Origin of the sequence: Pseudoflavitalea sp. G-6-1-2 (assembly GCF_012927185.1) — a bacterium.
Lineage (GTDB): Bacteria > Bacteroidota > Bacteroidia > Chitinophagales > Chitinophagaceae > Pseudobacter.
Map to the genome: position 1 here is coordinate 115,343 of NZ_JABBGB010000001.1, position 57,671 is coordinate 173,013.

Below are 57,671 nucleotides of genomic sequence, written 5' to 3' on the forward strand. Positions count from 1 at the left end.
GCCAACCTCACCAAAAAGAATGTGGACCGCGGCAAATGGAGACTGCTCTCAGAAAAAGAAGTACGCCTCCTGAAATTCCTCAATGCTAGTTACACCAACAAAAACAAACCTGCGAAACGTGGCTAAGATCTCTCTGGACATCATCGAAGAAAACGATCATTTTGTCGCCGTCAACAAACCCGCCGGAATGCTCAGCATCCCCGACCGGGAAGGAAAGGATGTATCGCTCAAAACCATACTCCGCGAGAAATACGGAAACATCTTTGTTGTGCATCGCCTCGACCGCGATACCAGCGGCGTTATCATTTTCGCCAAAGACGAAGAAACGCACCAGTTTCTCTCCATTGCCTTTGAAGACAGAACTGTAGAGAAATTCTATCAGGGCATCGTTACCGGAACACTTCCTGCGGCAAAAGGCACCATCGATCAGCCGATCGCTGAGAACACCACCAAACGCGGAGAAATGCTCATCCACAAAAGAGGAAAGCAATCCGTTACCGATTATGAAGTAGAAGAAACCTTCGGTAAATTCTCATTGGTAAAATATCAGATCCATACTGGGCGTACGCACCAGATTCGTGTACACATGCAGTTTCTGGGCAATCCGCTCGCCTGCGATCCTATCTATGGAGATGGCAAACCTGTATTGATCTCCAGCCTCAAAAAAGATTACAAGCTGAGTAAGAATGAGCTGGATGAAAGACCGATCCTGAGCAGGGTTGCATTGCATGCTGCCGAGCTTCGGTTCACTTCTCCCAATGGAACAAAATATGTACTCAATGCGGAGATGCCCAAAGATATGCGGGCGTTGTTGCAGCAGTTGAGAAAGAATAAGAAGTAATAAAAAAGCTCTGAGTGATCAGAGCTTTTTTTATGCATATCAATTTCAAATCATTTCTCTGCCTTCTTGTACACCACGCCATCCTTCATCACAAAGCTTACTTTGCCCATCACTTTCGGGTCTTTTTCGGGATCTCCATCCACAGCAATGATATCAGCCAGCTTTCCTTTCTCGATGCTTCCCAACTGATCGTACACACCAATCAACTCAGCTGCACTCACTGTTGCGGACTGAATAGCTTTCAGCATCGGCATACCCGCCTCATTCATGTACACGAACTCCATGTAATTCTTTCCGTGTGCGTACACTCCTGCATCTGTTCCGAATGCGATCTTCACTCCTTCTTTGTATGCTTTGGCAAATGTGCCCTGAATTTTCGGTCCGATAGCCAGCGCCTTCGGCGTTACCAGATCAGGATAGTATCCAGGCTTCTTTGCAGAATCAGCTACTGATTTTCCGGCAATGATAGTTGGTACAAACCAGGTGCCGTGTTGTTTCATCAGACTGATCACTTCATCATCCATATAGGTTCCATGTTCGATGCTGTTTACACCCGCGCGCACTGCGCGTTTCATGGCTTCTGCTCCATGACAGTGTGCAGCTACCCTGAATCCGTAGTCTTTAGCTGTTTCAACGATGGCGGTGATCTCCGCTTCTGTGAACTGAGGATTCTCGCCGCTCTTGGCCACACTGAGTACGCCTCCTGATGCTGTTATCTTTATGAGATCAGAACCTTCTTTGTATCGCTGACGAACTGCCTGGCGGCATTCATCGGGGCCGTTGGCCACACCTGCTGCCGGACCGGGATCGCCCATCAGATCGCGGCGGTAACCGTTCGTTGGGTCTGCATGCCCACCAGTAGTGGCGATAGATTTACCTGCAGTGAAAACCCGTGGACCTACAATTATTTTTTTGTTGATCGCATTGCGCAATGCAATGTTCACACCACTTCCGCCGAGATCGCGCACACTGGTGAAACCCGCCATCAGTGTACGATTGGAGAATACTACTGATTGATACGCATAATCAGCAGGGTTCATGGTAAACGCTTCGAGGTAACGGTTGGGATTGGTTTCGCTTTCCATATGCACGTGACAATCGATCAGTCCGGGCATTACTGTAGTTTGTTTCAGATCGATTACTTTGTCTGTGTCGACAGCCTTGATATAACCCTTTTGTATATCCGAAATCTTATTTCCTTCAATGATGATGCTTTGTTCGGTGAGTACCGAACCATTCACCACATCGATCAGTTTTCCGCAATGCAATATGGTGCGCTGTGCAGCAACCATCACGGGTAGCGATACGAGTAACAGGGCGATTAGCTTTCTCATGTAACAGTAGTTTTGGTTCTTTAAGATACTACTTGCCCTTTAGATCTGCCAGCCATCCACATAAAAAATCCCCTGCCTTTCAGCAGGGGACAACTAAATATTAAACAGAATAAGAATGTCTTATTGTTGTTACAGGAAATACACCTTAGAGATTAGGCTGTGGTGTGAAACGCAGGTAAGGCTTCACAACATCCACTCCCTTAGGGAATTTCTTGATAGCATCTTCTGTAGAAACTGCCGGTACCACAATTACATTCTCGCCATGTTTCCAGTCGGCTGGAGTGGCTACACTGTAGTTTGCAGTCAGTTGCAGTGAATCAACCACGCGGAGTACTTCGTAGAAGTTTCTTCCGGTAGATGCAGGATAGGTGATCATCAGTTTCACTTTCTTATCCGGACCGATCACAAACAATGAACGCACAGTGAAAGTCTCTGACGCATTTGGGTGGATCATGTCGTACAAACCAGCCACCTGACGATCTTCATCTGCAATGATCGGGAAACCTACATTACAACCCTGTGTTTCGTTGATATCGTTGATCCAGCCATTGTGGTGCTCCAGAGAGTCTACACTAACAGCCAGTACTTTTACATTGCGCTTAGCAAACTCATCCTGCAGCAAAGCAGTCTTACCCAGCTCAGTGGTACACACGGGTGTGTAGTCAGCAGGGTGAGAAAAGAGAATACCCCAGCCATTGCCAAGGAACTCATAGAAATCGATCTCTCCGGCTGTAGTCTTCGCGCGGAAATTTGGAGCTATGTCTCCTAATCTTAAACTCATAATTCAAAACATTTAAAGTTATTAAAATGTGTTTGCAGCAGGATTACGAAGATACTGATATCCTACTAAACAGATGGACTAATTTGTTAATTTTGATCTTTCTCGTGTAACTGCTTTATTCAGAGCGCCCGGGGAGGTGCGGATCGGGGCGTTGGGGCTTGCTGCCATTGGTACCGGCCGCTTTGGAGATGGCATTCTTGCCAAAACGATTTTTCACATCGTCGATAGCCCGGTAAAGCTCGGTTTTTCTCTCCACATTGCTGAAAAGATTGGTCTGGATAGCGTCTCCTGTGAGCTCGCTGAGGCGAACGCCCAACAGACGCACGGGCGTGCCCTTTCTCCAGAGTTTGTGGAAGAGATCTTTGGCCTGCGGAATCAGCTCATCGTCGTAAAAACTGTAATCGATGCTGGTCTGACGGCTGGTGGTCTCGAAGTCGGGGTAACGGATCTTTACTGCAATGCATCCCGCCATCTTGTTATCCTGCCGAAGCTCATGCGCTACACGCTCCGTCATATGTACCAGCTCATTCAGCAGCCGTTCCGGATCGGAGATATTTTCCTCGAAGGTATTTTCAGTGGAGACAGATTTGGCTTCGTGATAGGGCGTTACTTCCCGCGTGTGGATTCCCTGACTTTTGTGCCAGAGATCGGAGCCGTACTTGCCCAGCTTTCTTTCCAGCAACTCGATACTTGTTTCACTGAGTTGTTTGATGGTGGTGATGCCCATGGCCTGCAAGGTTTGCCAGGTCTGGTTTCCAACTCCATGGATCTTGTTCACCGTCATGGGTGCGAGAAAATCTTTCTCTCTTCCGAAGGGGATGAAGAGATACCCGTTCGGCTTGGCCGCATCTGTAGCAATTTTGGCGATCATTTTGTTGGATGCCAGTCCGAATGAAATGGGCAGTCCGGTTTTATCGATGATCTCCTGCCGCAGGTCGATGGTCCACTGATAGGGTTGGAAGTATTTGTCCATGCCCGTCAAATCGAGATAGAACTCATCGATGCTGGCCTTCTCGAAGAGCGGCGCACGCTCCGCAATTATGCTGGTGACTATGCGGGAATATTTGCTGTACTCACCACGATGCCCTTTCACCACAGTCGCATGCGGACAAAGCCGCATGGCCTGCTTCATAGGCATGGCCGAATGGATGCCGAACTTCCTCGCCTCATAGGAGCAGGCAGCCACCACTCCCCGCTCTCGTCCGCCCACCAGAATGGGTTTTCCTTTGAGCGAAGGATCGAGCAGGCATTCCACGGAAACGAAGAATGCATCCAGATCGAAGTGCGCTATGATCCTTTGGTGAGTGTTAGCCATTTCAAATGCAAGTTACGCAATAGTGAAATGTTTATTTTTGTTGAAATTGGAAAACAGCACCGACATACTCAAACGGTTCGTATTTGCCCTGCAACCCCTGCCAGATGCAGTCTGGATGGACTTTTCGCAGATCTGGCAAAACGTGGAATACCGCCGGAAGACCGTTCTCACCGTAGCGGGCGAAACGGAACGATACCTCTATTTTGTTCTCGAAGGGGTACAGCGCGCTTTCCATGTAGACGACAACCATCCGGACGCTACCGTTATCTTCACCTATCCTCATTCATTTTCAGGAGTGGCAGATTCTTTTCTAACGCAGATGCCCAGTCGATTTTTCTTTGAAACGCTTACCTCAAGCAAACTGCTTCGCACCACACATCAGCAGGTGAATCAGTTGTGCCACAAACATCCCGAACTGCTGCAATGGATGATGAAGGCCACCGCTTTCGTAATGGCCGGCCTGCTCGAAAGGCAGGTAGAGCTGCTCAAATACAGCGCAGAAGAGAAGTTCAGGATATTGCTGAAACGCAGCCCGCACGTATTGCAGATGATCCCGCACAAATACCTCGCTTCTTACCTCGGCATCGATGCCAGCACATTCAGCAAACTTTTAAGCAGCGTGAGAATAGATTAATGGCAGTTCGGCCAAAATCTTGGTAAAATCCAAGATTTTACTCCTCCACCCCGGTTAGCTTTGCATTCAAATAGTACCTCTGATGAAAAAGTTCAACTCCAACGCACTGCTCGACCAGCTCGAAAACGATACCCGGCAGATCATTCTGGCCCTGCACCAAATAAAACAGCAGGACCCTGAGATCCTGCTGACAAATCCGGAATCCGGCAAATGGAGCATAGTTGAAGTAATTGAACACCTTAACATCTACGGCAGGTACTATCTCCCAAGGATCAGACGAATTACCCAAAACGCTTCATCAAAAGCGGAGGAGACATTCTCTGCCGGATGGCTGGGCAACTATTTCACCAACTCCATGTTACCGGATAAGAACGGAATGATCAAAAACAAAATGAGTTCGCCTAAAATGAGCAGGCCTCCTGCTGGTCTCGACAGCCATACCGTTATCAACGAATTTCTGCAACAGGAAGAAGAACTGCTCGATCTGCTGCAAATGGCCCGGAAGGTTTCGCTCAATAAAATCCGGGTTCCCATTTCAATCTCACCTATCATCAAACTCAAGCTGGGGGATATTTTCCGCTTCAACATTGCACACCACCAACGCCACTTTGTTCAGATCCAAAACACATTGGCTGCAGTGAAGAAGTTAAAAGCTGCATAACACTTATTCCCCCATTCTTCTCGATTCTGTTTCCACACCGTTTCTGCGGTTGGTATTCACTTTCACGTTATTGTTGCCGAACTTCCAGGTGAAGCTGAGTCGTACAAAACGGCTCTCTTCTTTGGTGCGGCTGTAAGAGTCGATACCCGATCCGTTCACATTATATCTCGAAACATAAGAGTTCAGGATATCCGCTACATAGAACGATACAGATCCTCTGTTGTCGAAAACAGATTTGCTCACACCTCCACTCATTGAGAAAACTGATCTCACCCTGATTACCCCTATGCGCATCGGGCTGCTGAATGATCCGGAGAGCTCTGCTTTGAAACCTTTGGGCAGCAATATGGTGTGCTGGCTGGTAGCCATAGCTGTAAGCATACCCTGATTCTGTGCTTTATCGGGCGTGTGCTGCTTTGCATAAAAACCGTTAACGGTATTGGTCATATTCCATTTGTTGCGGAGTATCGATGCAGTATGCATGATGGTTAAGCTAACGAGGTCGCCGGTGCCGAGGTTCTCGGAGCTGTTGATCACAGATCCGGGGATCTTTCCTTCTTTGAATGTTGAGCCAAGAATATCGTTGTAATGAATGTATCCAGCTGAAGTGATCAGTTTATTGCGGAAGCTGTGCGTGATCTCGAAGCTATTGGAAGTGCTGGGTCTGATATCGGGATTGCCCTGATAGTAAGAATACTGGCTGCGGAACACGATGAACGGATTCACTACATCGAACTTGAAACGTGTGATGCTTCTGCGATAGTTGAAGCTGAAAGTATTTTTATCATTGGCAGTATAGTCGATATTCAGAGATGGAAAGAGGTTGAAATAATTACGTTCGTTTTTCATATTCCAGGTTACGAGATTTCCTTTGGTGCGTGTCTCTTCTGCCCGCAAGCCCGTTTGCACACTGAATTTCCCGATCTCTTTGTTTGCGCTCACGTAAGCTGCGTAGATGTTTTCGTGGTAGATGAAATGATTGGTGCGGTCGAAATCTGTCTGCCAGCCACTTTTGGAAGACGTCTCCCAGAGTACATCGTTGTCGGTGCGGGTGAGAGTGGCTTTCAGTCCGGCTTCATACGATGCGAATTTGGTTTTGTGCGTAAAGTCGAGAGATACGGATTGAATCTGATTGTTGGCCGGAGAATTATCGCGCAGCACATATGGTGCGTGAGATTCGCTGCCTGCTGCATCGTAATATCGGGTTACAAAATCATCCTTCCATTTCTTATTATACTGCATATGATCGGCGTTCATTGTGAGAGTGGTTCCCTTGCTGTTCAGCAACCATTTGTAATACAGGTTTACGGATGGTGTGCTCACGCGTGAACGGTCTTTTCTTTCGGTGGTGGAGCTGGTGTCTGCGAGCAGGCTTCTTCCGAATGATCCTCCGTCTACAGTGTTGATACCGCCTTTCGCCATCAGTCCGATCGTGTGGCGTGGATTGATATTCCACTCTATTCCTCCTTTGAAGAATTGGTTAACGCGTTCACTCAGGCGATCGGTGTTTTCGAGCAGTTGCCCCTTTCCCATCTCGCGTTCAAATGACGACTCCGTATAGGTTTTGAGGAATCTGTAGTCATAACTTCCGTAGGCATTGAGATGGTTATTGCGATAGTTCAGCGATGCGCCGCCATTGTACATGCCGTAGCGGCCTGCAGAAGTTCCGGCAGTAAGGGTTCCGTTGGTTCCCAGTTTTTTACTTTTGGTGGTAATGATGTTCACCACTGCACCGCCCTGCGCATCGTATTTCGCAGATGGATTGGAGATCAGTTCCACCGTAGCCACTGTATTGGCAGGCATGGAAGAGAGCAGGTTGAAGAGATCATCGCCGCTCAGATTGGTGGGGCGGCCATCGAGCAGTACAATCACATTTTTGCCGCGGAACTGCAGTTTGTTGTTCTGGTCGGAGATGCCGGGACCTCTTTTGATGATTTCCCAGGCGGTACCGCCGGCCGCCGCCGGGCTTGAAGCTACATCAAGCACCAGGGTTCCGTTTTTCATGGTTACGAAATTCTTTGCAGCGGTAACGGTGACTGCTGCGAGGTCTTTATCTTTCTTAATGGTAGTGTCTGTTTGTGCGGTCAGGGACTGGGTGGCAATCATCAATGCGAGGCCGATAGTAAGAGATTTCATGTGAGTTTTATTTTGTTTGTTGATCATGACACAAACCTACAGCGGCCGTCCAGTGCGGAAAAGCGGGCTTCGTCAACAGAAGTGGTTCGTTCTGCGAAATAAAGCTTGCTTAATTTTGTCGAGGGAATATCGCATCTTGTCGAACCGGCATCGATCAAACGCCTTTAAATTGTAGTCTTGTGAAGAATAATCAAATGGCAGACATGAAATCAATTACACCAACATCCCGCTACGGAAGAGTGCCGCTCGTGTTTGAGCTGGTGGTATGGCTGGTTTATGTATGCCTGTACAAATACTCTTACTTCCTGAGTTCGGGCGATCTGCCCAATCCGAATTTCGATAACTTCCCATGGCCACAGCTGATCATATACTCTGTTGCCATGACGGTGTACACCATTCCTTTTTACAGGATCATTGCACCTAAACTGTTGCTGGCAAGAAAATTCTGGTTGCTTTTCTTCGTCACCATTCTGTATTTCGGCATTGTGCTCAAACTGCACAACTGGGTAGTTACCTGGCTGTTTCAGCAGCTCTATCCATCCGGAACATTGCACGAATTCTTTGTAAGCCAGCATGCAGAAGCAGCCATGAGAATGAAACTGTTGTTCGGATGGTCGCCCAATCTCTTCTTAACAGACCTGCTGGCATTTTTGTCTGTAGGATTCATGCGATATGCATTCGAGAATGAGCGGAAGAAATTCATGCTGGAGAAAGACAATCTGGTGCTGCAACTGGAATCGCTGAAAGCCCAGCTGCATCCGCATTTTCTCTTCAATACACTGAACAGCATTTATGCCATGAGCCTTACGGGGCATAAAGAAACATCGGGTTACATACTTCGGCTGAGCGATATGATGCGATACATTCTCTACGATTGTCAGCAGCATTATGTGCCGCTGGAAAAAGACCTGAGCTTTATTCAGAATTATATCGCGATGGAGCAGGCAAGGTATCCCGAAGCGGATATTCAGTTTACCATAAAAGGCGGGAATGAAGTATTGCAGATAGTGCCGCTGCTGTTCATTCAGTTTATCGAGAACAGCTTCAAACATGGCGCACATCGGGTGAACGACAAGGGGTACATCCATGGATCGCTCGAAGTGAGCAATGGCAGGGTACATTTCAATCTGGCCAATGATCTGCCGGAAGCGGGTGGGTTCAGCATGTTCAAACACAATGCAGCAGCGCAGCAAACAGCTGTAAACAATGGCACCGTTTACGGAGGCATCGGTATCAAAAATGTAGAGAAACGATTGGAGATGTTCTATCCCGGCAGGCATAAGCTGAACATCAAAAAAGATGAACATCGTTACGAGGTGACCATCGATATCATCATCAATGGTCCATACTAACAGAGTTATTCAATGATAACAGATACTAACGTTTAAGCATAACTGACAAACGCACATGATCAAATGTCTTATTTGCGATGATGAGCTGATGGCACACCAGGTACTGGAAGCCTACATTCTGCAAACACCCGGACTCACCCTCGTGGGCAAATGCCGCAATGCGCTGGAAGCCTTTGCCAAACTGGAACAGCAGCCCATCGACCTTATCTTTCTCGATATCGAAATGCCGCTGGTGAATGGCATCAGCTTTCTGAAAACACTGATCAACCCACCCAAGGTTATCTTCACAACGGCCTACTCCAATTACGCGCTGGAGAGTTACGAACTGAATGCAGTGGATTATCTGCTGAAGCCATTCTCACCGGAAAGGTTTGCGAAAGCCATCGATAAAGTGAAACTGGCTATCGGCAATCAATCGCAGCCCGAAGCGGAGAAACCTGCTGAAGAAACGGCCCTTGTGATCAAAGAGAAAGAAGGGTTCATTCGTGTATCGCACGACAACATCCTTTATATCGAAGCATCGAAAGATTATATGCGCGTAGTTACTCCGGGTAAAGTGCATCTGGTGCATATCACCATGAAAAAACTCGAAGAATCGTTGCCTGCCACACAGTTTGTGCGCACGCATAAATCTTTCATGGTTTCGCTGCGCGCAATACGCATGGTGCGTTCTGCGGAGCTGGTGCTTACCAGTGGAACCGTTATCCCTGTAAGCGTTAATTACAAAGATCAGGTGAATGAGAAGTTCAAAGGGAATTGATCATCTGAATACATCGAGCAGGCCATCGGGCAGCACCACATGCACCTGCTTCAGTTTCTTGTCTACTTTCAGCAGAGTTTCCGGATGCATGGGAATGAGCGCTTCATTGCCATCGAGATCGATGCGGGCCAGCACCTGATGCGGCTGTTCGATCACTTCGAGAATTTCGCCGATATCGGTTCCGTTATCGATGATATGAAAACCGAGTAAAGAAATGGGGGCAGTTTTATTGGTGAACTGCTGTACCGTGGCTTCGGGCAACCAGATCTGTTTCTGAATAAAATTGCGGGCTTCTTCTTTGGTATTGATGCCTTCGATTTTGATGAAGAGCTCCGTCTCGTTTTTGATGCGTGTTTCTTCTACAAAGTATGGAAGCAGTTCGTCGCGTTTCACTTCGATAAAAATAGTGGTAACGCCCTTGAGGGCTGTTTTCTGGCCGAGGTGATGCACCAGCACCAGCTCACCTTTCACACCGAAGGTGGCTGCTAATTTTCCGATACTTTGATAATTGGTCATAGTGTATGCCCGCAAGTTAGTAAATGAATGGAACAAAAAATCCCGATGAAAGATTCACCGGGATTTAATAGGTTGATTCCATGCGCTAAATTAACCTTCGCTCTTACGTGGTCCGGCAGGTGCCATTGGACGACGGGGACGACGGTCTCTGGCACTGGCTTCTACGCGCTTTTTCAGTTGCGCTTCGTGCTCAGTGTGCCATTTCTGGAATTTCTCCATAGCAGCAGCCTCATCGAAAAGACCGAGCTTAACGCCACGCAGAAGGTGTTTCAGGTAAAGCACTCCTTTGAAAGACAGGATACGACGAACAGTATCTGTAGGCTGAGCACCTTTGTGCAGCCAATCAAGCGCTTTCTGGCGATCCAGTTGAATGCTTGCAGGAACTGTAAGTGGATTGTAAGTACCCAGCTTTTGAATGAATTTACCATCTCTGGGTGAACGAGCATCGGCAACTACGATGAAGTAGAATGGTCTTTTTTTAGACCCATGACGTTGCAGTCTGATTTTTACTGGCATTTTAAATAGAAATTTAAATGCGTGAACAAATAGGGTTACAATTTAAAAAAATGTCAAGGATTGCAAAGGTAACAATACCCCTGACTTTGCCAAATTTAATACAATTCGGATATAAAATTCAGTGCGTAGTTAAAATTTTACATTCCGCGGAAACTCTTAACGGCGGCCCAGTCCCATGCGTCCCATCGGCATTTTGTTCATCATTTTCATCATGCCTTTCATCTGTTCGAACTGCTTCAGAAATCCGTTCAGTTCGTCCATACTTTTTCCTGCCCCTTTGGCAATCCGCGTTTTACGACGGGCGTCGATTATTTCAGGGTTTGAACGCTCTTCGGGTGTCATTGAATTGATCAATGCTTCGATACCCTGAAAAGCATCATCGGATATATCGATGTCTTTTACAGCCTTTCCAACACCGGGGATCATTCCGAGGAGATCTTTGATATTTCCCATCTTCTTGATCTGCTCCAGCTGCTGTTTGAAATCGCTCAGATCAAACTGGTTCTTTCTGATCTTCTTCTCCAGCTTCTTGGCTTCTGCTTCATCGAACTGTGCCTGAGCCTTTTCTACGAGGGTAGTGATATCACCCATGCCCAGGATACGCTGTGCCATACGCTCGGGGTAGAACACATCGAGGGTATCCATCTTCTCACCACTGCTTACAAACTTGATCGGTTTGTTCACGGTGTATTTGATGGATAAGGCAGCACCACCACGGGTATCACCATCCAATTTGGTGAGTACCACGCCGCTGAAGTCGAGGCGATCGTTGAAGGCCTTGGCAGTGTTCACTGCATCCTGACCGGTCATAGAATCCACCACGAACAGGATCTCCTGCGGTTTCACGGCAGATTTTACATTGGCCACTTCGGTCATCATCTGCTCGTCTACAGCCAGTCGGCCGGCAGTATCGATGATCAGTACGTTCTTATTTCTGCTTTTTGCCTCTTTCACCGCATTGGTGGCGATGTCTACGGCATTTTTATTTTCTGGTTCGCTGTACACTTCTACCCCAATCTGTTCGCCCAGCACTTTCAGCTGATCGATGGCCGCAGGGCGGTAGATATCCGCCGCCACCAGCATGGGGTTGAGGTTCTTACGTGTTTTGAGGTAGTTGGCCAGTTTGGCGCTGAAAGTGGTTTTACCCGAACCCTGCAGACCGGCAATGAGAATTACAGCGGGATTGCCTTTGGCATTGAACTCGCTTTCGGTTCCTCCCATCAGTTCGGCGAGCTCGTCTTTTACGATCTTCACCATCAGCTGGCCAGGACTCACTGCTGTTAATACTTTCTGCCCCAGGGCAGTATCGCGCACCTTGTCGGTGAAATCCTTCGCGATCTTGTAGTTCACGTCGGCATCAACCAATGCACGGCGTATATCCTTTACCGTGGCTGCAATATTTAACTCGGTGATTCTTCCTTCACCCTTTATCTGTTTGAAGGCCGATTCTAACCGCTCTGTAAGATTCTGGAACATGATTTTATCAATTTTCTAAAAATGCGACTGCGGGGCCGTCTATCCATTCAGGGACAGTACAGACCCCGCCAACATTTGAATTTCAGCGGGCAAATTTACAGTAAGATTGTGAAGTGTAAAGCTTTCTTTCGGGTATTTGCTCTTTTTTCGGATTATACGCCCAGGTAACTGCGAAGTGCCCTTGAACGTGAATTGGTTCTCAGCTTGGTAATGGCTTTGTCTTTGATCTGCCGTACCCGCTCGCGCGTGAGATTGAATTTATCGCCGATATCTTCGAGGCTCATGGGATGGTCTACCCCAATTCCGAAGAAATAGCAGATCACTTCTTTCTGGCGCTCGGTAAGCATTTTCATCGACCGCTCGATTTCCATGCGGAGGCTCTCTTTGTGCTCGATATTGGTTTCTGCCCGCTCTGCATTCGGATTCTCCAGTACATCAACCAATGTATTGTCTTCACCTTCCGAAAGTGGTGTATCCATGCTCACATGCCTGGCAGCGATGCCGAGTGTGGCCGATACTTCTTCCGTTTCGAGTTCAAGCAGTTCGGCCAGTTCTTCGGGGCTGGGTTCGCGTTCGAACTCCTGCTCCAGCTGGGAGAATGCTTTCTGAATTTTGTTGGTGAGACCTACTTTGTTGAGAGGGAGACGAACAATGCGGGATTGTTCAGCGAGTGCCTGCAGAATGCTTTGGCGAATCCACCATACGGCGTAAGAGATGAATTTGAAACCGCGCGTTTCATCGAAACGCTGTGCTGCTTTGATAAGGCCGAGGTTACCTTCATTGATCAGATCAGGTAAGGAAAGTCCCTGATTCTGATATTGTTTGGCAACGGATACCACAAAGCGGAGGTTGGCTTTGGTCAGTTTGTCGAGGGCAGACTGATCTCCCTGTTTGATTCTACGGGCGAGTCTGACTTCTTCTTCAGGGCTGATCAATTCAACTTTACCGATTTCCTGCAGGTATTTCTCAAGGCTCTGAGATTCACGATTCGTTATCGATTTCGTGATCTTGAGTTGACGCATACTCATAGGTTGAGGTCGTTTAAAGGGTTTTTAAGGTTTAAAGGTTACCTGGTATTATCCAGGAGAAAAACGTAATAAAGCCTGTTTTCTTATATGATGATCGTCAACTTGTAAAAAGCCTGCAAAAGCAATTTAACCAATTCAAGCCCATTTTCCAAAAAAAAGAATGCTAAGCAACTGGTTTACAGTAGTTTTAAAGTTTTTCCCTTCAATGTTATCTTTCCATATCTTTAACGGGCCCCTTAACAAAAAAATTTTTGGGGTAGTATTATTTTTCTATTATTGCAACACAGGTATTACAAAAAGTTTTCAATACAAGGAGTAGATGAGTAAGAAACAACAATTTACGTTAGAGTATCCGGTAAGGTGTTCTCCTTCCATTTTATACGAATTTCTCAGTACACCTGCGGGTTTGCAGGAGTGGTTTGCTGATAAAGTGGACGAGCGGGATAATGTTTTCAGTTTTTCCTGGAATGGAACAATCGATAAAGCAGAAGTAACAGAAAGCGAAGAAGACAAGTTCATCCGTTTTCATTGGCTTCATGCACCATCTGAAGAATTTTTTGAGTTTCGCATCGAAAAATCAGAAGTAACCAATCAGACGATCCTCGTGATCAAAGATTTTGCTGAGAAGAGCGACGTGAAAGATCAGAGCCAGTTATGGGGCTACCAGGTGAAAGACCTCTTCCACCGACTCGGTAACTAAGGAAGCAATGCAGTAAAGATGGCGCGGTACATTGTTTCCGCCTTTCCCGCTGATTCATTCCACATCTGTAACGGAATTCTTACAGATAACTTACAGAAATCATTAACCGAAAGATGAGAATCGATCAACTGTTCATCCAGTTGATCCATGGCTGCATAATTCGAAGCACTCAACTCATGCCGCCATTCATCTTCATTAATGCAAACCATAAATCCTTTATCCGATAATCCCCTCTTATTTTTCTTCAACACATCCAGCAGCTTCGTTTTGTATTCGCCGCTAAGGTGCAGCGTGATGCTGAAATAATGCCCCCACCAGAACATCGTTCGGATGGCAAACACATGGTCTTTTCTGAAGATCTTCGGAAAATCGAGCATCACCCAGGGCAACCCCTCATATTTTTCTCCTTTTGATATCTTCGGAGACGAACCGGTGAATTCCTCCGGAAGATGGCTGCCATACGCTTCCATCTCCTGCCGGATTACCGGTATCATATCCCCCATCATCTCCATGGCTTTGTCGATAATGGCATTCTTTGTTAAAAGCAGTTGACCATTTTGAATGAATGCCAATTCATCTGCCGAAAGATGTATTTTTGTCCGATTCATGTATTAAAGGTAATTAGCAGCACTGTGATCAAAAAACTGGATATACTTGTACTCCGGGCATTCATTGGCCCTTTTATCGCCACCTTTTTCCTCACACTTTTTGTGCTGATCCTGCAATTCTTCTGGTTGTGGATCGATGACTTTGTAGGCAAAGGTATCGATGGCATTGTAATGATGCGCCTCATGATGTACCTGAGCGCTACCCTGGTGCCGTTAGCGCTTCCATTGGCCGTGCTTTTATCTTCAATCATGACATTCGGTAACCTCGGCGAAACATTCGAGCTCGTTGCTATCAAATCGGCCGGTATCGGCCTTATGCGCTTCATGCGCCCCCTGCTTGTTACTGCTGCTCTTCTCTCCGGCGTGGCCTTCCTCTTCAACAACTACGTGATCCCCGTAGCCAATCTCAAAATGAAGACCCTCCAGAACGATGTGGTAAATAAAAAACCAGCCTTCGCACTCAAAGAAGGCGTTTTCTATACTGCCATCCCCGGATACGCGCTGAAGGTGAGCAAAAAGGAACAGGACTCCATTCTGCACAACGTTATCATCTACGAAAATGGAAACGCACAATTGCAGGATAATATGATCGCCGCCCGCAAAGGCATCATGAAAGTTACGCCAGACAAGCATTTCCTCGAATTCCGTCTGCTCGATGGATGGCGCTATCAGGAAGAAGGCAACCGCGGTACCACCAACACACAATTCACACGCCTCGGATTCAAAGAATACAAAAAGATACTCGACCTCAGCGCTCTCACCTTCAACCAAACCGATGAGGAGACTTTCAAGAACTATCATGAAATGCTCAATGTAGGTCAACTGAGCGTAAGAGCCGATTCACTTGCCAAAGACATTAAGAAAGTAGAAGAACGCTCACGCGTAGACCTGCTCATGTACGCAAACTTCAACCGTTACATCGATACCGGCTGGACGGCCAGCGTGAAAGCCGCGAAGCTGCCCGACAGCATCAGATCTTTTTCGCAGCTCATACCCGACAGTCTTCGCGCGATGGTCACCGATAACAGTGCATCCTACGCAACATCCATGAAGTCTGCCATCGAAGGAAGCGCCGTCGATTACGAAGCCAAACGCAAAGACCTCCGTCTTCACCTGATGACATTGCACGAAAAAATTGCCATGTCACTCGCCGTGCTCGTACTCTTTCTCATTGGCGCCCCACTCGGATCGATTGTGCGTAAAGGTGGTATCGGAACTCCTGTGGTATTCGCCGTAGCATTTTTCGTGATCTTCTTTTTGCTGAACAACTTCGGAAAGAAATTCGTGAAAGAAGATGTGCTGACTCCATTTGGCGGCATGTGGCTGGCCACCTTCGTACTGGTGCCCATCAGCATGTTCCTCATCTATAAAGCGCTGCACGATTCACAGCTCTTCAACAAAGAATTCTACTTCCGCATGTTCAGGAGCATTGGCAAACTGGTTGCAAAATACCGAAAGCCCAAACCTGCTCTGGCAGCGGCTTCCGGAGAAACAATCGAAATCGGGGAGGATGTTGAAATTTCTGACGAAGTGGTTGCTGAAAAGCCAAACGAAAAGAATTCAGAGGCGTAAATTTTTCTTTTTTTTATGATGGTTTATCGGATAGAAGCAGTCTCTTCCGAATAATATGCTATGGCTTATGGGCAATTGCTTTGCGAAGGGATGTACAAATCCGTCGCGGAATGTGCCGGGCAGAGTTGTATCTCCGATTCAATCTAAGAATGAAGGATGGGGCAATGGTACAAAGCCAGGCGTTGACGCAACACATTCCAAGGCCGTATTTGTACATCCCTTCGCGCGCTTCGCCGGAGGTGCAGCTTTCGTTGCCTTAGAAATATTCTCATTGATAAAAGCCGGAGAAATACTTTTGAGTCACTGCAACTGAAACAATATTTTGATTCATGCATTAAGAGCATTTTTTGCAATTCAACTCTTGCCAAATCGGCGACCGACCGTCGGGAAAGGGTATGCAAATACGGCCTTGGAATGTGTTGCACAGCAGCAGAGCATTGCACTACCGTTCAATCCTGTTTATCTGTAGCCTCACCGGAGATACAACGCTGCCCGGCACATTCCGCGACGGATTTGCATACCCTTTCCCGACGGAGAAAAATCAATTGTATGATAATTTAGAAGTTGGGCTGCAACGGATGCTTCGTATAAAACTCCAGCACATGCGCCACCACTTCTTCCGGTGTATCTGCAATCTTCAGCAGATCGAGATCTTCCGGTGAAATATTCGATGCCTGCTTATGCATGGTTTCGTGCATCCAGCTAACGAGACCACTCCAGTAATCGGTGCCTACCAATATGAGTGGCACCTGCAACATCTTACCGGTTTGTATCAGCGTAATTACTTCGAAGAATTCATCCATCGTTCCAAATCCTCCGGGCATCATCACAAAGCCCTGCGAGTATTTTGTGAACATCACTTTTCTCACGAAGAAATATTCAAAATGGAGATTGGCATCACGATCGATATACGGGTTGGCATGTTGCTCAAAAGGCAACTCGATATTCAATCCTACCGATTTGCCACCACCCAGCTGCGCGCCTTTGTTTGCTGCTTCCATCACACCCGGACCACCACCTGAAATGATACCGAAACCTTCTTCCGCCAGCTTGCGGGAAATAGCCGTAGTGAGTTCATAAAACGGATGCCCTGGTTGTGTGCGGGCCGAACCAAAAACAGAGATACAAGGACCAATCTTTGCAAGTGCCTCAAAGCCATCCACAAATTCTGCCATGATCTTGAATATCTGCCAACTGCTATGCGCCTTACTTTCCGACCACCTGCGTTGCTTACTCTTTCTGATCGAATCATTCATACTTACGCTTGTTTAGAGGTGAATACTGAAGATAAAAATAGCCATCCTTTTCCACTTCTCACGAAGTGCAGAGGATGGCCATTCTGTATGTTTAACGCAACGAAGCGCTGTTTAGTTTACTGCAGGCGTAGCTTTTTTTGAGATCAGCAGCAGACCGATAAATGTCAAACCACCATTGATGATCAGCAGCTCCAGTCCGATTTCGAAAGAACCGAAAAGCACATGCTGAAATTTCTTGATCAGCAGGCAGATCAGCGGCGCCGCTACACAGACCGCAGGCACCAGATTATCGTTCACACGGCGTTTGGTGAGGATGCCGAAACTGAATAAACCTAACAACGGTCCATAAGTGTAACTGGCTACATCGAGAATCACATCGATCATGCTTTGATTGCCAACCCATTTGTAGATCATGATGAAGAGCAGGAAGATGGCAGCAAAGCCCAAGTGTATCTGCTGGCGGTATCTCTTCTTCTGTTTATCGTTCCAGTCGTTACGGCGTTGTATGCCCAGAATATCGATGCAGAACGATGATGTGAGGGCAGTAATAGCCCCATCGGCACTGGGGAAAAGCGCAGAGATCAATGCGATGATGAACACCACGGAAATTAGCGGCGTCATATGATGCAGGGCCACTTCGGGGAAGAGCGCATCTTTGGTGGCAGTAATATGTTCCTGCGCAGCATAGAGATGAAGCAATCCGCCGAGCACGAGGAACAGCAGCACCACTCCCATCAGAATCAGCGACATGGTGATCACATTCTTCTGCGCATCTTTCAATGTTTTTACAGAGATATTCTTCTGCATCATCTCCTGATCCATCCCCGTCATGGTAATGGTGATGAATGCTCCAGCCAGAATCTGCTTCACGAAAAACAGCTTGCTGTTAGGATCGAAAACAAAAATATTGGAAAGCCCTTTCTCGCCCATCAGACTGAGGCTTTGTCCAAGGCTCATATCCATTTTATTGAGGATGTAATACACACAGATCACCAAACCTGCAATCATACAGGTAGTTTGCAATGTATCTGTGTACACGATTGTTTTAACACCGCCTTCATACGTGTACAGCAAAATCATCAGCAGAATAATCAGTGTAGTTGCCCAGAACGGCACACCGAAACTGCTGAGGATGGTATCCTGCAGAATCTTCACTACCAGATAAGTTCTCGCAGTGGCGCCAAGTGTACGGCTCAGAATAAAGAAGGATGCACCTGTTTTGTATGATTTCGTTCCCAGTCTCGTACTGAGATAATTGTAGATCGAAGTAAGATTGAGTTTGTAGTACAATGGAAGTAGTACGAACGCAATTACCAGATAACCGAGCAGGTATCCGATAGTGATCTGAAAATAGGCAAACCCTGCAGCGCCAACACCACCAGGCACACTCACAAAAGTTACTCCACTGAGTGAAGTTCCGATCATGCCGAATGCCACGAGCATCCAGTTCGAATTGCGGTTTCCGATAAAGAACGAATCATTGTTAGAGTTACGGGATGTGAAGTATGCTACCGCCAGCAGCAGCACAAAATAGCCTACCACAAAGGAGAACAGCATGGACGCTGACATCATAATCTTAAAAAATTAATAGTGATTCTCTACAGAAAAAAATTGCAGCGTTGAAGGTAGGGAAATTGTTACCAAAATGGCCACATCCACTTACCTTAGTACCAGTTTCCGGTAAAGGAAATCAAACATTTTTTTATGAAGATCGAAAGCGTAGCGGTATTCTGCGGCTCTAAACCCGGACACCATCCCATATTTGCCCAGCATGCGGCAGAATTAGGCAAGTTCATCGCCATACTCGGACTAAAGCTGGTGTATGGCGGAGGAAACCGTGGACTGATGGGCACTGTAGCAAATGCAGTGCTGATGAACGAAGGCAAAGTAATGGGTGTAATGCCCAAACTGCTCGTGGATTGGGAACAACAACACGACTCACTCACCGAGATTGCCATTGTGCCAGACATGCACACGCGCAAGAAAATGATGTATGAGCTCTGCGATGCAGCCATTATCCTTCCCGGCGGTTTCGGTACCCTCGACGAGTTATTCGAAATGGTTACATGGAACCAGCTCAAGATCCACGATAAGAAGATCTACATCCTCAACTCCAACGATTTCTACAAGCATCTGCTCAATCATCTCCGTCAAATGGAGAAGGACGGATTTCTATACGAAGGCGTGAGCGAAAGGATCATCGTCTGCGACACACCAGTGGAGCTTTTCAATAAGCTGGGCTAACGCATCCTGTCATAAAAATATTTCCGGTGCAACAGCCGGAACACCGCGCGTATCCAGCGTTTCCAGCGAAATATTTTTTTGAGATACTGCATTAAAAAGGCGAAGGTGCATCACACGATGCACCTTCGCCTTTTATGTTAACCGTACACGGTTTTAGAATCCGATATTGTAACCGAAGTTGATGAATATCTGACTTCCGTATGGATTACGATCCTGCTGCAACAAATCATACTGCGCCATAACGATGAACGAACCGCGACCCGCAGGGATCACTGCACCCGCACCGCCTACCAGTGAAGGAACAATTTTTCCTTCAAGCGTTTGCTCGGAAGATCCGTAAGAGAACTTACGTTTGCCCCATGTATAGTTGGCTTCAGGCTGAATTTGCAGAATGAGATAATCTACCGGATATACACGACCGAAAGCATTCAAACCAGCCACCCCAAAGTTGTCTCTGTAGTTCAACCTCGAATCGGTATACTCCTGCTTTACGCTTGAGTAAATGAAATTCACACCTGCACCGGCAGCGAAGTAACGGTTGAATCTGTAGCCCACCTGTGGCGACACATTCACCAGCGTATAGTTGCCGAAGCTCAGACCGAAATTACCTCCAAAGAAAAGATTATCACGGTTGAAACCCGTTTGAGGAGCACCCCGGTAGGTTGTTGTTGGTACCGGTTCTTTGCTCTGCGCCTGCACAGTTGCAGCGCCGAACAACAAGAGAGCAGCCAATGCAAGTTGTTTCATTTCCATATGGATGATTGTTGAGTGTTTCCGGTCGCTGAACAGCATTAGAGATCGAAGATCTTTCCTGCGTTCAGAATATTGTTCGGGTCAAAGGTTTTCTTGATGCCCCTCATAATATTCAGCTGATGCTGATTGAACACAATATCGATATAGCTCTTCTGGATCAATCCGATACCATGTTCGCCACTGATGGTTCCACCCAGCTGATGCACCAGTTCGAACAACGCCTTGATCCCTTGTATCAGTTGCGGATCATCAGCGCTGTTGGCAATACCTTCTTTCTTGATGCGGATGTGCAGGTTACCGTCTCCGGCATGTCCGTAACACACTGCTTTGAAATCGTATTGTTGCCCCAGTTGCTTCACGCCGCGGATCAGTGCGGGCAGTTCGGCTCTCGGCACTACGGTATCTTCTTCTACTGTGTAGCCATCCACTTTCACAGCTTCGGCTACTCTTCTGCGTAATTTCCAGAGCTCCGCTTTCTGCTGGGCGTCATCTGCAAAATACACTTCGCCTGCCTCATATTCTGTTAAGAGCGTGCTAATTGCCTCCATCTCCATCATCAACGTATCGAGATGATTTCCGTCTACCTCGATGATGAGGTGCGCAGCAGTATCTTCGGTTACAGGTACAGCAGCGCTGTCTACAAATTTGCTTACGATCTTCAGTGCATCTATCTCTACCAGCTCTAGCGCACTGGGTGTAAAGCCTGCACGGAAGATGGCGCTCACTGCTTCTCCGGCTTTTTCCAGCGACTGGAAAGGAACCAGCATCAGCAGGTCGTATTTTGGAAGAGGTATCAGCTTCAGCACAATTTTGGTAACGATACCGAGTGTGCCTTCGCTTCCTACCACCAGTTGTGTAAGGTTGTAGCCGGTTGAATTCTTGAGAACGTTGGCACCCGTCCAGATAATTTCGCCATTCGGCAGAACCACCTGAAGGTTGAGCACATAATCTTTCACCACTCCATATTTCACAGCTTTGGGACCACCACTGTTCTCGGCGATATTACCGCCAATGAAACAGGATCCGCGGCTGCTGGGATCAGGAGGATAGAACAATCCTTTTTCTTTAACGGCATTCTGCAATACTTCTGTGATCACACCGGGCTCGGTGATCACCTGCAGGTTACGTTCGTCGATGTTCAGAATGGAGTTCATGCGATCGGTGGAGATCAGTACGCCACCGAGGTGCGGCAATGCTCCGCCACTCAATCCGGTTCCTGCGCCACGTGGTGTAACAGGAATGCGATGTTGGTTACAGATTTTCATCACGGCAGAAATTTCTTCTGCTGTGCGGGGTCTCAGCACAACTTCGGGTGGGAACAACAGGTGTTCCGTTTCATCGTGCCCGTAGTCGTTGCGCGATTCTTCGTCCAGCAACACATAGGCTTCACCGACGATCTGCCGGAAAGCATCTATATGCGCTGCAGTAAGGGTTCCTTTTAATGCCACAGTCTCCATGATTTTTCCTGGGGTGGTTAAGATTGGTCAATAATGCTGTTCAATAGTAAACGAGTCCAAAAATCGGATAAAAGCAGCAGTAAACTGCAAATTTTTCCTCAAAAACTGCAAAAACCCGAAGGATTTAGCCCGCTCATATCCCAAAAATAATGCATTTCAGGGCGCAGCACTACTAACGAATGGCCGTTTCAGGCAATATAATAATTACCGGGGTTTGGTGATGATCACTATCTCAGGGTTCGAAGCCCTGAACACAGTGCGGCTCCCCCGATACGTTTGAAGTAATGAATCGATGTATGGTGTGGCAGGTTTCTCCGTCATGCTATTGACTTCCGGATAAATGATCAGCCTTCCTCCCCTGTCGAGATGAATGTTGATCGCACTATCCACTCCCGCGCGAAGCTCAGGCATCCAGGGCACTTCCTGCACCTCGGTTTTGGTGAAGTACTCCAGAAAGTCTTTCAGTATCCACCCCTGCTGCAACAGTATCACATCATTTTCTTTCACGATGTTTTCAACAGGTTTTACTTTGAGATAGTACCAGTCGTGCTCCAGATCGCGCAGCCAGCGGATGCTGCCAAAATAATTCACGGTGAGCAAAGTGATGCTTAGCACTATGCCGACAGTTATGCTTTTCAATTTGAATGGAAAGCCGGTAACACTCAGTGTTCCCAGCAATAAGAACCAGAGCAATATTGTCTGGAAGATCCAGAACTCAAGTATCTCAGGCATCCATACACAGAAGAATGCAGAGTAAACCGCTCCGCAGAAAACCAGTGCAGGCACCACTGTTGGCCACTGTGCTTTGATGGACTTATATTTTCTGATGAAACGGATGATCAGTATCAGCATCATCACAGCGAGCAGCAAAGTGAGTACCGATAAGAAGATAGCCATGCCACTGCTGATATGTTGTGCCAGAAATATTTCATCGTGCAGCGAATGCACCTGCTGCATCTTTTCAAAATAATTATCGATGCCTGGGAGCCTGAACACGTAATGCCCGCCCACAAAGGCGTGTGTGAATCCGGTGAAAACATACACAGGTGTTTTCAATCCGGGTTTCTGCCAGTAATCGTGTTGTTTGGTATACCCCTGCACCCATCCGATCCATTGCTCCATGGAATTCTGTTCCGCAACAACCCAGCCCATCAGAAAGTAAACGCCGCCTACCAGCACAATGCCGATAACAGCGTATTGGAGTACGGCAGGGATCAGTGCAATTTGTTTGCGTTTGGTCCACAACATATACAGTACCACCAATGCAAAAAGAATATGCAGCTGATGGTACAATACAGCCAGACAATGCAGCACGCTTACTTTCCAGATATCGCGTTTGCCGAATGTGGGTGATGTAAGCAGGTATAAAGAGGCCAGCAGCAACATCATCGCCGGCGCATACACTTCGATATTTGTACTGTAAAACCACACTCCGTAGGAGAAAGCAACTACTGTTAGAAAAACCAATGATGGCAAGGGTTTCCAGCCGAAACGCCAACGAAAGAAGCTGTACACGATAGCCATGCTTACACTGCCACATAGCGCAGTGAATGCTTCTACCAGAAAATAATCTTTCACACCTGGCAGAATAAGTTGCGTAAACTTCAGCCAGTAATGTGCAGAGTAATGATACAGCAGGTGATGTGGATGGCTGAGATGATCGCCCGTAACAATCCCTTTGAGGTAGCCAATAGAATCGTGCGGACCGGAAAAATTTTCGGCCAGCGTACATAGAAAAAATAAAAGCGATCCGGCGAATACAAGTAGCTGCTCCGGAATCTTCTGATTCTTCATCATTGATAGTTTCGTGCGTTATGATGTCGCTATTACAGGCAGCAGGTTTGGAATTCTACAATGCTAACTCAATCAGGCTGTTCCTGCCAACGGTGTAAATTGGCAAGGGAGGGTGTGCCTCAAAATACGAATGATTATTTAGTTATGAAAGCAAATCTGTCTTTAAGTTTCAGAAACCATTTTTCGTACAGGTGATAACTGGCAATGCTGATAACTAACGATAACGGTAAAGCGATGATCACCTGCGCAAAGGCCGTGCTGAGCATTCGCTGATCCCATCCGAGTTTCAGCACAATTTTGGTGGCTATGTAAATGCCCAGCAAGTGCAGGCAGTAGAGTCCGTATGTATAAGTCCCCAGCCTGGAAAGCAGTCTCAACCTTCCTAGTTTGAAGAATGATTTTTCGGCGTAATTCTGCTCGAGTATGATCATTCCGAAGAACATGCCCATTACCAGTCTCTCAAAAATTATCGGAATACCCGCAGGGAACAACACACTCTTGAACAGGCTGGCCGCAATGGCGCCAATATAGATCAGGGCAATTACCGGTCGCTTCATATTCACTACCCACTGCTGAAATTTGTTGGGGAACGAACAGAGCCAGGCCAGCAATCCACCCAATGCCATATCTCCGATTACAGAGAACGTATGGAAGTATCGGACAGCGTAATCATGATCAGTATCGGCTGTGTAGAAAGAGCGGAACACCAAGGATCCGATCATGATCAGAATAAACACATATTTGTAAAACTTCACAGGAACAATGCGCAGGATCAGTGGCCAGGTAAGATAGAACTGTTCTTCAACAGCCACAGACCAGAGCACACTTACCAGCACTGCTTCCGGATGTTCCGGCCAGATGCGCATGTACTCGAAGTTGGCAAGGAATGTTACGTAGTACCAGGGATTCACACGTTCGTGATACACTTCTCCACCCATCTGCTTCAGCATCGGAAATAATATGAATGCTATAGCCAGACAGAGAAAATACAATGGCCAGATGCGCAGTATCCTTCTCACATAAAAATTACCTACATGGATCTTTCCCGTTAGTTCACGTTCTCTGATCAGCAGATAAGTGATGAGAAAACCACTCAGTACAAAAAAGAAGTTCACACCAAGCCCGCCATACTGAAAAAGAAAACGGATGCTTTCACCTGCAGTTGGATTGGTTCCTGAGATATACGGAAACACCGTCATATACCAATGGAACAGGAACACCACAAAAAACGACAGAAACCGCAATCCATCGAGGTTTGGGAAGAATACACGGGCCTTTGCAGGAGGCGGGGCAACAGTGGCTGATAATGTACCGATCATGATTTCAACTGTTTATTTTCTGGGAAGTACATCATCGATGCTCACGCCGATGAGCATTTCCAGTTCATATTTGGCAACGTTGAAATTGCGCTGAGATTCCACTTTGGTCATTTGCTGGCTGTAGTAGGCATTCTCTGCTTTCTTGAATGCGTCGGCAGAGATGCTTCCATCGGCAAAATCTTTTTCTGCCAGTTTGTATTCGGTATACTCACCCTGTGTGATGCGCGATTGCAGTTCGAGCTTTTCTTTGTGCATCAGATAATCTTCGTAGCGGCTGAGTACATCGCGGCGAATGGCGCGGTACTTCTCATTTTTCTCCGCTTCCGCGATATAGATATTCTCACGGGCAATCTTTACATCATTGCTTTTGGCAGAGAAGAAGTCGAGCGGTAAAGTAAGTGCGAAGTTGTATCGGGGAAAGAACAATCCTCCATTACCTCCATTAACAGTAGTGCTCTGGTTCATGTTCTTGATGGAAAGCTCATTGAGGTTACTGGTTGCCGAAAGGGCGCCGAGCCATGATCCTTTTGCTTTCTTCAGATTTCTTTCTGCGATCACCACTTTTCTGTCGGCGATCTCATAGTTGGGATTCTGCAATGCAAGCTGCACCAGCTTTTCGCGGATATCGATCTGTCGAACGGTGTCCAGATTAGAATGGTAAGTAGATGCATTTCGTCCGGCAGGCGTTTGCGCAACGGCATTCATCGCGGCCAGCATCCCCATGGAGAGTATCAGAGTTTTGAGCATATTCTAATTTTTTTCTTCTGCGGTTTGAGATTGTACAGCACTATCGTATTGCGGCATTTTGATCAGCAATGCCAGCACGGAATAAAAATATAAGACACTGGGATATTGGCCTATGGCAAGTTGTGAGATCTGCGCCACTATGAGCGTAAAGATGGAAACAAAATGGCAGAGATGCAAGGTTTTCAATTCGGGATCGCGCAAACGATAATAACTTTTTATGCCCGTTCGCATGATCACATAATAAAAAATCAGCAACAGTGCCAATCCGATTGGGCCCTGTTCCATCATGGTTTGCATAAATCCGCTATCTGGTGGTATGGTGCTCATGAAATGCCCCGGATGATAGAACTGGCCCATGTTTCCGGATGAGTTCAATCCTCCGCCGATCGGGTGTTTGTATGCGTAAGGCTGCACAATCTTCCGGTTCATATCCCGTGCCATGGCAGAGGGATCTTTGGAACCTTCAAAAGTGGTACGCAGCCTGTTGATCACCATATTGTCGTAGATGGGAGCTACAAGCAATCCTATGATCATGAAAGCAAATACTCCGGAGAAGATCAGGGTTTTCTTTTCGTAGAGATTGAGCACACAGTAGAAAACCATGCCGGCTACTATCATCATGGTGCCTGTTCTGGTACCTGTATAGCTCGATGCAAGGAAATGAATAATGGTGATCACATAATACAACACCCGCTCTTTCATGGCTTTTGTGCGCAATGCCAAAATCAGCATCATCACACAGGTAGATGAATAGAGAATGCCGGCTGCAGCAGGATCACTCAGAAACCCGAATCGCCTGATGAATCCGAAGTTCACGAACAATTCAAATCGCTTCGGATCTGCCATCAGCCATACCTGCTCGTAATTCGAAAAACCAAACCATTGTTGCTTGCACGCATACAATGCATGGATGGTACTGAAGATGATCCAGAACCTTGTGAAATGAATGATGGTCTTTCGTGAATTAAGAAAGCAGTAGCTGATGTAGAAGAACGCCACAAAGCTCACCTGTTTTCTGAAGAAGTTGAACCAGCCGAAAACGCTTCGTCCCGAAGGGTTCACCAGCTGTATCACGTAATAGCCCACCAGCACCAGCATCCACACTGTGATGGCGGCACTCCAGAATTTTGTATCGATCTCTTTTCTTAACGATTGTTTGGTGAGTACACCCAGCATCGCAAGATAAGCGAGGTATTCAGGGATGAGTCCCGTTGGGATCATATTCGCAGAATTGCTCAGCCTGGCCGGCAACATCATGAATATCGAAGTAACATAAGCGGCATAAAATCCAAACAGGGGATAAACTATACAAAGTCCACAAAGCATGATCACACCTAATCCTCCCACTATGGCGATGCTCAGTTTGATATCCACCATCACCGTGATGTAACTCATCAGCAATGCCAGCAATCCCATGAGGGCAACGCCGATGGGTGTGGCCAGTTTTTTGGTCACCAGGTGATAACGCAGGGATTCCGTCAACGCTGCTTTTGTTCTATGGAGCAGATTCTTTTCCATGTGAATCAGAAGAACAGAAATTTAATGAACATGCCCAAACAAAACACGATGGCAAATAAGGTACTGATCAGTTCGAACATTTTATATGATTGTTCCGGATTCTCGTTTTCCATGATCACTGTTTATTTTTCTTTTTGTATTACGGCTTCACGGGCCATTACCGTTGCAGGAGCAGGTTTCGCAACGGAATCATCTTTCAGCGTGAAGATCCAGGTAAGTCCCAGTTTTCTGCAAACATTGAACATGATGATCGGAATGATCACTCCTGCAGGCCAGATGGTAAATTGCAGCAACGGTATATTCTCGATGTGCAACACACGAACCAGCAACACCCTTACTCCCGCCGTTACCATCAGATGCGCCACATAGATGTACAACGCATGATATCCAATTACACGAAGGAACCTCAGCACATTGAATCTTTGCAGCATGAACGATAAATGGATCATGAACAACCCACCAATGATGGCCGAGAAGAAGAAGATATCCTGACGCTGATGCTGTACATAGAAATCCGTTTCTTCAGGATGCGCCAGATTCAATGTAGTGCAATACCACTCTACTGCTGCGAAGATGGGAAGAATGATCAGCGTGGTTTTGAAAGACGATAACCATTTATGATGTTTCTCATCCAGCACAATATTGTGCAACGCATCTCCCACAGCGAAGAAGAGATAGTAAAAGCTTACTCCGCTTAAAAATCCGATATGCACATTTTTGATATGACAGTAACTCGCTATTCCATACAGCACCAGTCCCAGCACCAGCTGATGCCTGCTGGTGAGTTTTGCGTACCAGCTCAGCAACGCATACAGCACACTCACAAAGAAAAGTGCATTGAGATACCAGAACTGTTCGAGTTTGCGGGGATCGAGTATGAGGTTGAGATAATCGAAAGGTTCGCGTTTTGCATTCACCATTCCTGCAAACAGCAGTTGCAGCGTGATCTGTATGCTTCCCCATAACAACAGAGGATACATCACCGTTCTGAATTTAGCGCTTACAAATTCACCAATTCCTTTTTTGTTGAGAGTGGTAGCCATAAATGCTCCCGCGATCATAAAGAACAATGGCATGCGAAAACCCATGGTGAATACATCCACGATACGAATGCCGGGGTAACTGTACGATCCTATTCCCACATTGGCTATCCCTTCAAATGTATGCCTGTACACAGGCATCATGATGCAAATCCCTTTGGCATAGTCCATCCAGGGATTTCGGGAACGGCTCAGAATCTTGTCCGCATTAAATAAAGAGTTGATCACAATAAGACAGGTTTATCGATTAACAATTACAACTCCATGTTGTCTGGCTCTACATTGTTCAAAACCGTTCCTATAAACTTTCCGTCGGTGCTCTTCAAATAATCTATGGAGTCTTTATCAGTTTGCTTCAGTACAGATTTTGCGTCAACCACAGCAATGATGGCATCGGCATAACGCGCTAGTTCTTTACTGTCTGCATGTTCGTTGAGTGAAGATCCCTCGATCAGCACATAATCATATCGTTCTGCAACTCTGCTGATATTTTCGAGCAGGTTGTTGGGAGGCAGCGCTTCCGATGGTGTGAAGTTTCCTTCCACACATCCAATCACATCTGCATGTGGGATGGATGTTTTGTTGGTGATGCTGAGAAACGCTTCCGGACCAGCTTTTTCGCCTGCACTGAAGGTGGTAAGTGCTGGCTTCGCCTCGAACATGCGGGTCAACGAATTATTGCTGAAGTTGGCATCGACTATCAGCACTTTTTTACGTGTGAGGCTGAGGCTATGCGCCAGCGCTTCTATCACAGTTGTTTTGCCTTCATTTGGTTTGGTACTGGTGATCAGTATCACTTTCCTTCCACTCTTCTCCAGTTCGTAACGGAGCTTGCGGAGGTTCTCTACAAAAAGATTATCCTCATCTTTACGAACAGGCTCTCCTTCGAGTTGCAGATGCTCTTTCAGTTCTTTCTTCTTCAGATCGATGCGGTTCAGAGAGCTGAGCAATTTCAGTCTGGTGATACGATGAAAGATAGAGGGCGTTTTGTATGAGCTGTCCAGAAACTCCAGTCCGAGTATGATGATGGCACTCAGAAAGAACACCAGAATGCCGCTCATACCCATGATGATGGTGCGCTTTGCAGGCTCAGGTTTGAAAGCAGGTTGCCCTACCATTGTTTGCTTGAAGTTGTTCTCAGGATTCACGTCGAGATCGAGTGATGCCTGCAAACTTTTTTTCAATGCTTCATATTCCTGTGATGCGATACGGAGTTCTTCTTCTTTCGATTTCAGAATTACTTCTTCTCCACCACCGGAGGAGGTGAGGGCTTCGTATTTATCTTTTTGCTCGCGATAGAGTTTTACGTTCTGCTCTGCTGCAAGTATTTGTTCCTGCAACTCAATTTTTCTGTTGATGAGCTTCGCCTGATTGTCTGCAGATTTCTCGGCTTTGCGTTCTTTGTCGCCCGATGAAACAGGCGCCGCAGCCTGCATCTTGCGCACGTTGGCATCTATCTTGTCCTGAATATTCTTCATCTCATCTTCAGACTTGCCGGCTTTCTGCAGGTCCAGATTTTCGTTCTCTCTTTTCAGGCGCAGGTATTCTGCGTTGTTCCCTGTTGAAGTGGTAGTTCCACCAGCTCCCGACATCGAAGAACGGAGCTGCGTTTCTGTAGCAGTCAACTCACCGCGAAGATTGTTGAGGTTGGCCATTTCGCGTTGGTAATTCGAAGTCATTTCCTGCACCACTCCCATCGCAGCAGAAGCACGGTCGGCAACATTGGGTGTACCTATTTTAGCACGGAAATCGCGAAGCTTTCCTGTAAGTTCATCTACTTCTCTCTTCTTGGAATTGGTAAAGCTATCGAGCTTGGCAGTTGATTCAACTGCACGGGCTCCGTAAATATTGTTGAAGAAACGGATGAACTGCTCCCCGATCGTATTCACCACGTATGCGCTCAGCAAAGGATTTTCCGATGCATAGCTGATGTTGATGAAGTCGGTTCTTTCTACGCGCGTGAAAGCAATTTTATCGCTCAGCGCTTTATCGTTGTAACCATAGAGCAGAATGAGATCATACACTTTTTTCTCTTCCGGATCGTAAGGAGAAATGAGACTCATGCTGGAGATCTTATCCCGCAGAATGGACTTTGCAGCTTCGAGATTGGCCACTTTGTAAACTTCCTGTCCGCGCTGATCGGAAGTGAGTACGCGGAAGGGATGTGAATCGTCCAGATCGTGCAACAGCAGTTTGTAGCTGAGCATGCCCATTACTTTGGGCGATCTGAAAGTTTCGATCACGTTATTGAACCGAAGATCGATCTCATAGATGTTGAGCCCTGCTTCTTCTTTGATGCGCACTTTCTGCTCCATGGTAAACCCGGTGGAATACTGGGAGAAAGAGAGATAAGATTTCTTTTGTGTAAGCGTGAAGCCAAACCCTGCAAGTAACCCGATCAACGTGCACAAAGCGATGATCCACTTTTTGCGCAACAGGGAATGCCATAAATACATCAGATCCATTGAATATCCATTTTGTGTTTCAGAGAAATAGGTCCGCTGTTAATGAACAAAGAAGAACAAGGCACAACTGCGGGTTGATGCCTTGTTCTTCCGGGAACAATTGCTATTTCGCTTCAGCTCTCAGCATCTTCGCAGCCGATACCGGTTTACCATTCACCACGAGGGTTACCATGTAAATGCCGGTTCCGAGTCCTTCGCCAATGTTGAGGCGAAGTGTGTTGATGCCTGCTGGCAATTGTCCGTAAGCACGTTTGTATATCAGTCTTCCGCTGAGATCATAAATATCTATTCTTACCTGATCGGCGGTTGACTTGTTATAGAAATCAAGACTAATGTTATCGTTGAACGGATTCGGATAAGCCTTGATATTTATTTTTCCTGTTGCAAGCGCTTCGTTCTCCAGCTTCTTCTGATCGTTGTTCACTGCCACTTCTTTTGCAGGCACTTCATTGCTGTTACCCGGCATGTCGAAGTTTGGAACTGTGCCGCCGCTTGCATCATCATAGGTTCCGATGATGAGACCTGAGTTGAAGCCCCATGCTGCGTCTGCTGTTGTGGAGAAGTCGATGTTCACTTCGCCATTTGCATCCGGCACCACATCACCGATGTACACAATCTTGGTTCTGTTTTCCCATGAGTTGAGGTACACGGTTCTTCCGTTGATGGTATAAGTGGCTGTATAATCATTACGATCCCATCCTGCATCGCCAATACTTCCGATGAATCCGAAGCGGTAACGCTTGTTCTGATTGAGTCCGCTCACCTTCACAGTTGAGACCTGAGTTTTATCGAGCCAGAAACAACTTTGCAGTACCGCATCCGGCACTATGCCCGAGTTGTTGCCTGTTACAACACCTGCTACGTTCTCACCGTTGAATGGTGTTACAATCGAGAGGGTGAGTCCGCTTGGCTGTCCGGCATAGTTTTTCAGATTGGTGAAGTCCTGCACAAATGCCGGATTCTCGCTGGCATTGTTCCACGGGAACGCTGCATCCGGTGTAGAGAAGTTGAAGTTGAAGTACACCAGCGATTGCGGTGTAATGGTCTTCATGCGATTACTGAAATCAGTAAAGGCCGATCCAACTTTTGCTCTTACACGGAACCAGTATTTGGTATTAGGATTCAATCCTGTTACCAGTCTGCTGGTAGTGTTTGCTGCCAGTGCAGTGGATGTCGGAGAACTGAACAGAGAATCTGAGGCACGTTGCAATTCAAATCCATCCACGGAATTTTCATTGTTCAATCTGTCGGACCAGGTTACAAGCACCGATGTGCGGTCTACCGGTTCTACATACAGATTAACAGGGCCCATCGGAGCAATTGCAGGTGCGTACTCTTCGATCTGAACCGCGTTCAGCACAATGTATACAGCACCTGAGGCTTTGGTGAGCGATACAGTGATCTCGCCCGATGCATTTGGTGTAAGCCCATTGAGGTTGGCTGTGAGATTGGTATTGTTCCTTGCCTGCAGAGTGTCTTTAACAGCACCGGCAGTGAAGATCTCAGTACCATCGGTTCCTTCGTTCTGGCTTCCTACGAAGATGAGATTGTATCGTTTGGTTTGATCCAGTCCGGAGAATTTGATATTGTGCGGAGCATTGCCATCGTCGATGATACCGCTGCTCAATACCACATCAGGATAAACGCCGGAGTTGTTTCCGGTTTGATGTCCCATTCTGGTTACACTACCCCATCCTTCAACCAGCTGAATGGCGATGTTGGACGGAACATTGTTTTCATCGCGCAGATTGGTTCTGTTCATTCCTGCGTTTCCATATCCAAGCATATTGGTCCATGGAGCCGGAGCTTCTGCACCTACACCTGTATTGATGTAGAACGATCTTGTATTCTTGTCGGCCACACCGATATTCACTACCTGTGTATTCACTCCACCCTTATCGTCTTCTGCTTTGATGGTGATTGTTCTGAATCCGATATTGTCTGCTGTTGGAGACACTACCAGTCTGTAGTTGTTTCCACCCATTGGCAGCAGGCTCACAAATCCGGGTTTGTTCTGTACAGTTACAGTAACTACGTCCCCTGCATTATCGGTTACTGTGAAGTCTTCATTCACTGTGGCATCTGTTTTCACGAAGATGTTATCCAGTGATGCAATCACAGGTTTGTTATTGGCTGTTGCAATATGAACTGTGTCGCTGGTTGCACCATCGCCATACTTGTTGTTGCCTACAACAAAATAGTAGTAGTTGGCATATGGCTGCGTGGTGTTGTCTGAATAGTCCACTGCATCTGCATTCTGTGCACCTGGGTTCAGCAATGTATACGGACCGGCTTTTACAGAGGCACGATATACTTTGTAAGACGTTTCGTTGTAGGCCTTGTCTTCCCATGTGAGTTTCACACCGGTGTTAGGAATATCCTGCGTTTGCAGATTGAGCGGTTTCACTGGCGTTGAACCATCATCAAATCCGGTTTCAATCACCAGCGCATTCAGGTAGCCGCCGATATTCGGATTAGGATCACCGATCATATCAATGAACACATCACCACCGGCGCTCGGTTGCACCTGATAGATAGTATCGGTTCCACTGATGTTATTGTAGAAGTTGATCTCAGCAGCTTTGCTTCCGATCTTGTAAGTGGTAACGGTAGCAGCACCAAATCCGCAATACGGACAAGTGTTGCTTGCGTAGAATACGAAGTTGTATTTGCGTGCCGGATCGAGGCCACGAACGCGAAGCTTCAGTGTATCGTCGCTGGTAGCGCCACCCCATCCGAGATAATCTTTCAGTACGTTGTTGGGGAAGATGCCACCATCGTTGGGCACCTGTGCACCGTCGCCACCATTTCTGTTATTGGCGTTGTTATTGAGACGCTGGATACCAACAGTGGTTACCTGGTTCTTGATGTTGCGGAGACCGCCTACATTAAAGAGACCGGTTTTTACATCGATATCATTCCAGAGTGCAACATATCCGGTGTAGTTGAACATATTGATCTGAACTTTATCGTTCGGATCCACTTCAGCCACATTCAGCACAAAGTCTTTCTGCGACCATGCTCCATATTCATCATCTGCAATTACAGACAATGTGTAAGTACCCGAATGATTGTAGCTCGGAGCCAGCGTAATTGAACCGCGGCCATTGCCACTGTCTACCAGCGTAGCAAATGAAGGCAGACTGGCCACGCGCCATGTGATGCCGGAGTTGCCATCTTCGTCTGTAGCAGAGATTGGAATAACTACAGGAGTGGCACCCTCATTCATATTCACATCGCTGATGTTATTGATCACCGGAACAGCGTTGTTGTTCACCAGCATGGAGAAGTAAGTGGTATCGAAACCATTGAATCCGTCGGACACTACCACTTTAATATTGTACACACCCATGTCCATGATGGATGGAGTGAACGTAAGATTTGCAATACCATTGCTCACATTGGTGATGCTTGCAAAGTATGGCGAAGGAATGATATTGAATGTAAGCGGATCACCATCCACATCGGTAGCTTTCAGCTGAACGGAGTAAGACGTACCGTAGGTCATGGAGAAATCGTCTACCGTTTCGATCACCGGAACAGAGTTCAGTGTAGCAGCGTTTGCAGTATTGCTGTAACCACTGGGTGAAACCTGGCCTTTTGCAAGTACCTTATAATAATAGGTAACATTTGCAAAGAGCGCACTATCGGTATAAGTTTTAGTAGCACCTGCACCGCCGTCTACAGTAGCCACCAGACGGAAGCTGGTAGTATTGCCGAGTGAGCGGTAGACTTCAAATCCGGTTTCGTCGGAACTGTTATCGTTCCAGGTGAGTTTTACATTGTTGGTGCCCAGCAACGTGGCTGCCAATGAAGATGGAGCAGCTGGTTGTGATGGGGCCACCAATGTTGTATCCCATGATGGTTGATAAGTAGCCAGTCGCAGTGCATTGATCTCACTTGCGGTCATCGCTGAATTAACAACGAAGACATTGTCCATCAATCCCGCAAAATAATCATTGGCTGTGCTCGCCTCACCAAATGAGTTATCATTAGCAGAACCACCAGAGTAGCCCAATCTCGATGCATTGGATGCTGCAATTGGTTTGCTGGTGAAAGTATTTGTGATCGACTGCACTTCCACACCATTCACAAATAATTTGGTGGCATTCTGAGTATAGGTAACAGCCACATGGTTCCAGGTGTTCAGCGCTGTGAATCCGGGAATCGAAGCAAATGTAAGTGTGGTAGAAGATTGCTTGCTGTTATTAGTTGCATAACTGTACTGGAAGCCGTTTCCATTGAAACGAAGTGCAAGACCGTTGTTGATGTTGCCGAAATCGAAGATCATGCGCTTGTTGAAGCTGGCGGCCGTTGGCTTTATCCACATGGCAACAGTGCGTGCATCATAGGCGCCTTCACTTGGGAATGCACCGGTTTCGCTGCTGTTTACCTGTGCGTAAGCATTGGTGCCGTTGAAAGAGAGTGCATGCGTTCCTTCTTTCACATCAGCATTGTTGAAACTGGTATTGGTGAAACCCAATGTGCGGGAGTTGCCACCGCTTGCATTGCTGCCATCGTTGTTCAGCTTCCAGTTGGCTTCGGTATAATTTGCTGTGAAAGCAGATTCACCATAAGGGCTGATAGCTCTTACCTTATAATAATATTTCGTTTCAGCGCTGAGTCCGGAATCGAGATAGCTGCTGCCTGCAAGAGTTGCAACTGGCAGATAAGGTCCGGTTACCGCTGTTGAGCGAACCAGTTCAAATCCGGTCTCGTTGTTGCTGTTATCGTTCCAGCTGAGCTGAATTCTATTGTATCCTGTTCCGGTTGCCACCAGGTTAGATGGTGCAGTCGGAGCTGTACCTCCGGTGATAGTCGGAGAACGGAAGAGCGAAGCAAGTGGAACATTCACTTCTGAAGTAGAAGGTCTCTTCCAGGTCAGCTGCACAGTTTCATTGCTTCCGGCATTGTGATAGAATGCAACCGCAATCGGGTGTACACCTACAGACAGGTATACTGTTCCTGTTTTAGAAACGGTGCTGTTGCGGCTTCCATCGTTATTGATCTTTTCAGGTGTTCCGTATGGACTGCCGATATACAAGTTAGCACCATCATTTGCAGAAAGCTTGAATGTATAATTGTCGGCAACCGTAATATTGATGTAACCTTCCCAAAGAATACCATAATCTACAGTGCGGCTTCCTTTGATGGTTGTAAAATCGAACGCAGTAGTGCCGCTGGTAGTGGAACCTGTTTTTACCGGAGTAAGTACATTGAAGTTCGGCAGTGAAATCCAGCCGGTTCCTTCGTAATATTTCCAGTTGATACCAGTAGCAGAGAAGGTAGTGGAAGTAGTTACCTGATTGCTCGGAGATGATGCATTGCCTGCAGCATCTACCGCCTTTACGTAAATGGTGTAGTTGGTATTCTCGTTGAGATTCGAAATATTGAAAGACGTCTCTTTGGTAGTGTAAGTTTTGGATCCGTTGATATAGATCTCATATTTCACTACACCTACGTTATCGGTTGAAGCATTCCATTTCAGATAAGCGTAGTTCGAAGCCATTCCCGAAACGGTGAATGAAGATGGTGCAGTTGGCGCAGTTAGATCCACTTCTGTTTTCACGCCCGTTTCATTTGAATTAGGCGCTGCGCCGAAGGCGCTTACTGCACGAACGATATAATAATAACTGGTGTTGGAAGTTAATCCCTGATCGAGATACGACAATACATCCGGACCCGTGATAGTCAGCAACCGATAAGGTCCGCCGGAAGTTGTACTTCTGTAGATCTCATAGCCGGTTTCGTTTTGTCCGGCATTGGGGTTCTCACTCCAGTCGAGTTGAATGCTGGTGAGTGACGCAGCGATACCTGTAAGATTTTTTGCTGCATCGGGTTTGGGACTTCCGCTTGCAGGAACAACTTTGAATACCGGCGAAGGCAATGATCCGCATCCGCGATCCTCTACCACTTTAGCTGTATAATTTCCAACAGGTACAGTAATAGTACGGCTGGTGCCGATCAGTTGATTGCTGCTATTGAACCAGTTGTAACCGAAGAAACCTTCAGGTTGTTTCAGCTGAACGGTAGTGCTGCCATCAGGAGCCGGCAGTATGATACTTTGCAATCCGTCTATGGCAATATTCGGAGTTTGTGTTACAGGCTTTGGAGAGATCACTGCGGGGATGGGGCTCCAATCGCTCCAGGGCCCGCTGGCACTGCGTTTGAAACGAACCCGGTAAGTACCGTAAGATTTTACGGTAATATTGTTTGCTTCAAAACTGATGATGGAAGATCCATCATAAATTGTAGGGGTATTGTTCTCGAACTTCGCAATAGTGTTGTTGTCTTTCTGCCATTCGTATGCAGCAAAGCCCGGTGTGATACCAATTTTGGAATTGATAGCAGAATCCGGACAATAAGAATTGCGTTTATAAAAGATCAGTGGATTCGCTTTGTGCAGGCTGTTCATGAAAGGCACAAAATCCGGCTCGGACCAATGTTTATCCCACACTGCGTGACCAAGATCGGGGTACATGGTCCAACGGATATCACCACCATTGTTGAGGTAATTATCTCTGGTAGACTGCGCATACCCCAGTGAAGGGTTGGTGTCTTTGCCACCACTTGCAAACCAAATGGGAATATGAATGAAATTCTGAAAATCAGTATCACCATTTGCAGCTGCCGATGGAGCCGCTTTCGCAACACGCTGGGGATATTTATTAGTGAAAGACCATGCTGCTGCACCACCATTGGACAAACCTGTAGACAATACTCTGTCGATATCGGCACGCGCGTATTTTACAAGCGAATCAATTACACTGAGTATAATTCCATAGTAAGGAGAATAAGGAGCAGTTCCCCAGTCGGACCAGCAGGTGCTGCTCTGCGCCTGCGGATACAACAGAAAACCATCGAACTGTCCGGAGTTCACCTTATCGAGAAACGAGCGGCCGCCATGCACCAGCTGACGTTCATTATTGTAGAGGCCGTTATTGCTGGGGCATCCTGGCTCTCCGGCTCCATGGAAGAATACCATCAGCGGATATTTCTTTGAAGCACTGTCGGGATTGGTATAACTCTTCGGAAATTTCAATCTGAAACACATATTCACACCACCGCCGAAATTGATATAGTATGCCTTATAGGCCGAAGCATCATACTGACCTGTTCCGGTACTCACCCCCTGCGTAGGAGTGCTCACCCATTTTTGCAACCCCTGAATATTCGTGTTGGGATTGGTAGCAGATCCGCTGGGATCTGATGAATTATAGCGAACCTGAGGGTCCGCAGGATTGAACACATTCTGCGCATGCACCACAGCAATGCATAACAATGTACCCATTGTAGAAAGAAGTAAAGCTTTCTTCATAAAAAGCAATTGATGCGTTATTGGTAAACGTTAATTGTTTTGCGAAACGCGGTTTCACAATGAGGATATGTTTTCCGAAACTTTTTCAACAAAGGATCAGGAATGGCATATTGGAGGGTGAATTTTGTGGTGGTTTTCTCGCAGAATAATGAGGTAATTACAGCGTAGGTGTTCCGATGGATATGTGGAAGAGAGGTTTTCGTAGTAAGGCCAAAAGTAATATAATTTTCTAATTGGCGAAATTAATTCAAACTGCGGTTCACTGCAATAACCGGTTCAGGGTATTTTTCAGCAATAATGAACAGGTATAGAAATTATTTATTTTTTTTGCAGAACAGTTTCATCTTTAACTATCCATCCTGTTCAGATCAATTCCATGTGAAGAGCCTCACTTAACTATGATTCTGACAATTATCAATTTTATTTTCTGGTTCAGCATCGGCCTTATTTTTTACAGTTATATCGGTTACGGCATGCTGGTTTGGGTTTTGGTGCGCATAAAAAAAATGTTCGCCAAACAACCGGTTGCCAGAGCTGAAGAAGAATATCCGATGGTAGCATTGGTAGTAGCCGCATACAATGAACAGGATTTCATTGAACAGAAAATTGCCAACTCGCTTCAGCTCGATTACCCCAAACACAGGCTGGAACTGATTTTCATCACAGACGGCAGTAACGATCTCACGCCGGAGATCATCCGCAAATATCCGGAGATCACATTGATGCACAGCCCCGAAAGAAGGGGAAAGTCCGCAGCCATGAACAGGGCTATCCGCCAGGTGAGCGCACCTTATGTGATCTTCTGCGATGCCAATACCCTGCTCAACAAAGAATGTGTAAAGATGATCGTGCGGCATTATGCAGACCCGCGCGTAGGTGGCGTGGCCGGAGAAAAAAGGATCTGGCAGAATTCCGCAGATGCAGCAGCAGCAGCGGGTGAAGGCCTTTACTGGAAATATGAATCTTACCTCAAGAAACTCGATTCCGACCTGTACACCACCGTTGGAGCAGCCGGCGAATTGTTCTCCGTGCGCAAAGATCTGTTTGAAGCAGCGCCTGAAGGCACCATCATCGAAGACTTTGTGCAATCGCTGAAACTCTGTGTTAACGGGTATGTTGTGCGATACGAACCGCAGGCATACGCAGCCGAAGCGCCTTCTGCATCCATCAAGGAAGAGATGAAAAGAAAAGTGAGGATCTGCGCAGGCGCATTTCAGGCAATGATTCTGCTGAAGCCTTTGTTCAATATTTTCAGATATCCTGTTGTTTCATTTCAGTTCATATCTCACCGTATCCTGCGCTGGACGCTGTGTCCGGTGGCTTTGATCACCACTCTCCTTAGCAATATCGCCATTGTATTTCTTGCTCCGACCACTTTCTATGTTGGGGTATTATTTCTACAATCACTGTTCTATATGCTCGGAATAACCGGTTGGATCTTTGCGAGCAGGAACATCAGATTGAAGGCAGTGTATATTCCTTTTTATTTTCTGTTCATGAATATTTCAGTGTTCATGGGCTTTAGCAGATTTGTAAAAAAGAAGCAGACAGTGTTATGGGAAAAAGCCGCCAGAAGCCAGTCCCATGCTTGATAATTATCAATCTGAAAATACCATTAAAAGGGTATAGCAGATGTAAATGAAATTGTTGAATTTTGCTGCTGGTGAGAAAAATATAATAACAGACGACGCTTGGTTTATTAATTATAGTTATTACTTTTACTCCCGAATGTGAATCCCTCCTTGTTCAACATCCTTTGAAGGGCAAGCTAAATGCCAAATTGAAAAGAGCTTAACTCACACCACGAATCCATTGAAATTCCCCACAGCTGATCGACCGATCAGTTAATCCACATACCACCTAAGAGCCATACCATTTGAGTACGGCATAACCTTGTTGATTTAGTTCCCAATACCTCATGTAAGCCGTTATTTATCGTCCAAGATGAATGCCTTTTGAAAAATTGCGATTTGTTTCACGTTTAATTTTTTCTTGAATGAAAAAACTAATACTCGCAATTGACGACAGTAAGGCGATACGTTTTTTATTGCAAACTGTACTCGGAAAAGAATACCAGGTAGTAACTGCTCCAGATGGATGTTCAGCCATGTTTTGGTTATCGAAAAGAAACCTTCCTGGCCTGATCATTACCGATGCGCAGCATTCTGATATGCAGGACTGGGAACTGGTAGAACAGTTATCATCCAGCGGAATTTACAAAGACATACCCATGATAGTTCTGTCGTCGCTCGACAAAGCGCATGTACAGGCACAGTGTGAACAATTCGGAGTATCCGCATTTTTCACAAAACCCTTTAATCCGGTTGACCTGATGGCCGAAGCGAACCGATTGCTTGACAATCCAGCGTTGTCATCTGCTGCTATAGCACATGCCAGCTAACAGAGAAAAAATCAGGTAAAACTAAACCACTCAACCTTACTTTATGGAACTGACATTTTTACCAGGGAGAAAGACGGAAGCCAGGAGGAGTTACAAACATTTTTCCTTCAGTTCCGGAATTGAACAACCATCATCCGGCACTGAACAGAAACTGGAATTTTTTTACATAGGCAAAAAGGCCTCGAACATCGATAGCCTCATCAAAACTTTTGAAAGCGGATATGCTGCTGAAAATATCAGCCATGCCCGCGCCATGATCAGAAGAATGCTGCACTCCAAAAGCGGCTTCCTCCCCGATGTGATCATCCTGGAAGTGAAACAGGATACGGATTTCCGCGATCTGCAACAATTTCTTGCAACTGATACACTGCTTGCAGGTGTACCCGTTATTGCCGAAGTGTCGGAACTTCCGAAGGAATCTTTCAAACGTGTAAAAGAATGCGCCTTCATCGATGAAATACTGATGCTGAAAGATCAGAGCAAATCTGCACTGATCCGCAAGATCGGATTCCTCAAAAAAGTGAAGCAGCAATTCCTTCACGAGAAAAGCTTCTCGCTCGAAATGAGTCTGCACGATCACAAGAGCAGACCAACCTATATCAAGCGCAGCTTCGACATTCTGGTGTCTTCTTCGCTGCTGCTCCTCAGCAGTCCGGTTTTGTTGCTGGTTATGGCAGCCATCAGAATCGAATCCAAAGGGCCTATCTTCTACATTTCAAAAAGAGCAGGCCGCGGCTACAGGATCTTCAACTTTTTCAAGTTCAGAACCATGGAAGTGGACGCAGACAAAAAAGTGGAGAGCATGAGCCATCTCAACCAATATGATGCTGTAACGGAAGGCCCTGTGTTCTTTAAAGTGGACAATGATCCGCGCATCACAAAAGTTGGCAACTTCCTTCGCAAAACAAGTCTCGACGAATTGCCACAGCTGCTGAATGTACTCAAAGGAGACATGAGCCTGGTAGGTAACAGACCCTTACCCTTATACGAAGCAGCATCGCTCACTACCGACCAATGGGCAAAACGTTTCATGGCTCCGGCAGGCATCACCGGCCTCTGGCAGATCAAGAAAAGAGGAAAGAAAGATATGTCGGTAGCTGAACGCATCACGCTCGATATCGATTATGCAGACCGTTATGGCTTCTTCTACGATCTCTGGATCATGGCCAATACGCCATCTGCGCTTATCCAAAGTTCAAATGCGTAGCATTGCTTTATAGAGTGTAGCGGGGTAAATCGCCCCGCTACTGCATTTTGCAGAAAAACAATTTTCTGCCGGTACAAACGCAAAAAGAGAGTTGATATGTTATCAGGGCAAGAGCCTTTCGTATCCATCATTACACTCAATTACAATCAAACGGCCGTTACCTGCGACTTTCTGGAATCGGCACGCAGGCTTCGTTATACCAATTACGAGATACTGGTATGCGATATGGATTCCACTATCGACCCTACAGAACAGATACTCGCAGGAAATTATCCCAATACACGTTTGCTGCTGAGAAAAGAGAATCTCGGCTTCGCCGGTGGCAATAACTGGGGCATGCGCCAGGCAGGGGGCGATTTTTTCTTCATCGTGAACAACGATACCGAAATGACGCCCGATCTCATTCAGCAACTGCTGCAGCCTTTCATGGAAGATGAAAGTATCGGCGTTACTTGTCCGCGCATCATGTACTTCGATCAGCCTAACGTTATTCAATATGCGGGATTCAATCCCATGAGCACCCTCACCGGCAGAACCAGCACCATCGGCATTCACGAAGAAGACAAAGGCCAATACAACCAAAGCCGCAGCACATCGGGTGCACATGGCTGTGCCATGATGGTGAAAAGAGAAGTGGCAGAACGCGTAGGCATGTTCCCGGAGAAATTCTTTCTCTATTACGAAGAATGGGACTGGAGTGCACGCATTCTCAAAGCAGGTTTTAAGATCTGGTACACTGCCACTGCCCTTATCTATCACAAAGAATCACTGAGCGTGGGAAAATCAAATCCCATGAAAGTGTACTACCATACCAGAAACAGAATTCTCTATATGCGCCGGAATGCAGCCCCCATGCAACTCCTGGCCTTCAGTGCATTCTTCACATTTTTCACTATTCCCAAAAGCGTTATCAGTTTTGCGGCACGCAGACAGTTCACTCACCTGAAATGTTTTCTGAAAGGCGCTTTCTGGAATCTTTATTCATCGAGTTATTCTAAAACATAGCATGTTACTCACGCTTCTTCATATCATTTTCGGGATACTGTTTGCATACCTCTGCATCAACACGCTCTACTTTTTTGCAGCTGCGCTGGCAGGCAAACTGTACCGTTCGCCGAAGTATGAACCGCATCCGGAGAAGAAACGCATTGCCGTGCTGATCCCTACTTACAAAGAGGACCATATCATCATCAATACGGTGAAGAAAGCGCTGGAGCACGATTATCCTTCGGATAAGTTCCAGGTATTTGTAGCCGCCGATCAGCTGCAGCCCGAAACCATCGCACAGCTGCTCAATTTCCGCATCAACCTGATAGAAGTGCAGTTCGAACTGAGCAGCAAGGCCAGATCTCTGAATCAGCTGCTGAATCATATCCCCGAAAAAGATTTCGATGTGGCCATCATCATCGATGCAGACAATATTATGATGCCCGGAACGCTGGAGAAGGTGAATGCCGCATTCCAGAAGGGTTTCAGAGCAGTGCAGTGCCATCGCATTGCCAAGAACAGAAATACTCCGGTGGCTGTGCTCGATGCCATGAGCGAAGAGATCAACAATCATATCTTCCGGAGAGGACAACGGGCGCTCGGTTTCAGCAGCAACACCATCGGTTCGGGAATGGCATTTGAATTCAGCAAGCTGAAATCTATTTACAACAAACCCGGTATCCTCGGCAATCCTGCCTGCGACAGAGAAGTGGATTTTGAAGTGATGAAGGCCGATATCTGCATCGAGTTCATCGACGACGCGTATGTGCTCGATGAGAAAGTGAGCAGCAAGGCCGTGTTCGAGCGGCAGCGCACCCGCTGGCTCGAATCGCAGATCATTCACCTGCGACTCTTCTTTGACAAAAATCAAGGGCCGCTGCCGAAGACCCGCGACTACTGGAATAAACTTTTCGCCAACCTCGCCCCTCCCCGTCTGCTTTTCTTACTTAGCTACGGCATTCTCTTTTTGCTTTTTCTGATAGAGCAGGTAAGCGGCGTTGCTTTCCTGTATCCATCCTATATATGGTGGGCTGCATTGACTGCTTTATACTTTTTGACATTTATCATATCCATCCCTTCCAGCTTCTATAATCTGGCAACTTTCAAAGCACTGATGCATATTCCTTTGCTGATGTGGAGCATCGTAAGAGCTTTATTTAGAATGAAAGTGAGCAGAAAAGAATTCCTTCACACACCAAAGGCATTTACGCAGGAGCAAAACAACTAAGGCTGAAATATGCATGGATAAAGCGTTTCAGCCGACGCTTCAATATTAAGAATTATCAATGTTTTTTACGGGCGGCAATAACTGGCCCTGGTTTTGCTGCATCTTTGCCGTGATTTTACACTCACGCTTCCTACTGTACCACAAGAAAGAATACGATTGACAATTGTCAAATTCACCTGTTAAAAAACCGAGGTTTTGATGTATCGTAGCGTCGTACTTTTTCGTTTTCTGATAAGGTTGCTGTGTGTGCAAAGCCGCACCCAGGCAATAATAAATCCAATAAATCCTAATTCCGAAAAATCATCTCTATGAAGAACCCTAACCGGCTGTTGCGACTGCTGATGTTTCTCAGTGTGTTTCTCTTCATATTTGATCAGAGTGGTTACGCTCAGCAGAAACAGAACTGGATCACCGCTAAGAATGGCGAAGAGATTGGCTTCTACGAATATGTTCCTGCCAATTACAAGGCCAATCCCACATTGAAATATCCCGTTATCATTTTCCTGCATGGACATGGCGAAAGAGGCGATGGCCGCAGTCAGTTATCCAACGTATTACTGGGCGGTACTCCCCCAAGACTGATTGCAGACGGCAATCCCATGACCTTCACCTGGAATGGCAAAACAGAATCTTTTATCGTTATCAGTCCCCAGCTCAATTCAAAATATGGATGGTGGCAGAACTGGTATATCGATGAACTGCTCGCATACGCAGCAAAAACTTACCGCATAGATCCTGATCGCATTTTCCTTACCGGCCTGAGCATGGGCGGTGGTGGAACCTGGCAGTATGCAGGTGCATCGGTGGAAAATGCAAAGAAGTTTGCAGCTATCGGCGTATCGTGTGGTGCCTGTACAAGTATCGACAGATGCAATCTGGCAAAAGCCAATCTGCCGGTATGGGCATTCCATGCCAAGGACGATTCGAGCCCTGCTCCCTACTCCTGTACAGCCGGCACCATCGATGCCATCAGAGCCTGCAAACCCGCTGTGGATCCGTATTTCACCACATGGGAAACGGGCGAACACTGGATCTGGGGCCGCGTGTACGATCCCGAATACAACTGGCAAAATCCCAACTTATACGAATGGTTCCTGGCGCAGAACAGAAGTCTGCCCGTGAATCAACGCCCTGTAATTGTTGCACCTGATGTAACAGTCACTTCCTCTGTAGCTACAACTGTGCTTGACGCTTCCAAATCGACCGATGCCGATGGAAAAATTTTACGCTATGTATGGAGAAAGGTTTCCGGCCCGGGTAACGGCACACTTTCCGCTCTTTACAATACCGACGGAAAAGTAACAGTGACAGATCTCGTGAACGAAGGCACTTACGTTTACGAAGTAAAAGTGATCGACGACAGAGCCGACTGGACCATCAAAAACATCACAGTAACAGTAGTGCCCGGCGCTCCCGGCAGCAAAAGGCCGGTGGCCGATGCAGGTGCAGACTTCACGGTTTTCTATCCTTCCACTTCCTCACAACTGAACGGCAAGAACTCGTACGACCCCGATGGCAATATCGTGGGCTGGACGTGGAGTCTCGTGAAAGGCCCAACAGCAGTGAGTTTCACTAATGGCAATACATCCACTCCCACCGTAAACGGATTGGGACTGGGAACCTATACTTTCAAACTCGTAGTAACTGATAATAACGGTATCTCAGATGATGACGAAGTAGTGGTTACAGTTAGTCCGGCTAACATATTGCCTGTAGCAAAAGCAGGTGCAGACATCTATCTCACGCTTCCAACCAACACTACAACACTCGATGGCAGCAGTTCCTACGATTCGGATGGAGAGCTCAAAGCTTATGAATGGAGCTATATCAGCGGCCCGGCAAAGTATAAAATAGTCTCGCCTACTTCCGTAAAATCTGCCCTCACAGATCTTGAAGAAGGAACTTATGAATTCAAACTGAGGGTATGGGATAACTGGTACAACTCCACCAACGACACAATAAAAGTATTTGTGGGAAAGGATCCCGCCCCGGTGAATCGCCCACCAGTGGCGGACGCGGGGCCAGACAGAACAATCACACTGCCCATAAAAAGTACCACACTCGACGGGAGCAAATCTGCGGACCCCGACAACAATATCACTTCTTACCAATGGATCAAAATAAGCGGCCCTGCTGCGCATGATATTGCCAACAGCACCGCAGCTTCAACCACGGTAGACAACCTGGAAGAAGGAACCTATGAATTTCAACTGACCGTTAAAGATGCAGAAGGATTATCCTCCACCGATGTAATGACCATCACGGTGAAAGTTCCGATGAATCTGCCACCTGTGGCGAATGCAGGCCCGGATCGCAATATCACATTGCCACTGAACACCACAACGCTCGATGGATCTGCCTCTTCCGATCCCGAAGGTCAGGCACTTTCTTATGAATGGAGCTGGGTAAGCGGTCCAGCCGTGTATGATATCGGAGACAAAACCGCTGTTATCACCGGCATCAATGCGCTGGTACAGGGAACCTATCAGTTCAAACTGAAGGTTACCGACAAAGGTGGACTCAGTTCCGAAGCATTGGTAAATGTGATAGTAAACCCTGTACTTCCTCCCGACAACAAACCTCCGGTAGCCAATGCTGGCGCGGATTTCACAGTGCAGCTTCCCAACAATGGCACACTCGATGGCAAAAGCAGTTCAGACATCGATGGCAGCATTGCCAAATACGAATGGACCCTCGTGAAAGGCGCGGGCACTTACACGATCGCCAATAAAAATGCGGCATCAACACAGATCAGCGCACTCGTTGCCGGCACATACGAATTCAAACTGACAGTAACAGATAATGGAGGCCTTACTTCTTCCGACAATGTAGTAGTTACTGTAAAGCCCATTCCCAACAAACCGCCTGTAGCAAATGCCGGAACCGATATCACATTGCAGCTTCCTGCGAATACAGCAAAGCTCGATGGTTCACTCAGCACTGATCCTGAGAGTAAGCCACTGACCTATGAATGGAGCTACGTAAATGGGCCAACACCGTACAGCATTGCGAATAAGAATGCAGCCGTTACCAATGTATCGGCCCTAACCGATGGAACTTACCAATTCAAACTTACAGTAACAGATGAAGGCGGACTCAGTGCCAGCGACATTGTGCAGATAACAGTAAAACCACTGCCGCCCAATAAATTACCGATAGCCAATGCAGGGGCCGACTTCACAGTATTTCTTCCGAATCCGGTGATAAAGCTGGATGGAAGGGCTTCCAATGATCCGGATGGAAGCATCGTTTCGTACAAATGGACCAGGATCAAAGGTCCCGGTACCGTTACCATTTCAGGAGATGCAACAGCACAGGCAACAGTGGCCAATGCCATTGCGGGTGTGCATGAATTTGAACTGGTTGTGAAAGACAACAGAGGCGGCATCGATAAAGACACGGTTGCCATAACAGTGAAAGAGAAACCCAATGTTGCGCCGAAAGCCAATGCAGGCAAGGATATTACGATATATGTACCTACCAGTTCTGTGAAGCTGGATGGCTCTGAATCAACGGATAGCGATGGCCGGATAACCCTTTCGCAATGGAGACAGATCGGAGGTCCGGAAGAAGAAGCCACCATTGTTGAACCTTCGGGACTCAGAACAGAAGTGAACAGATTGGGGGTAGGTATCTATCTCTTTGAATTGATGGTAGTTGACGATAAAGGAGGCATTGGAAAAGACACGGTGCAGGTTGAAGTGATAAATAATTTTAAGTCTGATGAAAACTTTGCTGTCTATCCTAATCCAACAATAAACGGGACGGTGTATCTTCGCTGCATCAGCGACACCCGTGGAGAAGGCATATTAAAAATTTATGATGTGAATGGAAGGCTGATGAAGGCTATCAGGGTGCCGCGATCACAGTCTGTAACCATTCAGACGATTTCAGTTGCAGATCTTTTACCGGGTATTTACTATCTTGACTTCATTATCGGCAATCAGAAACGAATGCATTCGAAACTGATGAAACGGTAAGTACCTGTTTCAATATTACGCCCGCCGGAAGGCGAGCGATTGGTAACGCTCCCAGTATGTGAAGGATTTACTCAAAAGTGTTACCCGTCGCTCTCCTTTTTTGCGGGCGTTTTTTATTCGAATAACTGCTACGCACAAGTCAAAATTCTACTACAACTTATATCAAAAAACTGAACTACCTTTTTAGCCTGTTCAGTTGCAAAAAATCTATGACTAACCGTGACGAGGGGCATTGCCTGAACATTGCCATCTTCTGAAACCCTTGTCCGGTCTGACTTTTACGGATCATAAAAAATCTCTTTCTTCTAACACGTTCGCTTCCTTGCATTCAGAACGTTTATCTGAAATTATTTCATGCTGTTTTATGCTACCGCGGCAAAATTGTTGAGGTTTTCATACATCTTGGTATAGTAATTGCGCATTTTGATGTCTGAAAATCTTTCCCTATCAAAGCCCGGTAAGTTCGATTAGTAGAGATCCGTTTTAGTTCCCGCCTAAGTGTTTTCAGGGGATGATGCGAGCTTTATTTGTACCGGCATCAGTTGTATTCCTTATCTGAAAAATTGTAAACAGGTCTGCTGCGATGGACGCATTGCTGTATTTGCATTGCTGCCATTGGCTATGATCATTCATGGATGATCGTAACAGGATTCTTATTTCATTACCTCGGAAAACACATTTGATTTTCTATGAGAAACTTTTTACCCGCCTTGCTGGGCATCTTCATTACGATGTCTGCAGCAGCACAACACGAACCCAAGGGTATTACAGCCAGCAATGGAGAATACATCGGGTTCTATCAATTCCTTCCTCCCGACTACAACAAAGATTCGAAAACGCATCCGCTGATCATCTTCCTGCATGGTGCAGGAGAAAAAGGTGATGGCACCACACAACTCAAAAACGCCTGCTGGAACGGTGTTCCCCGCGAAATCGATGAAGGCAGCAACATGACTTTCACCTGGAATGGCAAAACGGAATCGTTCATCGTGCTCACGCCGCAGCTCAATTCGAAATATGGCTGGTGGCAGAACTGGTACGTTGATGAACTGATCACCTACGCCACCAAAAACCTGCGCATCGATCCCAACAGAATTATTCTCACCGGCCTCAGCATGGGAGGTGGTGGCACCTGGCAATATGCCGGCGCATCACTCGACAATGCCAAACGACTCGCTGCCATCGGCATCAGTTGCGGAGCATGTACCAACACTACCTGGAGCAATATGGTAAATGCCAATCTTCCCATCTGGGCATTCCATGCCGAGAACGATGGAAGCCCCGCTCCGGCCAGTTGTACCAAGGGAGCCATCAGCTCCATCAATGCACTGAACCCAACTGTGAAGCCCTATTTCACACTCTGGCCCGATGGCGACCACTGGATCTGGGGCCGCGTGTACAATACCAAATACGAATGGCAGAATCCTAATATTTATGAGTGGTTCCTGGCACAGAACAGAAGTCTGGCGCCCAATGTGCGCCCTGTTGCCAATGCAGGCAACAATCAATCCATCACTACCGGCACAGCCGCTGTAACGCTGAATGCCGGCGGATCTTCAGACAAAGACGGCAGGCTGCTCCGCTTTATCTGGCGCAAGGTGAGCGGTCCTTCTTTCGGCACCATCAATACTCCTGTATCTGAAAACGGCATTACCACCGTTACCAACCTCACACAGGAAGGCACTTACGTGTATGAAGTGAAAGTGGTGGACGACAGAGCCGACTGGACCACTTCTCAGGTAACCATCACTGTTAGCAATGGTCCGGGTACAGAGAACAAGCCGCCTCTGGCACGTGCAGGCAATGATATCACCATCACCGCTCCTGCCAACAGCGTAACATTGAACGGATCAACTTCTTCAGACCCCGATGGCAGCATTGCTTCGTGGAGCTGGAGCAAGGTAAGCGGTGCAACAGCAGCTACCATCGCAACTCCCAACGCCAGCACCACAGTAGTGAACAATCTTACTCCCGGCAGTTATGTGTTCCGGTTAAAAGTTACTGATAACAAAGGAGCCACTGCAGAAGACGATATCACCATTACAGTGAACAAAAGCGGCGACAAGCCTACATCCTGGACGGTAAGTGCAGGAGCCGACGCCACCATTACATTGCCTGTGAACAGTGCAAAGCTCGATGGCTCGGCATCCGCCGATCCTGCTGGACCATTGCAGAAATTCGAATGGACCAAAATCAGCGGTCCTTCGCAATTCAGCATTGCCGACGCCACTGCACAAACAACCACTGCTACCAATCTTGCCGCAGGCACATATGGTTTCAAACTCACCGTATGGAACAATGCGTGGTCGCCGGAATCGGACACAGTTTTCATCACGGTGAAAAGTGGCACTCCACCTCCACCTAATCAGCCCGTGATTCCGAAAGCAGGTGCAGACATCACCATTACATTGCCCACAAGCAGCACCACTTTAGATGGATCTGCTTCCACCAACCCAACGGGCGAGGGCATCAAAGCGTACAAGTGGAGAAAGATATCGGGCCCTGCATCCTGCACATTTGCCAATGCAGAAGCAGCTGTAACAGCCATCAGCAATCTTACAGAAGGCACTTACAGTTTTGAACTGATGGTATGGAATCATAAATGGGAGCCTCGTGCAGATACCGTAAACGTTAGCGTAAAAACCGGCACCAAACCATCAGGAGATGTGGTGGTGGCGAATGCCGGTACAGATATAAATCTTATCTTACCATCCAACAGCACCACACTCAATGGTTCCGCATCTGCAGACCCTACGGGTGTGATAAAAGAATACAAGTGGAAGAAGATCGCGGGCCCTGCATCTTTCACCATTGTGAATGCAGCCGCACCGATCACGTCTTTGACAGGATTAACTGAAGGTACCTACCAGTTCGAGTTGATGGTATGGGGTCATAACTGGGTGCCTCGTGCAGACACCGTGCAGGTAACAGTGAAATCATCCACAACCGGTGGAGGCAGCAATGGAGGCGGAACCGGAGGAACAGTGGTAGTTGCCAATGCCGGTCCGGATATAGCAATTACACTTCCGGCCAGCAGCGCTTCGCTGAACGGCTCTGCGAGCCGCGACCCATTGGGCATCATCAAAGAATATAAGTGGAAGAAGATCAGCGGCCCTGCACAGTACAGCATTGCCAATCCATCGGCAGCCATTACAGCGCTCACCAACCTTACAGAGGGTGTGTACAGTTTTGAACTGATGGTATGGGGCAATAACTGGGTTCCGCGGGCAGATACTGTACTGGTAGTAGTTTCGTCGGTTGCCAAAGCCACTATGCAGACCACTGATGCAACGCTGACCGTTCAGACAACTGTCAATGATACAAAGTCCGGTGCAACGGCAGACAAACTCCGTATCTATCCCAATCCTGCCACCAGCGTTATCAATGTAGAAACGAGCAGCAGTAAAGGCGGTAATGCAGTAATGAAAATCTATGATGCTTCGGGTGGCCTTCTACGTAAGATCAGTTATTATCAGCAGCAGTTGTTGCAGGTGCAGCAACTGGCAGTGAGTAATCTGAAACCCGGAGTTTATGTGATTGAAATATCCATTGAGAATAAGCCGGCGCTTGTGAGCAGGTTTATAAAGCAATAAAGTTTTTTCCAATTATCCTTTTAAAGATCGTCAGGGTGTACCCTCTAAGGCTACACCCTATTTTTTTGCCCAAATTCAAAACAATTCCTCCCGATTTCATAACATACAGAAAATGAAGTAATTGAACTTAAATTTTATTCAAGAATACATTTTTATGTACATAATAACGTTACTTGTCACATTTTTATGTACATAATAATGTAATGAACAACAATTTTATGTACATATTAATGTTAAACTAAACATTTTTATGTACATAATAATGTACATTTACAGTAGCAAGTTATCCCGAATTCATAACAAAGCCGCCGAAAGCATACTTGTTTTTACCTTTTGATCCATGTACAGAAATGAGATAAAACGACTATTGGCCTGGAAGCAATCCAAAGGCAGGAAACCAATGATCATCAGAGGTGCCAGGCAGGTTGGAAAAACCTGGCTCATGAAAGAGTTTGGCAAAACTTACAAACAATCAGTGTACGTGAACTTTGAGAGCAACACAACCTTGCGCTCCATGTTTGAAGAGGACTTTGACATTCGCCGGATTATCACAGCCATTCAAATCGCTACCAATACTCAGATCGACCCCGCAAATACATTACTGATTTTTGACGAAATACAAGAAGCGTCTGGCGCCCTAACATCATTGAAGTATTTCCATGAAAATGCACCGGAATTCAATATCGTTTCAGCCGGCTCACTATTGGGAGTTGCTTTGAATCAGCAAACCTCATTTCCAGTTGGGAAGGTTGAATTCATGGATCTGTATCCATTAGATTTCATAGAGTTCCTTGAAGCAATCAATGAGAAACCACTTGCAGAAATCATCAAAAAGCAGGATTGGGAGCTGGTTACCGGATTCAAATCGAACTTGATTGACTTACTGCGGCAATACTATTTTATTGGAGGAATGCCGGAAGTTGTACAATCGTTTGCCAACGAAAAAGACTTCACAAAGGCAAGAACCATCCAACAACGCATTCTTTATTCTTATGAGCAGGATTTTTCAAAGCACGCTCCTGCAAGTGTAGTTCCCCGAATCAGAATGCTGTGGAACGCAGTTCCCTCACAGCTTGCAAAGGAAAACAGAAAATTCATTTACGGAGCAATCAAACAAGGAGCCAGAGCTAAAGACTATGAAATAGCGATGTCGTGGCTACTCGATTGCGGATTGATTCATAAAGTGAACAACATCAGTAAACCCGCCATTCCACTAAAAGCATATGAAGATATTTCTGCCTTTAAACTATATCTTGTTGATGTAGGATTACTTGGCGCAATGACCGATCTCGATCCTAAAACACTGCTCGAAGGAAATGCTGTATTTGAAGAGTTCAAAGGGGCCATCACAGAGCAATACGTTTTGCAGCAGCTGAAAGCGAATAACGTCAACAGCGTTTATTACTGGTCTCCGGATAACGCCAGATCAGAGATAGATTTTATCATTCAATTTGATGGGAAAATAATTCCTGTTGAAGTAAAAGCATCAGAAAATCTCAGAGCGCGCAGTCTACGGGTGTATCACGAAAAATATTCCCCTGCAATCAGCATCAGAACTTCGATGTCGGATTACAGGCAGGAAGAATGGCTTTGCAATATTCCATTGTATGCGATTGCCAATCTGCCTCAGATTTTATCAACCATGAAATAGCAGTAAAGGATACACGAAAACAAAAGCCACCTGATCATCTCAGGTGGCTTTCAAATATCTGTTCAACTTCTACGAAAACATTTCACGCACTTTATCGAAGAAGTTCTTCTCGCTCTTATCGGGCTGTGGCTTGAAATTAGGCGACTGCGACAGTTTCTCCAGCATCGCCTTTTCTTCGGACGTAAGGTGTTGCGGCGTCCACACATTCACATAGATCAGCTGATCACCTTTTTCGTAGCTGTTCACAGCGGGGAAACCTTTTCCTTTGAGTCGGAAGATCTTTCCACTCTGCGTACCAGCAGGTATCTTGATTTTTGCACGCCCATCGATAGTAGGCACTTCCACGTTGGTGCCGAAGGCGGCATCGGGGAATGAGAGATGCAACTCGTAAGCTACATTCAGTCCATCGCGGTGCAATTCTTTGTGTTGTTCTTCTTCGATGAGGATAATCAGATCACCTGCAGGACCTCCACGTTCACCGGCATTGCCTCTTCCGCTTACGCTGAGCTGCATGCCTTCCTGTACACCTGCCGGGATATCGATGCTTACGGTTTCTTCTCCATACACACGTCCTTCTCCTTTACAGCTTCCGCATTTGGCCGTTATCACATGCCCTTCACCGTTACAGGTTGGACAAGTGGTTACGGTCTGCATCTGACCGAGGAAGGTATTGGTTACTTTGCGAACCTGTCCGCTTCCGCCGCAGGTACCGCAGGTTTGTGTGCTGTTCTTGTCTTTGGCGCCGCTTCCGGTACAGGTGCTGCAGACAACGTATTTTTTTACTTTGATCTGCTTGTTTACACCTTTGGCGATCTCTTCGTAAGTGAGTTTGAGTTTAATGCGGAGATTGCTTCCGCGAACACCGCGTGAGCGCTGACCGCCTCTTCTTCCGCCACCACCGCCACCTCCGAAGAAGTTGCCGAAGATATCGTCTCCGAAAATATCACCGAACTGGCTGAAGATATCATCCATGTTCTGTCCGCCGCCGAATCCGCCACGGCCGTTGCCGCTCATTCCTGCATGTCCAAAACGATCGTACTGTGCGCGTTTATCCTGATCGCTCAGCACTTCGTAGGCTTCTGCCGCTTCTTTGAATTTCTCCTCGGCAGCTTTATCGCCGGGGTTACGGTCAGGGTGATATTGCATGGCTACTTTCCGGTAAGCCTTTTTGATCTCATCCTGGGAGGAGCTTTTTGATACTCCCAATATTTCGTAATAATCTCTTTTCATAGAAAACCAGGGTATTATTTTCCTACAACCACTTTAGCAAACCGGATGATTTTGTCATTCAGGTAATAGCCCTTGGTTACTTCATCCACCACTTTTCCCTGGAGATCAGGAGTGGGCGCGGGGATTTCGGTAATGGCTTCGTGGAATTCGGGGTTAAATTCAGTTCCGATGGCCTGCATTGGTTTGAGGCCTTTGGCAGCGAGTGTATTGCGCAGTTTGGCGAATACGAGCTGCACGCCTTCGCGGATAGCGGGATTATCTTCCTGTGTTTCGAGGGTCTTTTCTGCGCGCTCACTATCGTCGAGTACATCGAGCAGTGAAGTGATCACATCTTTGCCGGCAGTCTGGATCAGATCCAGTCTTTCCTTCGCCGTTCTTTTTCTGAAATTGTCGAATTCAGCGGCCTGACGGATGTATTTGTCTTTCAGTTCTGCTACTTCTGCGCGGAGTTTTTCCACTTCAGAATTTCCGCCTGCATTGTTTTCATTGGTCTCTTCGGAATTGAGTTCCATATTGCTGGCATCCTGGCCGTTGTCGTCCAAAATCGGATCTTTATCTGTCATAGCTTTCCTGTTTTTATGCCTTTTTGCTGTAATAATGGCCGATGGGCACTGTGAACCGGTAAAAATACACCGTTTCATCGGCAAACCATAGTTGGGCAATTACTTTGCCAGCGGTGCAAATCGGGTCAAATTGTCCGGCATTTCCGGTTCAAAAAGAAGACCCCCGCAGCGAAGCGAGGGTCTTGATATTCTGTCTGATGCGGACTGATCCGTCTATCAGTATTAATTGGCTTCTTCAGCACCTTCCACCAGTACGGTCACTTTGTTGTTCAGTACTTCTACAAAGCCGCCCTGGATGTTGTAGTACACCACGTGGTTGCTTTTGTCTTTCAGCACTTTCATCTTTCCGGCCTTGAGGGCAGAAACGAGTGGAGCGTGCTTGTCGAGTACTTCGAACAGACCGCTGATGCCAGGCAGTTGTACTCCGTATACATCTCCGCTGAACAGCTTGCGTTCCGGTGTTAATATTTCTAAGTTCATATCAGATTAAAATGATGTGACAAATTATCCGTGAGCCTGAGCCAACAGCTTCTTACCTTTTTCGATAGCATCTTCGATAGTACCTACGAGGTTGAATGCTGCTTCTGGGTATTCGTCTACTTCACCATCCATGATCATGTTGAAACCGCGGATAGTATCTTCGATCGGAACCAGTACACCTTTCAGACCAGTGAACTGCTCTGCCACGTGGAATGGCTGAGACAGGAAACGCTGAACTTTACGGGCGCGTGATACGGTTTGTTTGTCTTCGTCGCTCAACTCATCGAGACCGAGGATCGCAATGATATCCTGCAGCTCTTTGTAACGCTGAAGGATCAGCTTAACACGGTCAGCACATTTGTAGTGAGCTTCACCTACGATTGCAGGAGTAAGGATACGGCTGGTAGAATCCAGCGGGTCAACCGCAGGATAGATACCAAGGTCAGCAATCTTACGGCTCAATACAGTGGTTGCATCAAGGTGAGCGAAGGTTGTTGCAGGCGCAGGGTCAGTCAAGTCATCCGCAGGTACGTAAACCGCCTGTACGGAAGTGATTGATCCGTTTTTGGTTGAAGTGATACGCTCCTGCATCAATCCCATCTCGGTAGCCAGTGTTGGCTGGTAACCTACCGCAGAAGGCATACGACCAAGGAGGGCTGATACTTCAGAACCTGCCTGTGTGAAACGGAAGATATTGTCTACGAAGAAGAGGATGTCACGGCCTTTGCCTTGTCCATCTCCATCACGATAGTATTCAGCCATTGTAAGACCAGAGAGGGCCACACGTGCACGAGCACCTGGGGGTTCGTTCATCTGTCCGAATACGAAAGTAGCTTTTGAATCAGCCAGTTCTTTCATATCTACTTTGCTCAGATCCCAGCCACCATTCTCCATGCTGTGCTTGAATTCTTCGCCATATTTCATGATGCCAGCTTCGATCATCTCACGCATCAGGTCATTACCTTCACGTGTTCTTTCACCCACACCTGCGAATACAGACACACCAGAGTATGCTTTCGCGATGTTGTTGATCAGCTCCTGGATCAATACGGTTTTACCTACACCCGCACCACCGAAGAGACCGATTTTACCACCTTTTGCATAAGGCTCGATCAGGTCAATTACTTTGATACCGGTGAACAGGATTTCAGAAGCTGTAGACAGGTTCTCAAATGCAGGGGGTTTAGCGTGGATCGCACGGCCACCTTTCTTGGAAACTGCAGGCAATCCGTCGATAGGATCTCCGGTTACGTTGAAAAGACGACCTTTAATTGCGTCGCCGGCTGGCATTGTGATCGCAGCTCCGGTATCAACTACCTCCATACCGCGAACCAGACCCTCGGTACCGTCCATCGCAATGCAGCGTACAGAGTCTTCTCCGAGGTGCTGCTGTGCTTCCAGTACAAGAGTTTCGCCATTTTGTTTTTTCAGTTCAAGTGCGTTGTAGATTTCCGGGAGTTTGCCATCAAACTGCACATCCACTACCGCGCCGATGATCTGTTTGATCTTTCCAACGTTTGCCATATAAGATGTTTAAGAGAGCGTTTTAATTTGGCCGCAAAGGTAAGGGCTGTAAAGAGAATTATGAAATAAGAAGCAGGAAATAATGTGAGAACCGCCAGGTTTTATGCCGGAAAGCCCGGATATATTATAAATGATGTACATAAAGGTCATATTATAAACCAATTACATGCCCGGTGCGATTTTTGAAATTATCCACTGAATTGCCACTTCTGCCGCCTGTTGGCTGGTAATCGTGCCCACTTTATCTGTATTTGTAATCAATTGCAAAAGATCTATTTATATTCAATCAACCTTATCATTTTTTTTGTACCCTTGTACATTGACAACTACATGAAAAGAAACTGTGATGCAACTGACAGAAGTTAAGGATGCTGCTACGGCTGCTGCATTTATTCAGGTAAATGTAGTGATCAATAAACACGACCCCAGCTATATCCGCCCTTTGGATAAGGATGTGGAGGAGGTTTTCGACCCCAAACGCAACAAAGCTTTTGGATTCGGAGAAGTAACCCGCTGGATCCTTCACGATAAAAATGGTGCACTCATCGGCCGCATTGCCGCTTTCATAAACAACAAATACCACAATAAAGGAGATGAAGGCCCCGTAGGCGGCATCGGATTCTTCGACTGCATCAATGATCAGAATGCCGCAGACATGCTCTTCGATGCATCGCGCCACTGGCTGC

General features: G+C 46.7%; 42 protein-coding genes (2 of these 42 running past the window's edge). 18 read left to right on the top strand and 24 right to left on the bottom strand.

Features of this window, described 5'->3' with window-relative positions:
* Both HHL16_RS24895 and HHL16_RS00425 read left to right on the top strand, forming a co-directional pair.
* Window positions 1-126 carry the 3' portion of a pseudouridine synthase gene (locus tag HHL16_RS24895; RefSeq protein ID WP_240965694.1) on the top strand. 1,377 nt of this gene lie to the left of the window's left edge, so the window shows 126 of its 1,503 coding nt (coding positions 1,378-1,503); its start codon lies beyond the left edge, outside the window; its stop codon occupies window positions 124-126.
* Entirely contained in the window at window positions 119-841 is a 723-nt protein-coding gene (locus HHL16_RS00425; protein ID WP_346766817.1) for an RluA family pseudouridine synthase, read from the top strand. The genes HHL16_RS24895 and HHL16_RS00425 overlap by 8 nt, the downstream gene beginning before the upstream one ends.
* Window positions 842-891: 50 nt before the next feature.
* Here HHL16_RS00425 and HHL16_RS00430 read toward each other — a convergent pair whose 3' ends face one another.
* The 3 genes from HHL16_RS00430 to dinB form a co-directional block, all read right to left on the bottom strand.
* Window positions 892-2,175: an amidohydrolase family protein gene (locus tag HHL16_RS00430; RefSeq protein WP_169423176.1), complete on the bottom strand. Its 1,284-nt coding sequence runs from the start codon at window positions 2,173-2,175 to the stop codon at window positions 892-894.
* Window positions 2,176-2,320: 145 nt separating this feature from the next.
* Window positions 2,321-2,956 (bottom strand): peroxiredoxin, encoded by a 636-nt coding sequence (locus HHL16_RS00435; RefSeq protein WP_169423177.1) that lies wholly within the window; start codon window positions 2,954-2,956, stop codon window positions 2,321-2,323.
* 115 nt (window positions 2,957-3,071) lie between these two features.
* Window positions 3,072-4,271, bottom strand: a complete 1,200-nt coding sequence (gene dinB, locus HHL16_RS00440) for a DNA polymerase IV (protein ID WP_169423178.1) — start codon at window positions 4,269-4,271, stop codon at window positions 3,072-3,074.
* A 37-nt stretch (window positions 4,272-4,308) separates the two neighbouring features.
* Between dinB and HHL16_RS00445 the strand changes: the two genes are divergently transcribed.
* Window positions 4,309-4,905 carry a Crp/Fnr family transcriptional regulator gene (locus HHL16_RS00445; protein ID WP_240965696.1) on the top strand — a complete coding sequence of 199 codons (597 nt, stop codon included), beginning with the start codon at window positions 4,309-4,311 and terminating at the stop codon, window positions 4,903-4,905.
* Window positions 4,906-4,987: 82 nt separating this feature from the next.
* The gene (locus HHL16_RS00450) at window positions 4,988-5,566 is read left to right on the top strand and encodes a DinB family protein (RefSeq protein WP_169423179.1); all 579 of its coding nucleotides are present in this window, start codon (window positions 4,988-4,990) and stop codon (window positions 5,564-5,566) included.
* Between the two features lie 3 nt (window positions 5,567-5,569).
* Here HHL16_RS00450 and HHL16_RS00455 read toward each other — a convergent pair whose 3' ends face one another.
* Entirely contained in the window at window positions 5,570-7,702 is a 2,133-nt protein-coding gene (locus tag HHL16_RS00455; RefSeq protein WP_169423180.1) for an outer membrane beta-barrel family protein, read from the bottom strand.
* A 203-nt stretch (window positions 7,703-7,905) separates the two neighbouring features.
* On the opposite strand from HHL16_RS00455, the gene HHL16_RS00460 reads away from it, so the two are divergent.
* Both HHL16_RS00460 and HHL16_RS00465 read left to right on the top strand, forming a co-directional pair.
* The gene (locus tag HHL16_RS00460; RefSeq protein WP_169423181.1) at window positions 7,906-9,054 is read left to right on the top strand and encodes a sensor histidine kinase; all 1,149 of its coding nucleotides are present in this window, start codon (window positions 7,906-7,908) and stop codon (window positions 9,052-9,054) included.
* Window positions 9,055-9,109: 55 nt separating this feature from the next.
* A complete protein-coding gene (locus tag HHL16_RS00465; RefSeq protein ID WP_206022193.1) occupies window positions 9,110-9,814 on the top strand; it encodes a LytTR family DNA-binding domain-containing protein in 705 nt (234 codons plus the stop codon).
* On the opposite strand, the gene rimM is transcribed toward HHL16_RS00465, so the two are convergent.
* From rimM to HHL16_RS00485, 4 genes are all read right to left on the bottom strand, one after another.
* Window positions 9,815-10,330, bottom strand: coding sequence for a ribosome maturation factor RimM (rimM, locus tag HHL16_RS00470; RefSeq protein ID WP_169423182.1), 516 nt, complete (start codon window positions 10,328-10,330; stop codon window positions 9,815-9,817).
* Window positions 10,331-10,420: 90 nt separating this feature from the next.
* A complete protein-coding gene (gene rpsP, locus HHL16_RS25260) occupies window positions 10,421-10,846 on the bottom strand; it encodes a 30S ribosomal protein S16 (RefSeq protein ID WP_169423183.1) in 426 nt (141 codons plus the stop codon).
* A 156-nt stretch (window positions 10,847-11,002) separates the two neighbouring features.
* Window positions 11,003-12,322 (bottom strand): signal recognition particle protein, encoded by a 1,320-nt coding sequence (gene ffh, locus HHL16_RS00480; RefSeq protein ID WP_169423184.1) that lies wholly within the window; start codon window positions 12,320-12,322, stop codon window positions 11,003-11,005.
* Window positions 12,323-12,474: 152 nt separating this feature from the next.
* Window positions 12,475-13,344: an RNA polymerase sigma factor RpoD/SigA gene (locus tag HHL16_RS00485; protein ID WP_169423185.1), complete on the bottom strand. Its 870-nt coding sequence runs from the start codon at window positions 13,342-13,344 to the stop codon at window positions 12,475-12,477.
* A gap of 325 nt (window positions 13,345-13,669) precedes the next feature.
* Here HHL16_RS00485 and HHL16_RS00490 point away from each other — a divergent pair, with 325 nt between their 5' ends.
* Window positions 13,670-14,050 carry an START-like domain-containing protein gene (locus HHL16_RS00490; protein ID WP_169423186.1) on the top strand — a complete coding sequence of 127 codons (381 nt, stop codon included), beginning with the start codon at window positions 13,670-13,672 and terminating at the stop codon, window positions 14,048-14,050.
* Here HHL16_RS00490 and HHL16_RS00495 read toward each other — a convergent pair.
* The gene (locus HHL16_RS00495) at window positions 14,047-14,658 is read right to left on the bottom strand and encodes a hypothetical protein (protein WP_169423187.1); all 612 of its coding nucleotides are present in this window, start codon (window positions 14,656-14,658) and stop codon (window positions 14,047-14,049) included. The genes HHL16_RS00490 and HHL16_RS00495 overlap by 4 nt on opposite strands.
* A gap of 24 nt (window positions 14,659-14,682) precedes the next feature.
* Between HHL16_RS00495 and HHL16_RS00500 the strand changes: the two genes are divergently transcribed.
* Complete coding sequence (locus HHL16_RS00500; RefSeq protein WP_169423188.1) at window positions 14,683-16,230, top strand: LptF/LptG family permease; 1,548 nt, start codon at window positions 14,683-14,685, stop codon at window positions 16,228-16,230.
* A gap of 557 nt (window positions 16,231-16,787) precedes the next feature.
* Here the strand turns inward: HHL16_RS00500 and HHL16_RS00505 are convergent.
* A complete protein-coding gene (locus tag HHL16_RS00505) occupies window positions 16,788-17,486 on the bottom strand; it encodes a TIGR00730 family Rossman fold protein (RefSeq protein WP_169423189.1) in 699 nt (232 codons plus the stop codon).
* A gap of 111 nt (window positions 17,487-17,597) precedes the next feature.
* Entirely contained in the window at window positions 17,598-19,058 is a 1,461-nt protein-coding gene (locus HHL16_RS00510; protein WP_240965697.1) for a sodium:solute symporter, read from the bottom strand.
* A 132-nt stretch (window positions 19,059-19,190) separates the two neighbouring features.
* Between HHL16_RS00510 and HHL16_RS00515 the strand changes: the two genes are divergently transcribed.
* Window positions 19,191-19,730, top strand: a complete 540-nt coding sequence (locus HHL16_RS00515; protein ID WP_169423190.1) for a TIGR00730 family Rossman fold protein — start codon at window positions 19,191-19,193, stop codon at window positions 19,728-19,730.
* A gap of 153 nt (window positions 19,731-19,883) precedes the next feature.
* Here HHL16_RS00515 and HHL16_RS00520 read toward each other — a convergent pair whose 3' ends face one another.
* From HHL16_RS00520 to HHL16_RS00560, 9 genes are all read right to left on the bottom strand, one after another.
* A complete protein-coding gene (locus HHL16_RS00520; RefSeq protein ID WP_169423191.1) occupies window positions 19,884-20,483 on the bottom strand; it encodes a hypothetical protein in 600 nt (199 codons plus the stop codon).
* Window positions 20,484-20,521: 38 nt separating this feature from the next.
* Window positions 20,522-21,931, bottom strand: coding sequence for an FAD-linked oxidase C-terminal domain-containing protein (locus HHL16_RS00525; RefSeq protein ID WP_346766818.1), 1,410 nt, complete (start codon window positions 21,929-21,931; stop codon window positions 20,522-20,524).
* A gap of 213 nt (window positions 21,932-22,144) precedes the next feature.
* Window positions 22,145-23,734 (bottom strand): hypothetical protein, encoded by a 1,590-nt coding sequence (locus HHL16_RS00530; RefSeq protein WP_169423193.1) that lies wholly within the window; start codon window positions 23,732-23,734, stop codon window positions 22,145-22,147.
* 134 nt (window positions 23,735-23,868) lie between these two features.
* A complete protein-coding gene (locus HHL16_RS00535) occupies window positions 23,869-25,053 on the bottom strand; it encodes an acyltransferase (protein WP_169423194.1) in 1,185 nt (394 codons plus the stop codon).
* A gap of 12 nt (window positions 25,054-25,065) precedes the next feature.
* Window positions 25,066-25,800, bottom strand: a complete 735-nt coding sequence (locus tag HHL16_RS00540; protein ID WP_169423195.1) for a TolC family protein — start codon at window positions 25,798-25,800, stop codon at window positions 25,066-25,068.
* A 3-nt stretch (window positions 25,801-25,803) separates the two neighbouring features.
* On the bottom strand, window positions 25,804-27,318 hold the full coding sequence (locus HHL16_RS00545; RefSeq protein ID WP_169423196.1) for an O-antigen ligase family protein: 1,515 nt from the start codon (window positions 27,316-27,318) through the stop codon (window positions 25,804-25,806).
* Window positions 27,319-27,440: 122 nt separating this feature from the next.
* A complete protein-coding gene (locus HHL16_RS00550) occupies window positions 27,441-28,586 on the bottom strand; it encodes an acyltransferase (RefSeq protein WP_169423197.1) in 1,146 nt (381 codons plus the stop codon).
* Window positions 28,587-28,612: 26 nt separating this feature from the next.
* Window positions 28,613-30,823 (bottom strand): polysaccharide biosynthesis tyrosine autokinase, encoded by a 2,211-nt coding sequence (locus HHL16_RS00555; protein ID WP_169423198.1) that lies wholly within the window; start codon window positions 30,821-30,823, stop codon window positions 28,613-28,615.
* Window positions 30,824-30,926: 103 nt separating this feature from the next.
* Window positions 30,927-38,141: a fibronectin type III domain-containing protein gene (locus tag HHL16_RS00560; protein ID WP_169423199.1), complete on the bottom strand. Its 7,215-nt coding sequence runs from the start codon at window positions 38,139-38,141 to the stop codon at window positions 30,927-30,929.
* Between the two features lie 398 nt (window positions 38,142-38,539).
* Here HHL16_RS00560 and HHL16_RS00565 point away from each other — a divergent pair, with 398 nt between their 5' ends.
* The 8 genes from HHL16_RS00565 to HHL16_RS00600 all read left to right on the top strand — a co-directional run bounded on the left by HHL16_RS00565 (window position 38,540) and on the right by HHL16_RS00600 (window position 53,188).
* Window positions 38,540-39,733, top strand: coding sequence for a glycosyltransferase family 2 protein (locus HHL16_RS00565; RefSeq protein ID WP_169423200.1), 1,194 nt, complete (start codon window positions 38,540-38,542; stop codon window positions 39,731-39,733).
* Window positions 39,734-40,137: 404 nt separating this feature from the next.
* Window positions 40,138-40,542 (top strand): response regulator, encoded by a 405-nt coding sequence (locus HHL16_RS00570; RefSeq protein WP_169423201.1) that lies wholly within the window; start codon window positions 40,138-40,140, stop codon window positions 40,540-40,542.
* A 43-nt stretch (window positions 40,543-40,585) separates the two neighbouring features.
* On the top strand, window positions 40,586-41,749 hold the full coding sequence (locus HHL16_RS00575) for a sugar transferase (protein WP_240965698.1): 1,164 nt from the start codon (window positions 40,586-40,588) through the stop codon (window positions 41,747-41,749).
* Window positions 41,750-41,845: 96 nt separating this feature from the next.
* On the top strand, window positions 41,846-42,754 hold the full coding sequence (locus tag HHL16_RS00580; protein WP_169423202.1) for a glycosyltransferase family 2 protein: 909 nt from the start codon (window positions 41,846-41,848) through the stop codon (window positions 42,752-42,754).
* A 1-nt stretch (window position 42,755) separates the two neighbouring features.
* Window positions 42,756-43,964, top strand: a complete 1,209-nt coding sequence (locus HHL16_RS00585; protein ID WP_169423203.1) for a glycosyltransferase family 2 protein — start codon at window positions 42,756-42,758, stop codon at window positions 43,962-43,964.
* A 308-nt stretch (window positions 43,965-44,272) separates the two neighbouring features.
* Window positions 44,273-47,944, top strand: coding sequence for a PKD domain-containing protein (locus HHL16_RS00590; RefSeq protein ID WP_169423204.1), 3,672 nt, complete (start codon window positions 44,273-44,275; stop codon window positions 47,942-47,944).
* A gap of 689 nt (window positions 47,945-48,633) precedes the next feature.
* On the top strand, window positions 48,634-51,537 hold the full coding sequence (locus HHL16_RS00595; RefSeq protein WP_169423205.1) for a PKD domain-containing protein: 2,904 nt from the start codon (window positions 48,634-48,636) through the stop codon (window positions 51,535-51,537).
* A gap of 400 nt (window positions 51,538-51,937) precedes the next feature.
* Window positions 51,938-53,188 carry a DUF4143 domain-containing protein gene (locus tag HHL16_RS00600; RefSeq protein WP_206022197.1) on the top strand — a complete coding sequence of 417 codons (1,251 nt, stop codon included), beginning with the start codon at window positions 51,938-51,940 and terminating at the stop codon, window positions 53,186-53,188.
* 69 nt (window positions 53,189-53,257) lie between these two features.
* Here HHL16_RS00600 and dnaJ read toward each other — a convergent pair whose 3' ends face one another.
* The 4 genes from dnaJ to atpD form a co-directional block, all read right to left on the bottom strand.
* Entirely contained in the window at window positions 53,258-54,418 is a 1,161-nt protein-coding gene (gene dnaJ / locus HHL16_RS00605) for a molecular chaperone DnaJ (RefSeq protein WP_169423207.1), read from the bottom strand.
* Between the two features lie 14 nt (window positions 54,419-54,432).
* Window positions 54,433-54,981, bottom strand: coding sequence for a nucleotide exchange factor GrpE (locus tag HHL16_RS00610; RefSeq protein ID WP_169423208.1), 549 nt, complete (start codon window positions 54,979-54,981; stop codon window positions 54,433-54,435).
* Between the two features lie 222 nt (window positions 54,982-55,203).
* Window positions 55,204-55,461, bottom strand: coding sequence for an ATP synthase F1 subunit epsilon (atpC, locus tag HHL16_RS00615; RefSeq protein WP_169423209.1), 258 nt, complete (start codon window positions 55,459-55,461; stop codon window positions 55,204-55,206).
* A 24-nt stretch (window positions 55,462-55,485) separates the two neighbouring features.
* A complete protein-coding gene (gene atpD / locus HHL16_RS00620) occupies window positions 55,486-56,985 on the bottom strand; it encodes a F0F1 ATP synthase subunit beta (protein ID WP_169423210.1) in 1,500 nt (499 codons plus the stop codon).
* Between the two features lie 346 nt (window positions 56,986-57,331).
* Between atpD and HHL16_RS00625 the strand changes: the two genes are divergently transcribed.
* Window positions 57,332-57,671, top strand: the beginning of a protein-coding gene (locus HHL16_RS00625; protein ID WP_169423211.1) for a hypothetical protein. Its footprint extends 824 nt past the window's final position; 340 of the gene's 1,164 nt are visible here — the first part of the coding sequence; the start codon lies at window positions 57,332-57,334; its stop codon lies beyond the right edge, outside the window.

Excerpts from the sequence above, each read along its gene's own strand:
- HHL16_RS00430 (WP_169423176.1), bottom strand. The coding sequence starts at position 2,175 with ATGAGAAAGCTAATCGCCCTGTTACTCGTATCGCTACCCGTGATGGTT.
- HHL16_RS00435 (WP_169423177.1), bottom strand. The coding sequence starts at position 2,956 with ATGAGTTTAAGATTAGGAGACATAGCTCCAAATTTCCGCGCGAAGACT.
- dinB (WP_169423178.1), bottom strand. The coding sequence starts at position 4,271 with ATGGCTAACACTCACCAAAGGATCATAGCGCACTTCGATCTGGATGCA.
- HHL16_RS00450 (WP_169423179.1), top strand. The coding sequence starts at position 4,988 with ATGAAAAAGTTCAACTCCAACGCACTGCTCGACCAGCTCGAAAACGAT.
- HHL16_RS00455 (WP_169423180.1), bottom strand. The coding sequence starts at position 7,702 with ATGAAATCTCTTACTATCGGCCTCGCATTGATGATTGCCACCCAGTCC.
- HHL16_RS00460 (WP_169423181.1), top strand. The coding sequence starts at position 7,906 with ATGAAATCAATTACACCAACATCCCGCTACGGAAGAGTGCCGCTCGTG.
- HHL16_RS00465 (WP_206022193.1), top strand. The coding sequence starts at position 9,110 with ATGATCAAATGTCTTATTTGCGATGATGAGCTGATGGCACACCAGGTA.
- rimM (WP_169423182.1), bottom strand. The coding sequence starts at position 10,330 with ATGACCAATTATCAAAGTATCGGAAAATTAGCAGCCACCTTCGGTGTG.
- rpsP (WP_169423183.1), bottom strand. The coding sequence starts at position 10,846 with ATGCCAGTAAAAATCAGACTGCAACGTCATGGGTCTAAAAAAAGACCA.
- ffh (WP_169423184.1), bottom strand. The coding sequence starts at position 12,322 with ATGTTCCAGAATCTTACAGAGCGGTTAGAATCGGCCTTCAAACAGATA.
- HHL16_RS00485 (WP_169423185.1), bottom strand. The coding sequence starts at position 13,344 with ATGCGTCAACTCAAGATCACGAAATCGATAACGAATCGTGAATCTCAG.
- HHL16_RS00490 (WP_169423186.1), top strand. The coding sequence starts at position 13,670 with ATGAGTAAGAAACAACAATTTACGTTAGAGTATCCGGTAAGGTGTTCT.
- HHL16_RS00495 (WP_169423187.1), bottom strand. The coding sequence starts at position 14,658 with ATGAATCGGACAAAAATACATCTTTCGGCAGATGAATTGGCATTCATT.
- HHL16_RS00505 (WP_169423189.1), bottom strand. The coding sequence starts at position 17,486 with ATGAATGATTCGATCAGAAAGAGTAAGCAACGCAGGTGGTCGGAAAGT.
- HHL16_RS00510 (WP_240965697.1), bottom strand. The coding sequence starts at position 19,058 with ATGATGTCAGCGTCCATGCTGTTCTCCTTTGTGGTAGGCTATTTTGTG.
- HHL16_RS00515 (WP_169423190.1), top strand. The coding sequence starts at position 19,191 with ATGAAGATCGAAAGCGTAGCGGTATTCTGCGGCTCTAAACCCGGACAC.
- HHL16_RS00520 (WP_169423191.1), bottom strand. The coding sequence starts at position 20,483 with ATGGAAATGAAACAACTTGCATTGGCTGCTCTCTTGTTGTTCGGCGCT.
- HHL16_RS00530 (WP_169423193.1), bottom strand. The coding sequence starts at position 23,734 with ATGAAGAATCAGAAGATTCCGGAGCAGCTACTTGTATTCGCCGGATCG.
- HHL16_RS00535 (WP_169423194.1), bottom strand. The coding sequence starts at position 25,053 with ATGATCGGTACATTATCAGCCACTGTTGCCCCGCCTCCTGCAAAGGCC.
- HHL16_RS00540 (WP_169423195.1), bottom strand. The coding sequence starts at position 25,800 with ATGCTCAAAACTCTGATACTCTCCATGGGGATGCTGGCCGCGATGAAT.
- HHL16_RS00545 (WP_169423196.1), bottom strand. The coding sequence starts at position 27,318 with ATGGAAAAGAATCTGCTCCATAGAACAAAAGCAGCGTTGACGGAATCC.
- HHL16_RS00555 (WP_169423198.1), bottom strand. The coding sequence starts at position 30,823 with ATGGATCTGATGTATTTATGGCATTCCCTGTTGCGCAAAAAGTGGATC.
- HHL16_RS00560 (WP_169423199.1), bottom strand. The coding sequence starts at position 38,141 with ATGAAGAAAGCTTTACTTCTTTCTACAATGGGTACATTGTTATGCATT.
- HHL16_RS00565 (WP_169423200.1), top strand. The coding sequence starts at position 38,540 with ATGATTCTGACAATTATCAATTTTATTTTCTGGTTCAGCATCGGCCTT.
- HHL16_RS00570 (WP_169423201.1), top strand. The coding sequence starts at position 40,138 with ATGAAAAAACTAATACTCGCAATTGACGACAGTAAGGCGATACGTTTT.
- HHL16_RS00575 (WP_240965698.1), top strand. The coding sequence starts at position 40,586 with ATGGAACTGACATTTTTACCAGGGAGAAAGACGGAAGCCAGGAGGAGT.
- HHL16_RS00580 (WP_169423202.1), top strand. The coding sequence starts at position 41,846 with ATGTTATCAGGGCAAGAGCCTTTCGTATCCATCATTACACTCAATTAC.
- HHL16_RS00585 (WP_169423203.1), top strand. The coding sequence starts at position 42,756 with ATGTTACTCACGCTTCTTCATATCATTTTCGGGATACTGTTTGCATAC.
- HHL16_RS00590 (WP_169423204.1), top strand. The coding sequence starts at position 44,273 with ATGAAGAACCCTAACCGGCTGTTGCGACTGCTGATGTTTCTCAGTGTG.
- HHL16_RS00595 (WP_169423205.1), top strand. The coding sequence starts at position 48,634 with ATGAGAAACTTTTTACCCGCCTTGCTGGGCATCTTCATTACGATGTCT.
- HHL16_RS00600 (WP_206022197.1), top strand. The coding sequence starts at position 51,938 with ATGATCATCAGAGGTGCCAGGCAGGTTGGAAAAACCTGGCTCATGAAA.
- dnaJ (WP_169423207.1), bottom strand. The coding sequence starts at position 54,418 with ATGAAAAGAGATTATTACGAAATATTGGGAGTATCAAAAAGCTCCTCC.
- HHL16_RS00610 (WP_169423208.1), bottom strand. The coding sequence starts at position 54,981 with ATGACAGATAAAGATCCGATTTTGGACGACAACGGCCAGGATGCCAGC.
- atpC (WP_169423209.1), bottom strand. The coding sequence starts at position 55,461 with ATGAACTTAGAAATATTAACACCGGAACGCAAGCTGTTCAGCGGAGAT.
- atpD (WP_169423210.1), bottom strand. The coding sequence starts at position 56,985 with ATGGCAAACGTTGGAAAGATCAAACAGATCATCGGCGCGGTAGTGGAT.